This is a genomic window from Planosporangium spinosum (genome assembly GCF_049999945.1).
GTDB lineage: Bacteria > Actinomycetota > Actinomycetes > Mycobacteriales > Micromonosporaceae > Planosporangium > Planosporangium spinosum.
Genome location: NZ_JBLYUB010000041.1, coordinates 1 through 49,883, shown reverse-complemented (window position 1 = coordinate 49,883; position 49,883 = coordinate 1). Strand labels below are relative to the sequence as shown.

The 49,883-nt window shown below is 72.4% G+C and carries 36 protein-coding genes, 1 rRNA gene and 1 pseudogene; 14 read left to right on the top strand and 24 right to left on the bottom strand.

Translation table 11 applies throughout. The annotated features are described in order from the left end of the window. From ACNTMW_RS32230 to ACNTMW_RS32220, 3 genes are all read right to left on the bottom strand, one after another. Positions 1-60: ribosomal RNA gene (locus ACNTMW_RS32230) — 16S ribosomal RNA — on the bottom strand; the annotation flags it as partial. Positions 61-848: 788 nt separating this feature from the next. Then, positions 849-1,463, bottom strand: a complete 615-nt coding sequence (locus tag ACNTMW_RS32225; RefSeq protein WP_426637798.1) for an FMN reductase — start codon at positions 1,461-1,463, stop codon at positions 849-851. Next, positions 1,460-2,563 (bottom strand): LLM class flavin-dependent oxidoreductase, encoded by a 1,104-nt coding sequence (locus ACNTMW_RS32220; RefSeq protein ID WP_426637796.1) that lies wholly within the window; start codon positions 2,561-2,563, stop codon positions 1,460-1,462. The genes ACNTMW_RS32225 and ACNTMW_RS32220 overlap by 4 nt, the downstream gene beginning before the upstream one ends. 332 nt (positions 2,564-2,895) lie before the next feature. Here ACNTMW_RS32220 and ACNTMW_RS32215 point away from each other — a divergent pair, with 332 nt between their 5' ends. After that, positions 2,896-6,765 (top strand): SpoIIE family protein phosphatase, encoded by a 3,870-nt coding sequence (locus tag ACNTMW_RS32215; protein ID WP_426637795.1) that lies wholly within the window; start codon positions 2,896-2,898, stop codon positions 6,763-6,765. Between the two features lie 7 nt (positions 6,766-6,772). On the opposite strand, the gene ACNTMW_RS32210 is transcribed toward ACNTMW_RS32215, so the two are convergent. Then, positions 6,773-7,156, bottom strand: a complete 384-nt coding sequence (locus tag ACNTMW_RS32210) for a hypothetical protein (RefSeq protein WP_426637794.1) — start codon at positions 7,154-7,156, stop codon at positions 6,773-6,775. Between the two features lie 146 nt (positions 7,157-7,302). Here ACNTMW_RS32210 and ACNTMW_RS32205 point away from each other — a divergent pair, with 146 nt between their 5' ends. Continuing rightward, a complete protein-coding gene (locus tag ACNTMW_RS32205) occupies positions 7,303-7,827 on the top strand; it encodes a 2'-5' RNA ligase family protein (RefSeq protein WP_426637792.1) in 525 nt (174 codons plus the stop codon). Between the two features lie 51 nt (positions 7,828-7,878). Here the strand turns inward: ACNTMW_RS32205 and ACNTMW_RS32200 are convergent, their stop codons facing one another. The 3 genes from ACNTMW_RS32200 to ACNTMW_RS32190 all read right to left on the bottom strand — a co-directional run bounded on the left by ACNTMW_RS32200 (position 7,879) and on the right by ACNTMW_RS32190 (position 11,621). Further along, on the bottom strand, positions 7,879-8,721 hold the full coding sequence (locus tag ACNTMW_RS32200) for a polysaccharide deacetylase family protein (RefSeq protein ID WP_426637790.1): 843 nt from the start codon (positions 8,719-8,721) through the stop codon (positions 7,879-7,881). A 189-nt stretch (positions 8,722-8,910) separates the two neighbouring features. Then, positions 8,911-9,912 (bottom strand): LCP family protein, encoded by a 1,002-nt coding sequence (locus ACNTMW_RS32195; RefSeq protein WP_426637788.1) that lies wholly within the window; start codon positions 9,910-9,912, stop codon positions 8,911-8,913. Between the two features lie 236 nt (positions 9,913-10,148). Beyond that, positions 10,149-11,621, bottom strand: a complete 1,473-nt coding sequence (locus ACNTMW_RS32190) for an MFS transporter (RefSeq protein ID WP_426637786.1) — start codon at positions 11,619-11,621, stop codon at positions 10,149-10,151. Between the two features lie 93 nt (positions 11,622-11,714). Between ACNTMW_RS32190 and ACNTMW_RS32185 the strand changes: the two genes are divergently transcribed. The 3 genes from ACNTMW_RS32185 (at position 11,715) to qcrB (ending at position 16,588) form a co-directional block, all read left to right on the top strand. Then, complete coding sequence (locus ACNTMW_RS32185; protein WP_426637785.1) at positions 11,715-12,257, top strand: hypothetical protein; 543 nt, start codon at positions 11,715-11,717, stop codon at positions 12,255-12,257. 228 nt (positions 12,258-12,485) lie between these two features. Next, positions 12,486-14,861 (top strand): ATP-dependent Clp protease ATP-binding subunit, encoded by a 2,376-nt coding sequence (locus ACNTMW_RS32180; RefSeq protein WP_426637784.1) that lies wholly within the window; start codon positions 12,486-12,488, stop codon positions 14,859-14,861. A gap of 98 nt (positions 14,862-14,959) precedes the next feature. After that, positions 14,960-16,588 (top strand): cytochrome bc1 complex cytochrome b subunit, encoded by a 1,629-nt coding sequence (qcrB, locus tag ACNTMW_RS32175; RefSeq protein ID WP_483428544.1) that lies wholly within the window; start codon positions 14,960-14,962, stop codon positions 16,586-16,588. 49 nt (positions 16,589-16,637) lie between these two features. On the opposite strand, the gene ACNTMW_RS32170 is transcribed toward qcrB, so the two are convergent. The 6 genes from ACNTMW_RS32170 to ACNTMW_RS32145 form a co-directional block, all read right to left on the bottom strand. Next, positions 16,638-16,970 carry an STAS domain-containing protein gene (locus ACNTMW_RS32170; RefSeq protein WP_426637781.1) on the bottom strand — a complete coding sequence of 111 codons (333 nt, stop codon included), beginning with the start codon at positions 16,968-16,970 and terminating at the stop codon, positions 16,638-16,640. A gap of 11 nt (positions 16,971-16,981) precedes the next feature. After that, the gene (locus ACNTMW_RS32165) at positions 16,982-19,492 is read right to left on the bottom strand and encodes a SpoIIE family protein phosphatase (RefSeq protein WP_426637779.1); all 2,511 of its coding nucleotides are present in this window, start codon (positions 19,490-19,492) and stop codon (positions 16,982-16,984) included. Further along, on the bottom strand, positions 19,492-20,298 hold the full coding sequence (locus tag ACNTMW_RS32160; protein WP_426637777.1) for an alpha/beta fold hydrolase: 807 nt from the start codon (positions 20,296-20,298) through the stop codon (positions 19,492-19,494). Before ACNTMW_RS32160 ends, ACNTMW_RS32165 begins: the two co-directional genes overlap by 1 nt. 89 nt (positions 20,299-20,387) lie before the next feature. Continuing rightward, positions 20,388-21,704: an SGNH/GDSL hydrolase family protein gene (locus tag ACNTMW_RS32155; RefSeq protein WP_426637775.1), complete on the bottom strand. Its 1,317-nt coding sequence runs from the start codon at positions 21,702-21,704 to the stop codon at positions 20,388-20,390. Between the two features lie 49 nt (positions 21,705-21,753). After that, on the bottom strand, positions 21,754-22,548 hold the full coding sequence (locus ACNTMW_RS32150; RefSeq protein WP_426637774.1) for a polysaccharide deacetylase family protein: 795 nt from the start codon (positions 22,546-22,548) through the stop codon (positions 21,754-21,756). 301 nt (positions 22,549-22,849) lie between these two features. After that, the gene (locus ACNTMW_RS32145) at positions 22,850-23,914 is read right to left on the bottom strand and encodes a polysaccharide deacetylase family protein (protein ID WP_426637773.1); all 1,065 of its coding nucleotides are present in this window, start codon (positions 23,912-23,914) and stop codon (positions 22,850-22,852) included. A 638-nt stretch (positions 23,915-24,552) separates the two neighbouring features. On the opposite strand from ACNTMW_RS32145, the gene ACNTMW_RS32140 reads away from it, so the two are divergent. Then, positions 24,553-26,121 carry a diguanylate cyclase gene (locus ACNTMW_RS32140; RefSeq protein WP_426637772.1) on the top strand — a complete coding sequence of 523 codons (1,569 nt, stop codon included), beginning with the start codon at positions 24,553-24,555 and terminating at the stop codon, positions 26,119-26,121. A gap of 30 nt (positions 26,122-26,151) precedes the next feature. On the opposite strand, the gene ACNTMW_RS32135 is transcribed toward ACNTMW_RS32140, so the two are convergent. The 3 genes and pseudogenes from ACNTMW_RS32135 to ACNTMW_RS32125 form a co-directional block, all read right to left on the bottom strand. Then, a complete protein-coding gene (locus ACNTMW_RS32135; RefSeq protein ID WP_426637771.1) occupies positions 26,152-26,442 on the bottom strand; it encodes a hypothetical protein in 291 nt (96 codons plus the stop codon). Between the two features lie 596 nt (positions 26,443-27,038). Further along, positions 27,039-27,695 (bottom strand): annotated as a pseudogene (locus tag ACNTMW_RS32130) (DedA family protein); the annotation flags it as partial. A 153-nt stretch (positions 27,696-27,848) separates the two neighbouring features. Then, the gene (locus ACNTMW_RS32125) at positions 27,849-31,232 is read right to left on the bottom strand and encodes a heavy metal translocating P-type ATPase (RefSeq protein WP_426637769.1); all 3,384 of its coding nucleotides are present in this window, start codon (positions 31,230-31,232) and stop codon (positions 27,849-27,851) included. 223 nt (positions 31,233-31,455) lie between these two features. Between ACNTMW_RS32125 and ACNTMW_RS32120 the strand changes: the two genes are divergently transcribed. From ACNTMW_RS32120 to ACNTMW_RS32110, 3 genes are all read left to right on the top strand, one after another. Further along, the gene (locus tag ACNTMW_RS32120; RefSeq protein ID WP_426637768.1) at positions 31,456-31,653 is read left to right on the top strand and encodes a heavy-metal-associated domain-containing protein; all 198 of its coding nucleotides are present in this window, start codon (positions 31,456-31,458) and stop codon (positions 31,651-31,653) included. Between the two features lie 20 nt (positions 31,654-31,673). After that, positions 31,674-32,765, top strand: a complete 1,092-nt coding sequence (locus ACNTMW_RS32115) for a flavin-containing monooxygenase (protein ID WP_426637766.1) — start codon at positions 31,674-31,676, stop codon at positions 32,763-32,765. A gap of 86 nt (positions 32,766-32,851) precedes the next feature. After that, on the top strand, positions 32,852-35,920 hold the full coding sequence (locus ACNTMW_RS32110) for an AfsR/SARP family transcriptional regulator (RefSeq protein ID WP_426637765.1): 3,069 nt from the start codon (positions 32,852-32,854) through the stop codon (positions 35,918-35,920). A gap of 75 nt (positions 35,921-35,995) precedes the next feature. On the opposite strand, the gene ACNTMW_RS32105 is transcribed toward ACNTMW_RS32110, so the two are convergent. Beyond that, the gene (locus ACNTMW_RS32105; RefSeq protein ID WP_426637764.1) at positions 35,996-36,253 is read right to left on the bottom strand and encodes a cation transporter; all 258 of its coding nucleotides are present in this window, start codon (positions 36,251-36,253) and stop codon (positions 35,996-35,998) included. Between the two features lie 147 nt (positions 36,254-36,400). Here ACNTMW_RS32105 and ACNTMW_RS32100 point away from each other — a divergent pair, with 147 nt between their 5' ends. Next, a complete protein-coding gene (locus tag ACNTMW_RS32100) occupies positions 36,401-36,877 on the top strand; it encodes a GNAT family N-acetyltransferase (RefSeq protein WP_426637763.1) in 477 nt (158 codons plus the stop codon). A 40-nt stretch (positions 36,878-36,917) separates the two neighbouring features. Next, complete coding sequence (locus ACNTMW_RS32095; protein WP_426637762.1) at positions 36,918-37,631, top strand: aspartate/glutamate racemase family protein; 714 nt, start codon at positions 36,918-36,920, stop codon at positions 37,629-37,631. Positions 37,632-37,761: 130 nt separating this feature from the next. Here ACNTMW_RS32095 and ACNTMW_RS32090 read toward each other — a convergent pair whose 3' ends face one another. From ACNTMW_RS32090 to ACNTMW_RS32060, 7 genes are all read right to left on the bottom strand, one after another. Then, positions 37,762-40,791 carry an FAD-binding and (Fe-S)-binding domain-containing protein gene (locus tag ACNTMW_RS32090; RefSeq protein WP_426637761.1) on the bottom strand — a complete coding sequence of 1,010 codons (3,030 nt, stop codon included), beginning with the start codon at positions 40,789-40,791 and terminating at the stop codon, positions 37,762-37,764. Position 40,792: 1 nt separating this feature from the next. Next, entirely contained in the window at positions 40,793-42,562 is a 1,770-nt protein-coding gene (locus ACNTMW_RS32085) for a thiamine pyrophosphate-dependent enzyme (protein WP_426637759.1), read from the bottom strand. Positions 42,563-42,685: 123 nt separating this feature from the next. After that, positions 42,686-43,927 (bottom strand): vWA domain-containing protein, encoded by a 1,242-nt coding sequence (locus tag ACNTMW_RS32080; RefSeq protein ID WP_426637758.1) that lies wholly within the window; start codon positions 43,925-43,927, stop codon positions 42,686-42,688. Next, complete coding sequence (locus ACNTMW_RS32075) at positions 43,924-45,159, bottom strand: AAA family ATPase (RefSeq protein WP_426637757.1); 1,236 nt, start codon at positions 45,157-45,159, stop codon at positions 43,924-43,926. Before ACNTMW_RS32075 ends, ACNTMW_RS32080 begins: the two co-directional genes overlap by 4 nt. Positions 45,160-45,222: 63 nt before the next feature. Beyond that, positions 45,223-46,650, bottom strand: coding sequence for a hypothetical protein (locus ACNTMW_RS32070; RefSeq protein ID WP_426637756.1), 1,428 nt, complete (start codon positions 46,648-46,650; stop codon positions 45,223-45,225). A 518-nt stretch (positions 46,651-47,168) separates the two neighbouring features. Next, positions 47,169-47,993 (bottom strand): MEDS domain-containing protein, encoded by an 825-nt coding sequence (locus ACNTMW_RS32065; protein ID WP_426637755.1) that lies wholly within the window; start codon positions 47,991-47,993, stop codon positions 47,169-47,171. 116 nt (positions 47,994-48,109) lie between these two features. Next, the gene (locus tag ACNTMW_RS32060; RefSeq protein WP_426637754.1) at positions 48,110-48,340 is read right to left on the bottom strand and encodes a hypothetical protein; all 231 of its coding nucleotides are present in this window, start codon (positions 48,338-48,340) and stop codon (positions 48,110-48,112) included. Positions 48,341-48,499: 159 nt separating this feature from the next. On the opposite strand from ACNTMW_RS32060, the gene ACNTMW_RS32055 reads away from it, so the two are divergent. From ACNTMW_RS32055 to crcB, 3 genes are read left to right on the top strand one after another with little or no spacing between them, the layout of a single operon-like run. Then, positions 48,500-49,024 carry a fluoride efflux transporter FluC gene (locus tag ACNTMW_RS32055; RefSeq protein WP_426637753.1) on the top strand — a complete coding sequence of 175 codons (525 nt, stop codon included), beginning with the start codon at positions 48,500-48,502 and terminating at the stop codon, positions 49,022-49,024. A gap of 9 nt (positions 49,025-49,033) precedes the next feature. Beyond that, complete coding sequence (locus ACNTMW_RS32050) at positions 49,034-49,384, top strand: DUF190 domain-containing protein (protein WP_426637751.1); 351 nt, start codon at positions 49,034-49,036, stop codon at positions 49,382-49,384. Then, entirely contained in the window at positions 49,381-49,755 is a 375-nt protein-coding gene (crcB, locus tag ACNTMW_RS32045; protein WP_426637750.1) for a fluoride efflux transporter CrcB, read from the top strand. Before ACNTMW_RS32050 ends, crcB begins: the two co-directional genes overlap by 4 nt. Positions 49,756-49,883 lie beyond the last annotated feature (128 nt).

Below are 49,883 nucleotides of genomic sequence, written 5' to 3'. Positions count from 1 at the left end.
TTGCATGTGTTAAGCACGCCGCCAGCGTTCGTCCTGAGCCAGGATCAAACTCTCCAACAAAAAACTGTCAGAAAAATGTCCCGGCAACAAACATGTTGTCACCAAAGGAATCCCACCAACCACCCCCCAAAAAAGAGGGACAGCCGGCCGGGGTATCAAACAAACTTTGGCACTGGCTTTACAAGCACCCTGTTGAGTTCTCAAAGAACAACCACACAGAAGCACACACTGGCATCCACCAGTCCACGCTTCGGATTTGACAGGCCGTCCGCAGCGGCGCTTCCGCACCGCACCTCGCCCGGTTCCCTGTCCGACCGTCTACACTACCCGACTTCCGCTCTCGCTCCAAACCGGGTCACCGACCCGGTGAAACGATCGCGCTGTCGGGCTCCAGTCGAGGCCGGCGCTCCGCGCCACCCGCCTGGTTCACCCGCCGCGCCCCCGGAGTGATCTCCGGCGGCCCCTGCGGGCAGAGAGAAAACTACGTGCTGCGAACCATGATCGTCAAATCGGCGGGACATGTCACGCGTCACGTCCCAGCACCACTCGAGTTTCCTGGGGGTCGGTGCAAACAGGCGGCGAGAGAAGGCCCGGACACGTCGGGGGCTTTGCGACAACGCCACCGCCGTCCGCCGCATACCCCACTCCATGCAGGCAGATGGCGATACAACCAGATGACCCGACCGTTCTGGGCTCAACGCCGCTGCCCTCGGTCGCGTTCCCCGATCGTCACCGACCGGTTCGGCAGCCGCCGGACGGCACGGGATCCCACGCACCTGCCCGCGACGGCATTCCCGGGACGACAGACCCCGCATCGGCAGGACAGACGACCACCGCGCCGGCGGTGCCTACTCCCCGCCGAGCAGTTGCTCGAACGGCGCGGACAGCGCGAACGGATCGGCGACCGTCACGGGTTCGCGCAGGCTGATCTGGCCGGCGAGTTCGCGGGCCGCTCGCTGGATCCGACCGCGCAGCGCGCCGTCGGCCGGTGCACCGGCCCAGTCGCGGGAAGCGGCGAAGACGGCTGTGGGTACGACCACCGCCCGCAGGTACGCGAACATCGGTCGCAACGCGTGGTCGAGCGCCAGGGAGTGCCGCTCGGTCCCGCCGGTCGCGCCGATCAGTACCGGCTTGTCCACCAGCGTGGTGTCCCCGATGACGTCGAAGAACATTTTGAACAGCCCGCTGTACGACGCGTTGAAGATCGGCGTGACGGCGATCAGCCCGTCCGCCCCGGCCACCGCGTCGATCACCTGCTTCAGCGACTCCGACGGGAAACCGGTCAGGAGATGGTTGGTCAGGTCGTGGGCATGGTCGCGCAGCTCGTACACCTGGGTGTCGAGCGGGAGGCCCAGGGCGTCGGCCTCGGCCCGACTCGCGGCGGCGAGCTGGTCGGCCAGCAGGCGCGTGGACGACGGCTGGCTGAGGCCGGCCGAGATGACCACCAGGGTGCGGTCGCTCATCGGGTACCGCCCTCGGCGCCGGCGGCGGCGTCCCGGGCGGCCTTGAGTGAGGCGTGTGTCGGTGCCTCGGGCACGTGGACCGGGCGCAGCGACGCGAACTCCTTGCGCAGCACCGGCACGACCTCTTCGCCGAGGAGGTCGAGCTGCTCCAGGACGGTCCTGAGCGGCAGGCCGGCGTGGTCGATCAGGAAGAGCTGCCGCTGGTAGTCACCGACGTACTCGCGGAAGCCGAGGGTACGGTCGATCACCTGCTGCGGGCTGCCCACCGTCAACGGGGTCTGCGCGGTGAACTCCTCCAGGGACGGGCCGTGCCCGTACACCGGCGCGTTGTCGAAGTACGGCCGGAACTCCCGGACGGCGTCCTGGGAGTTCTTGCGCATGAACACCTGTCCCCCGAGGCCGACAATGGCCTGGTCGGCGGAGCCGTGGCCGTAGTGTGCGAAGCGCTGGCGGTACAGGCCCACCATGCGGCGGGTGTGCTCAGCGGGCCAGAAGATGTGGTTGGCGAAGAACCCGTCCCCGTAGTACGCGGCCTGCTCGGCGATTTCCGGGCTGCGGATCGAGCCGTGCCACACGAACGGTGGGATGCCGTCGAGCGGCCGGGGCGTCGAGGTGAATGACTGCAACGGGGTACGGAACCGTCCGTCCCAGTCCACCACGTCCTCGTGCCACAGCCGGCGCAGCAGCGCGTAGTTCTCGATGGCGAGGGCGATGCCGTTGCGGATGTCCTGCCCGAACCACGGGTACACCGGCCCGGTGTTACCGCGCCCCATCATGAGGTCGACCCGGCCGTCGGCCAGGTGCTGGAGCATCGCGTAGTCCTCGGCGATCTTCACCGGGTCGTTGGTGGTGATCAGCGTGGTGGACGTGGAGAGGATCAGCCGCTCGGTCTGGGCCGCGATGAAGGCGAGCGTGGTCGTCGGCGACGAGGAGAAGAACGGCGGGTTGTGATGCTCGCCGAGGGCGAACACGTCGAGCCCGACCTCCTCAGCCTTCTTCGCGATCGTGAGCACCGCCTGGATCCGCTCCGCCTCGGTCGGCGTGCGGCCGTTCGTCGGGTCGGTCGTGATGTCGCTGACGGTGAAGATTCCGAACTGCATCTCTCGCTCCTGACTCGGCGGCGAGGGTCGTCCCGGCCCTGCGGATCCGCCCAGGACAACTTATCTGACGCGTCATTAATTCCGGCCCGAGGTGTCTGGACCGCCACTATCGTCGGTTTCGTCCCGTTTCACCGCACGGTGATTCGTGACCGGTGATTCGTGTTCGCCGCACCGGTGATGGATGGCGCGATCACCGGAACGGCGAACGGCACGATCAGCGGGAGCGGTAGCACAGCGCCACGTCCTCCGCCGACCTCTGATCAGCCGCACCTTCTGTACTCTTGTCGCCGCGGCGCGTGTCCTACGGCCACTCTGCCGGGAAGATCGGCAGAGTGACGAAGGACGGCCGGATGGCGGATGGCGGCGAAACCAGAGACCGGGTGACCGGCACCGACAAGCCCGGTGACCGCTCGGCCGGGGGCGGTATGGACATCCGCGACGTCCTTCGGACCACCGGCGAACTCGGCCGCGACCTGCTGGCGGTGGACTGGAGCGCGACCCCGCTGGGGCCGCCGGAGACCTGGCCGCAGAGTCTGCAGACGGCGATACGGATCCTGCTGAGCTCCCGGTTCTCCATGTGGCTGGGCTGGGGGCCGGAGCTGACGTTCTTCTGCAACGACTCCTACCGACGCGACACCCTGGGCGCGAAGTACCCGTGGGCGCTGGGCAGACCGCTCGGTGAGGTGTGGGCGGAGATCTGGTCCGACATCGGTCCACGGATCGAGACCGTTCTGGGCACCGGGGTCGCCACCTGGGACGAGGCGCTGATGCTCTTCCTCGAGCGCAGTGGTTACGTCGAGGAGACCTACCACACCTTCTCCTACAGTCCGCTCACCGACGACACCGGCCGGATCGCCGGCGTACTGTGCGTGGTCAGCGAGGACACCCTCCAGGTCGTCAGCGAAGGCCGGATGGCCGTACTGCGCGACCTAGGCTCGGCTCTCGCGCCCGTCCGCACCGAGGAGGAGGTGTTCGCCGCCGCCCGGCGGTATCTCGGCGACGCCACGCAGACCCTTCCCTTCACCGCCCTGTACCTGTTCGACGAGGACGGCGAGACCGCGCGGCTGGCGTGCACGTCCGGCATGCCCGACGGCCACCCCGCCGCGCCGAAAGTCATCGACATCGCCGCCGCCGGCCAGCCCTGGCCCGCCGCGACGCTGGCCCAGGGGCGGCCGGTCACCGTCACCGACCTCGGCGCGCGCTTCGCGGACCTGCCCACCGGCGCCTGGCGCGAGCCGCCCGTCCAGGCCCGGGTCGTGCCGCTGAGCCAGCAGGGCAAGGGCGACCCGTACGGCTTCCTGGTCGCCGGGCTCAACCGGTACCGACCGTTCGACGACACCTACCGCGGCTTCATCGACCTGATCGCCGGCCAGCTCGCCGCCGGTATCGCCAGCGCCCGCGCGTACGAGGCCGAGCGCCGGCGCGCCGAGGCGCTCGCCGCGCTCGACCGCGCCAAGACCACCTTCTTCACCAACATCAGCCACGAGTTCCGTACCCCGCTCACGCTGCTACTTGGACCCGCTGAGGACGCGCTCGCCGACCGGAACGCTCCGCTGCCGCCGGTACAGCGGTCCCGGGTCGACATCATCCACCGCAACGCACAGCGGCTGCTCGGGCTGGTCAACACGCTGCTCGACTTCTCCCGGCTGGAGTCGGGTACCGCCAGCCCCCGCTTCGAGCTGCTCGACCTGGCCCGGCACACCGTCGACCTGGCCGAGACGTTCCGCCCCGCGGTGGAGCGGGCCGGGTTGAGCCTCACCGTCGACTGCCCGCCACTGGACGAGCCGGTCGCCGTCGACCGCGAGATGTGGGCGAAGATCGTCCTGAACCTGCTGTCGAACGCGCTGAAGTTCACCTTCGCCGGGGGCATCACCGTCTCGCTGCGACGTGTCGGCGACAGCGCCGAACTGGCCGTCACCGATACCGGCGTCGGGATCGATCCGGCCGACCAGGCGCGGATCTTCGACCGCTTCCACCGCGTCACCGGCGCTCGGTCACGTACCCACGAGGGGTCCGGCATCGGCCTCGCACTCGTCGCCGAACTGGCCCGGCTGCACGGCGGGACCGCCGCCGTGCGCAGCACCCCGGACCGCGGCAGCACCTTCACCGTACGGGTCCGGCGCCGCCCGCTGCCCGCCGCCACGCCGGCGGCCCCGGGCACCGGTACCGCCGACGCCCGTCGGCAGGCCGAGCCGTTCCTCACCGAGGTGGTCCGCTGGCTGGAGCCGCTGCCCGCCGGCCGCGGCGCCGGGCCGTCCGGAGTGACCGACCCGCACGACGACCGGCCGCGGGTACTCGTCATCGACGACAACGCCGACATGCGCAGCTACATCGCCGGGCTGCTCGCCGAGCTCTACCGGGTCGACACCGCGCCGGACGGCGAGGCCGGTCTGCGCAAGGCCCAGGCGGACCCGCCCGACCTCGTGCTGACCGACGTCATGATGCCCCGCCTGGACGGGTTCGAGCTGCTGCAGGCGCTGCGAGCGGATCCTGCCACGGCCCTCGTACCGGTGGTGATGCTTTCGGCGCGGGCCGGCGACGAGGCGACCGTCGAAGGGCTGGAGGCGGGGGCCGACGACTACCTGGTCAAACCGTTCTCCGCGCGGGAACTGCTGGCCCGGGTCCGGGCCAACCTCGAGCTCGACCGGTCCCGGCGGGCCCGCACCGAACTGGAGCGCAGCCGCAAGCTGCTCGACCAGGCGCAGCGGCTGGCCGGCGTGGGCAGCTGGGAACTGGACCTCGCCACCGGCGCGATCGTCGGCTCCGACGAGTACGTGCGCCAGATGCACCTCAGCCTCGACGACCTGCGCACCGGCGGATTCGACCACGCACTACTGCGGCGGGTGCATCCCGATGACGCCGACCGGCTGCGCGCCGCGGTCGACGCGGCGACGAACGGCGACCCCTTCGACCTCGAGGTGCGGCTGATCGGTCCCGACGGCACGGTACGGCTGCACCGCGCGATCGGGGAGCTCGACGTCACGCCCGACGGCCGGCCCGCCCGGCTGCGCGGCAGCATCCAGGACATCACCGAACAGCGCGCCGCCGAGCGGGCGCTGGCCGCGGCGGCCGCCGCGCAGGAGGCCGCCGCCCGCGAGCACCGCATCGCCGACGAACTGCAGCGCAGCCTGCTGCCGGCCCACCGTTTCGACCCCGACCAGCTCGACGTCGCCACCTATTACCAGGCCGGCGTGGAAGGCACCCAGGTCGGCGGCGACTGGTACGACGTCATCGAGCTCGGTGCCGACCGGACCGCGCTGGTGATGGGCGACGTGATGGGCCGAGGGGTACGCGCGGCGGCCGTGATGGGTCAGCTACGGGCGGCCGTGCGCGCGTACGCCCGGCTGGACCTACCCCCTGCGGACGTGCTCGAATTCCTCGACGGCGTCGTACGCGACCTCGGCGACGACCAGATCGTCACGTGCGTGTACGCCGTCTACGACCCCGGCGACGGCACCCTCACCTACGCCAACGCCGGTCACCTGCCACCGGTACTCGTCACCCCCGACGGGTCGGCACGCCGGCTGACCGACGCCGCCGGCCCGCCGTTGGGCACCGGGCCGCACACCCTGGGCGAGGAGCAGCTCACCCTGCCGACCGGCGCGATCCTGGCGCTCTACACCGACGGCCTGGTCGAACAGCGCGACAGCGACCTCGACGCCGGCATCGACGCGCTCGCCACCCAGCTGACGAAGGTCGACACACCGCTCAACGACGTCCCGGACACGCTCGTCGAGCGGCTGCTGCCCGGCGGGCCGGACGACGACATCGCCGTCCTCCTCGCCCAGGTGACCGGCCAGCCGCAGCAGACCACGTCGGTGATCCGCCGCATCAGGGCCGAGGAACGCGCCGTCCACGACGCGCGCCAGTTCGCCACCGACACCCTGGCCGACTGGGGTATTCCCCGCTCCCGTGCCCGGGAGATCGTGCTGCTGGTCAGCGAGCTCGTCACCAATGCCGTCGTCTACGGCCGGCCGCCGATCGAGCTGCGGATCCGCCGTACCGGCGGCCACGTCGTCCTCGAGGTCTACGACGCCGCGCCGTTCCTGCCTCGCAAGCTGCGACCCACCCCGGAGGACGAGCACGGGCGTGGTCTCCAGCTCGTCGCCCACCTCGCCGACCGGTGGGGCACCCGGCCGACCCCGCACGGCAAGGCGGTCTGGTGCGTGTTCTCCACCCCCGCTGCCGACGCGGTTCCCTAGGCGCGGCTCAGTTCGCCAGCTCGGAGTCCAGCCACGCCTCGGCCTCCGCGCGGTCGTCGAACTCCGCCTTGAACATCCCGGTGTTGTTCGACATCCGACGGGCCTGCAGCCGGGTGCCCGCACCCGGGAGGACCTCGGCGACCCTGGCCAGCCCCACCTTCATGACCTCCTGCTGCGCCGTGAGGTGGACCGGCATGACGTCCTCGTGGTGCGGCCGCATCTGGGTACAGTCACTGACCATGGTGAACGCCGGGCGGAGCCGTTGCGCCGCGGAGACCAGGTCGTCCACATAGTCCGGCACCTCCTGCGGCTTCGACCAGTAGCCCTTCACCACCAGGTAGAGGCGGTTCTTGGCAGTATCGACAGCGACCTCGTAGCGGTCGTTTCGCACCAGCTGTTCCATGATCCCCCTCGCAGGCAGGCACGGCATCCGGGGTTCCGATCGGCAGTGACCGGCCGCGCTTGAGTCGATCACGGCAACAATCCGCCGACCCGTCGGCGCCGTGACGGTCGGGCGCCGGCCGGTTAGGGTCGGTCGTGGCCCTCAGCGTCTGCCTGCTCTTCGACGGCCGCACCGAACGCATCCTGCGCCACCTGTGGGACGCGCTCGAGGACCGGGGTGTGGCGACCCTTCGCTCGCACACGCACGGTCGGCACCATCCACACCTGTCGTACGTGGTGCTGCTGCGGTGGGACACCACCTCGGTACGCGACGCGGTGGCGGCGCTGCCGGACCGTGGGCCGTTCGAGCTGACCTTCGACGCCCTCGGTGCCTTCCGGCGCGGGCGGGTCTGCCTCGTCCCGGCAGTACCGGTGGACCTGCCGGCCCGGCAGCGGGTGGTGGTGCAGGCCGTCCGGGCCACCGGTGCGCTGGTGCACGCCCGGTACGAGACGGGGATGTGGCTGCCGCACTGCTCGGTCGCCCCTCGGGCCCGGCTGGAGCAGCTGCCCACCACCGCGCTCGCGGTCTACGACATCCTCCCGCTCACCGGGCGGGTCGACCGCGCCGCACTGATCGACAGTACGACCGGCCGGCTGTGGCCGCTGCCGAACCTGCCCTGACGCGCATCGGCGCCGGCCGCCCACCGTGGACGGCCGTCGCCGGTGCTCCGGTCAGTTGGGCAGCGGTACCAGTCGCAGGTGCCGCTCCTGGGTCAGGTAGGGAAGGAGCTTCCCGTACGCGGCGACCGTGCTGGTCCGGTCGCCGCCACCGTCGTGGGACAGGACGATCGAGCCGGGCTTCACCCCGTCTGTGACGGTCTGGACGATCTGGTTGACCATCATGGGGCCGACGCCGTACGTGGCGGTGTCCCAGTCGGTGGGGTCGGTGTCCCAGTCGATGGAGGTCATCCCCAGGTCCTGCGCGACCTGGACCGCTGTGGGCGTGAAGTTGCCGCCGGGATGGCGGAAGTACTTGACCGGCGCACCGGGGACGGCCTTGCGGATCTCGTCGTTGGTGCGCTGCAGGTCGGCGCGGATCTCGTCCGGCGACCGCTGGCCGAGCGAGAGGTCGTGGTTCCAGGTGTGGTTGCACAGCGCATGCCCGTCGCGGACGATCGCCTGCACCAGCTCGGGGTGCTCCTGCACGTTCTCGCCGATCAGGCAGAACGTCGCCTTCACCCCCCAGGTGCGCAGCAGGTCGAGCATCGGCATGGTCTGGGGCCCGGGTCCGTCGTCGAAGGTGAGCGCCACCGCTTCGGTGCCGGTGGTCTTGGCGATCGCACCCGGGGTGAAGACCGCGGCGGGCAGCGCCACCGCGGGCGCGATCGACGGGCGTGCGGCCGATGACCTGACAGCGGCAATCGGGTGGCCGTTGGCGCGGGGTCGCGCCCGTTCTGCCGGTCGGTGTCCATCATGGTCACCGAACCAGACGCCGAGGGCGACAGCGAGCATGGTGACGCCGACGGCACCGGCGACGAGGCCGAGCACGCGCGCGTGAGTACGGTATGGCGGCATGCGTTTCTCCCGACCAGGAGGGGGACGGAGACGGTGGCCGCACCGCCGGGATGTTTCCGGTGTGGTGAGCCAGGAGCGCTATGGCCGCTGCCGGGTCACTCAAACATAGGTTTGGGCGGTTATTACGGTATTTGGATGCGATTGCGGGGTGCCCGGTGTGGACTTCCCACCCCGGACACCCCGCGCGTGTCACTGTCCGGCGCAGCCGGCGGATACGTTCTCTTCGAGCTCGGCGCCGTTGTGGGCGATCCATTCGGCGACCCGGTCCGAAGCCACCGCGTCGTAGAGCGTGCGGGCCGCCGCGTCGTCCGGCGCCAGCACGCTCTCGTCACCGACCATCCGGGGTCCCAGGTTGGGGCTGACCAGGAAGGTGAGGTCGGAGCTGCGGATCTTACGGAGCTGCACGGCGGTGCCGGCCAGCGAGAATCCCTTGTCGACGGTCAGCAGCCTGGCCACCGCCTTGCCGAACGCGTCCAGCTTTCGCGGGTCGCTCAACGTGCCCGTGCTGGTCGCCTTGTCCAGCATCGCCTTCAGGAACTGCTGCTGGTGGCACATGCGGGTGTAGTCCCCATCGGCGAACTGCTGGCGCTGGCGCACATAGTCCAGCGCCGACGCCCCGTCGAGGTGGATGGTGCCCTTTGGGAACGTGCGGTAGTACGGCTCGGCGATCGAGGTGAACTCCCGGCCGTTGTTCACGTCGACCCCGCCGAGGGCGTCGGCGACCTTCTTGAAGCCCTCGAAGTCGACCATGACCACGTGGTCGATGCGCACCCTCGTGTAACCCTCGATCGTCTGGACCGCGAGCGGCAGGCCACCCCAGGCGAACGCCGCGTTGATCTTTGCGGTGGTGCCGCCGTAGTCGGGGTGGGTGGCGCTGCGCGGGACGTCGACGTACAGGTCCCGGGGTATCGAGATCAGATAGGCCTTGTCGTGCGCGGCGTTGACGTGCATCAAGACGATCGTGTCGGTGTGCGCGTCGCCCGGTTCGGCCGTGTGGGCGGGGTCGTCGGCGTAGCGGGAGTCGCTGCCCAGCAGCAGGATGTTCTGCGCCCCACCGGTCGCGCGGGCCGCGCGCGGGTCGTGCGCTCCACCGAGTGCGTCGGTGCGCCGCAGGCCGGCGTCGAGGCTCCGGTAGTACAGGGCGGCGCCGCCGACACACACGACCCCCAACAGCACGAGCGCCAGGCCCACCCGGATCCCGACCCCGCCCCACCGGGGACGGCGACGGTGTAGCCCGCGACGGGTGGGCCACAGCGGTGGGCCCGGCCCGTGGCCATCGCGGGCCGGCACGCGCGACTTACCCACACCTTCACCGCTTCCAGCAGACGAAGTGGACATAAGACGCAGCGTACGACCACTGTGGCATCGCGGCATTCCACCGGACATAACTACCAAGCTCGATCGCGACCATGGCTGATGCGCCCGGTTCAGGACCGCCCGCCGTCTCCCGGGGCGGTACCCCCGGATCCGGCATCCGCCGCGGTCACCGGCGCCGCGATGCTCTCCAGCCCCTTGCGCTCGGCCCGTACGCCGAGGAACAGCTCGACCACACCGGCGGCGATCATCAGAAACGCGCCGATCGCGAACGCGACGACGGCGTCGGCCACCCGGCCGGTACCGACCAGCTTCGCGAACAGCAACGGCCCGCTGACACCGCCCGTGGCGGTGCCGATGGCGTAGAAGAACGCGATGGCCAGGGCCCGGGTCTCCATCGGGAAGACCTCACTCACCGTCAGGTACGCCGAACTGGCACCGGCCGAGGCGGCGAACAGCACCAGGCACCAGCAGGCGGTCATCGTGACCGCGGTCAGCCAGCCGCGCGCGAACAGGTACGCGGTGGTGAGCAGCAGCAGTCCCGAGGTCAGGTAGGTACCGCCGATCATGGGCTTGCGGCCGACCGTGTCGAACAGCGGCCCCAGCAGCAACGGCCCCAACAGGTTGCCGACCGCGATGGCGACGTAGTAGTAACCGGTGCGGCCCGGCGGCACCCCGAAGAAGGTCTGCAGGATCTGGGCGTAGCCGAAGGTCACCGCGTTGTACAGGAACGCCTGGCCGATGAAGAGCGCGAACCCGAGTACCGCGCGCCGGGGGTAGCGGCGCAGCAGGGTCCGGACGATCATGCGGAACCCGACGGTACGGCGCTGGTGGATGGTCAGGTACACGCCGGCCGGAGCGAGCCGGGTACCGGTCTCCGCCTCGACCGTCCGCTCGATCCCGGCGACGAGGTCCTCGGCCTGCCGACCCCGGCCGTGGATGAACAGCCAGCGCGGGCTCTCCGGCACGTTGCGGCGTACCAACAGGATGACCAGGCCCAGCACCACTCCCGACCCGAAGGCGGTCCGCCAGCCGAGGCCGACCGGCAGCAGGCTCAGGACCGGGATCGTGAGCAGGGCCCCGAGCGCGGCACCAAGCCAGAAGGTGCCGTTGATGACGATGTCGATGCGCCCCCGGTGGCGCGCCGGGATCAACTCGTCGATGGCGGAGTTGATCGCCGCGTACTCGCCGCCGATGCCGAACCCGGTCAGGAACCGGAACAGCATGAACCACCACACGGTGAACGACAGCGCGGTCAGCCCGGTCGCCAGCAGGTACACGCCGAGCGTGATCATGAAGAGCTTCCGGCGGCCGAACCGGTCGGTCAGCCAGCCGAAGACCAGCGCCCCGCTGCACGCACCCACCACGTACAGGGCGGCGGCGACGCCCGTCACCTGGCTCTGCGTGATGTGCAGCCCGCTACCGGGACGGGCGAGCTGGCCCGACAGGTTGCCGACGATGGTGACCTCGAGCCCGTCGAGCACCCAGACCGTACCCAGCCCGATGACGATCATCCAGTGCCAGGCCGACCAGGGCAGCCGGTCCAGCCGGGCGGGAACATTGGTGCGGACGGTACCGGTCTCCACGCCGTCCACGCACCCGTCACGCCTCTCCCCGCCGCGGGCGTCCGCCCCGCCGGACGGCGCCTGGTACCCCGGGTCGGGGCGGACAAACCAACGGTGGAACCGGTCGGGGTCGCCGCGCGTCGCACCCCCATGCCGTCCGTACCGCTGCGCGCCGCGGCCCTCGCGCTGCTGCTGCTCGTCGCGCCCACCGCCTGCACCCGCTCCGGACCCGACCCCGTCGCGCCGACGGGCGCCCCGCCGAACCAGGACGTCGTCATGGTCCGTACCGGCGGGTTCGCCGGCGTGCACGACACCGTCACCGTCTCGGCCGACGGGCGCTGGACCAGCAGCGACGCCCAGGGCAGGACCGTCTCCGGCCGGTTGACCGAGGCCCAGCGCGACCGCCTGCGTACCCTCGCCGCCGACCCCCGCCTCCGCGACGAGGCGTCCCGGGCGACAGCCACCACCGCGTGCCGGGACAGCTTCACCTACACGGTGACCGTCCGCGAGACCCGCCTCGGGTACGAGGAGTGCCCCGGCGGCCCCGCGCGGCCGGAGACGACCGGGGAGATCGTGGACCTGCTCACCGAGGCGACGCGCGCACCGACGACCTGGGCACCGTCGTCCCCGGATACCGGCACGCCAACCGGTCGGTAGCCGTGCGCCGGCGCACCGCCGGCGCACGCACCGAAGGTGCGGGAATCTGCCCGCGCGTTAGCATGGTGGAGTAAAGCGCGCTGCCGTCCCTGTGCAGCCGCGCGCGGTGTCGGGGCGCGCGATATGGCACAGAACCCGGGCTCGACACGGGTGAACGTCGCTGTTTCGGTGAGTAGGTACGTCTCCGCGGTGGTGAGGGATGGCCGCCGCCGGAGGATGTGATGACCCATGTTCGAGCGGTTCACCGACCGGGCACGACGAGTGGTCATCCTGGCCCAGGAAGAGGCCAGGATGCTGCATCACCCCTACATCGGCACCGAGCACCTGCTGCTCGGCCTCATCCGTGAGGGCCGAGGCGGCGACCACGACGACGCCGGGGTCGCCGTCCACGCGCTGGAACGCCTCGGCATCTCACTGGAGGACGTCCGCCAGCAGGTCACCGAGATCATCGGCCAGGGCCATCAGACGCTCTCGGAACCGGCCCCGTTCACGCCGCGCGCCCGCAAGTCCCTCGAGCTGGCGCTCCGCGAGGCGTTGCAGCTCGGTCACCACTACATCGGCACCGAGCACATCCTGCTCGGTCTGATCCGGGAGAGCGACGGCCTCGCCGCGCAGGTACTCACCAGGCTCGGCGCCGATCTCAACCGGGTGCGCCACCAGGTGATGCGGCTGCTGATGGCCGACCAGGGCGGTGAGCCGACGGTCGGGGCCGGGAGCGGCGCCCACCTTCCGGCCTCGTCGCTGGTGCTCGACCAGTTCGGGCGCAACCTCACGCAGGCTGCCCGCGAGGGCAAGCTCGACCCGGTCATCGGGCGCCGCAACGAGATCGAGCGGGTGATGCAGGTGCTCTCCCGCCGTACCAAGAACAACCCGGTCCTCATCGGCGAGCCCGGCGTCGGCAAGACCGCCGTGGTGGAGGGCCTGTCGCAGGCGATCGTCTCCGGCCTGGTGCCCGAGACGCTGGCCGGCAAGCAGCTGTACACGCTCGACCTGGGTGCGCTGGTGGCCGGGTCGCGCTACCGCGGTGACTTCGAGGAGCGCCTGAAGAAGGTACTCAAGGAGATCCGTACCCGCGGCGACATCATCCTGTTCATCGACGAGATCCACACCCTGGTGGGTGCGGGCGCCGCCGAGGGCGCAATCGACGCCGCGAGCATCCTCAAGCCGATGCTGGCCCGCGGTGAGCTGCAGACCATCGGCGCCACCACCCTCGACGAGTACCGCAAGCACCTGGAGAAGGACGCCGCGCTGGAGCGCCGTTTCCAGCCGATCCAGGTCGGCGAGCCGTCATTGAGCCACACGATCGAGATCCTCAAGGGGCTGCGGGACCGGTACGAGGCGCACCACCGGGTGTCCATCACCGACGCGGCGCTGGTCGCCGCGGCGACCCTGGCCGACCGGTACATCTCCGACCGGTACCTGCCGGACAAGGCCATCGACCTGATCGACGAGGCCGGCGCCCGGATGCGCATCCGCCGCATGACCTCCGCGCGCCAGCGGGCCGACCGCCCGGAGCTCCCGGCCGGTGATCTCGACGCCCTCAGCGAGGTCGACGACGACCAGATCGCCGAGGTGCTGGCGAACTGGACCGGCATCCCGGTCCACCGACTCACCGAGGAGGAGACCGCCCGGCTGCTGCGCATGGAGGACGAGCTGCACAAGCGGATCGTCGGCCAGGAGGACGCGGTGGCCGCGGTGTCCAAGGCGATCCGGCGCACCCGGGCCGGCCTGAAGGACCCCAAGCGCCCGTCCGGCTCGTTCATCTTCGCCGGCCCGTCCGGGGTGGGTAAGACCGAGCTGTCCAAGGCGCTCGCGGAGTTCCTGTTCGGCAGCGAGGACGCGCTCATCCAGCTGGACATGAGCGAGTTCCACGACCGGTACACGGTGTCGCGGCTGGTCGGTGCCCCTCCCGGCTACGTCGGCTACGACGAGGGCGGCCAGCTCACCGAGAAGGTGCGCCGCCGGCCGTTCTCGGTGGTCCTGTTCGACGAGATCGAAAAGGCCCACCCGGACGTGTTCCACACGCTGCTGCAGATCCTGGAGGACGGTCGGCTCACCGACGGTCAGGGCCGCGTCGTGGACTTCAAGAACACGGTGATCATCGCGACCACCAACCTCGGTACCCGGGACGTCGCCAAGGCGGTCTCGATGGGTTTCCAGGCCGGCGAGGACGTCGAGAGCAACTACGAGCGGATGAAGGTCAAGGTCAACGACGAGCTGAAGCAGCACTTCCGCCCGGAGTTCCTCAACCGCATCGACGACACGATCGTGTTCCGTCCGTTGAGCCCGGAGCAGATCCGGTCGGTCGTCGACGTCATGCTCCGGCGGGTCGAGGCGCGGCTGCGCGAACGGGAGATGACGCTCGAGGTGACCGACGGCGCCCGGCGGTTCCTGGCCGCCAAGGGCTACGACCCGGTGCTCGGCGCCCGGCCGCTGCGCCGGACCGTCCAGCGCGAACTGGAAGACGCCCTGTCCGAGCGGATCCTGTGGGGCGAGCTGCAGCCCGGCCAGTTCGTCCGGGTCGACTGCGCGGGCGACCCGGACGACGTCGATCACGCGGAGCTGACCTTCCACGGCGCGTCGGTCGGGCCCGTCACGGCGTGACGACCGGACTCCTCCCCAGGTCGCGGCGGGTGCGGATCCGGCGGTGTGTTTGGCCTGGCCGGAGCGGGTAGGAAGCCAGGCTTGCCGGAGGGGTACCGATGTTGAGAAGAAGCCGACGCGGCGGCGCCGACCGGGGCGCCACGGTGACACGATCCACGCGATGGATGGACGACCGGCTCGGCCTCGCGCGGACCGTGCGCGCCGCCATGAACAAGGTCTTTCCCGACCACTGGTCGTTCCTACTCGGCGAGATCGCCCTGTACTCGCTGGTGATCCTGCTGCTGACGGGTACGTTCCTGGCGCTGTTCTTCGACCCCAGCCAGACCGAGGTGGTCTACCACGGCCGGTACGTGCCGCTGCGGGGAATCCCGATGTCGCGCGCGTACGAGTCCGCCCTGGACATCTCGTTCGACGTGCGGGGCGGCCTGATCATGCGCCAGATACACCACTGGGCGGCGTTGCTGTTCATGGCCGGCATCGTCGCGCACATGCTGCGGATCTTCTTCACCGGCGCGTTCCGGCGCCCACGCGAGATCAACTGGGTGATCGGCACCCTGCTGTTCTGGCTCGGCTTCATCGAGGGCTTCGCCGGCTACTCGCTGCCCGACGACGCGCTGTCCGGCACCGGGCTGCGCATCGCGCACGCGGTCATCCTGTCCGTCCCGGTCGTCGGCACCTGGGTGGCCACCAGCCTGTTCGGCGGCGAGTTCCCGGGCACCGAGATCCTGACCCGGTTCTACATCGCCCACGTCCTGATCCTCCCGGCGCTGCTGCTCGGGCTGGTCGCCGCCCACCTCGGGATCCTGGTCAAGCAGAAGCACACCCAGTGGCCCGGACCGGGGCGCACCGAGCACAACGTCGTGGGCGAGCGGATGGTGCCGGGCTTCGCCATCCGCAGCTCCGGTTTCTTCATGCTGACCTTCGGCCTGCTCGCGCTCCTCGGCGGAGTCTTCCAGATCAACCCGATCTGGATCTACGGCCCGTACCAGGCGGCGGTGGTGTCGGCGGCCAGCCAGCCGGACTGGTACGTGTGGTTCCTCGACGGGGCGCTGCGCCTGATGCCGGCGTGGGAGATCCGGGCACTCCACCACACCGTTCCGCCCATCTTCTGGGCCGGCGTCGTGCTGACCGGGGTGCTCATCGCGATCTCGATAACGTACCCCTGGGTGGAGCGCCGCAGGCTGGGCGACGACCGCCCGCACCATCTGCTCCAGCGGCCCCGCGACGTGCCCACCCGCACCGCCCTGGGCGCGATGGCGGTGGCCTTCTTCATGGTCCTGACCCTCTCGGCGGCCAACGACGTGATCGCCTACAAGTTCCGCATCAGCCTCAACGCGATGACGTGGGCCGGCCGGATCGGCTGCCTGCTGCTCCCACCGATCGTGTACTGGCTGACCTACCGGGCGTGCCTGGCGTTGCAGCAGCACGACCGGGAGGTGCTCGCCCACGGCGTGGAGACCGGGATCCTCCAGCGCATGCCCGACGGCAGGTTCGTCGAGGTGCACCAGCCGCTGGGCCCCACCGACGCGCACGGGCACGGCGAGCTGGGCTACGGCGGCTGGGTGGTGCCCAAGCGGATGAACCGCCTCGGCGGAATCGCCCCCGCGATCCGCGGCTTCTTCGTGCCCATCGAGGAGCCCGTCCAGCACGACGGCCACCGCGAGCGGGTGCCCGCCAGCCGTGAGCGGGTGCCCGCCGACCGCGAACGGGCGCCGACCGACCGTTGAACGGGATCCCGCCGTGAGCGGGACCCCGCCGACGCGGTGTGGGGCGACGCTACCGCCGGCCCACCGTCTGCAACGCGGCCGGCAGGGTGTCCACCAGCAGGTCCGGCCGGAATCCGCAGACCCGCAGGCTGAAGCGCGGCGACCCGCCCTCCGGCGCGACGATGGCCACGCCCGAACCGGCCGCCTCGTGCCGGTACACCAGCCGGTCGACCAGCCGTACCCCGGCGCTGTCCAGGAAGGACACCGCGGTGAGGTCCACGACCAGGGCCGCCGACGGCTCCGTGCGCCGAAGGATCTCCGCCTCGATCGCGTCGGCCACCGCGAGGTCGATGTCGCCGTCGAGGTGGGCCACGTGGCCATCCGCGACTACGTCGAGCGCCACCTGCTCCACCGTCACGCCGCCGCCTCCGATACGATCCGCCGCCGCATGGTCACCACGGTGCCGGCGCCGTGCTCGACCAGGACCCGGTCCATCAACGAGCGCATCAGCGACAGTCCCCGGCCCCGGTCGGTCCGCGGGTCCGGAACACGCCAGGACCCGCGGTCGCGCACGGTCAGCTCGAGCACCCCACCGGTCAGCTCGGCCCGTACCGACACCACCCCGTGCCGGTCACCGCGGTAACCGTGCTCGATCGCGTTCGCGACCGCCTCGGAACAGACCAGGAGCAGGGCCTCACGTTCGTCGTCGCCCACCGGGACGGTGTCCAGCCACGCCCGGAAGTCGTCGCGCAGGCCCTTCAGCCGCGCCACGTCCGCCTCCACCTCACGGTCGAACCGGGGTTCGGTACCGAACGCCACGCACAGCAGGCACACGTCGTCCCGGTGGCGCGGATCGGCCAGGGCCGCGGCCAGGTCCGGCAGGATGCCGCCGAGCGGCGCCCGGTGCCGGCACCCGGCCTCCTCGGCCAGCAGCTCCAGCCCCACCTCCAGCCCACGGTCGCGGCGCTCGATCAACCCGTCGGTGTACAGCAGCAGCCGCGAGCCCGGCCGCAGCTCCACCTCGTCCTCGCCGCGCGCCTTGATCCCGGCCGAGGCGGCGAGCGGCCCGGACCGGCCGCCCCACAGAAACCGGTGGCTGCCGTCGGCCTCGACCAGCAGCGGCGGCAGGTGCCCGGCGCAGGCGTACCGCAGGCGGCCGGTGGACAGGTCGAGCTCGCCGTACGCGACGGTGGAGACGCGGCCGGCCTCGAACCGGTCGACGAACCGGTCGAGCCGCTCCAGCAGGACCGCCGGGGTCGGACCGGTCGCGGCGAGCGCCCGGATGGCGCTGCGCACCTGTCCCATCACGCTGGCGGCGCGGATGCCCCGGCCGACGACGTCGCCGACCACCAGCGCCATCCTGTCCGGACCGACCGGGAACGCGTCGTACCAGTCGCCGCCGACCTCGAGGTCTTCGCCGGCCGGGCGGTAGAGGGTGGTGACGGCGACCCGCGGGTCCCGGGGCGGCTCCCCGGCCAGCAGCGCCCGCTGGAGCGTGTGCGCGTTCTCCCGCTCCTGGTCGTACAGGCGACCGTTCTCCAGCGCCAGCCCCGCCGACTCCGCGAGCTCGGTGAGGAAGTCGGTCAACCCATGGGCGTGGGCGGCCCCGGACAGCCCCAGGACGAGTACCCCGACGACCCGGCCGGCCGCCCGCAACGGGAGCGCGGCCTCGTCGACGCCGTCGACGCCGGCGACCTGAGGGGTGCCCTGCGCCAGCGCCGCCGCGACGTGCGCGGCGGACGCGCCGGGGATCACCGGTGGCTGAGCCACCCGCGACCGGTCCCCTCCGGCGGCGGCGAGCGGGGCCAGCACCCGGTTGTCCAGCAGTTCGACCCTGGCCCACCGGGCGATCTCCGGGACCAGGGCCGCGACCAGCCGGTCGGCCCGCTGCCGCAGGCCGGGTGCGCGGTCGAGGTCGCGGCTGAGGGCGGCGAGGAACTCCGCCTGCCGCCGCCGCTCGACCGTCTCGGCGTGCAACCGGGCCCGTTCCAGCGCCTGCCCGGCCTGTCTGCCGAGCGTGCGCAGCAGTTCGAGATCGTCATCGCTGATCTCGCGGGACCGGTCGAACGAGAACCCCACCGCCCCCAGCACCCGCTCCCCCACCGCGAGCGGCACGAACAGCGCCGCCGCCCGGCCGACGTCCGCCATGACGACGGCGAACAGGGGGTACGCCCGGCGCGCCGCCTCGACCGAGTCGAGCAGGACGATCTCGTTGCACCGGACCGCCTCGACGTGCGGCATCGCCTCCGCCAGCGGTGTGCGCAGCAGCAGCGGCTCGTCGACCGGGCTCGCCGCGCTCACCCGGACCAGCGCGGCCCCGTCCGCGGTGAGCATCCACAGCATGCCGCCGACCGCGCGGGTCTCCTGCCTGGCCGTACTGACCAGGACCTCGCCGACGTCCGCCGGGGTCAGCGCCACGGCGAACTCCGACACCAGCCGGTGCAGCACCGCCAGTCGCCGCTCGGAGCGCTCCGCCGCACGCCGCGCGGTGAGCAGCTCCCGCTCGTAGCCCCGCCGCGACGTGGCGTCGAAGACGGTGGTGCGGACCACGGCCGGCGCGCCGGACCCGTCGGCCCGCACGACGGAGTTGACCAGGGCGGGTAGCCGGGACCCGTCCCGCCGCAGCAGTTCGACGGCGATCTCGCGGACCGAGCCCTGCATGCTCAGCAGCGGGCGGACGTGGGTCTCGTGGTAGATGCGGCCGCCAACGGTCAGCAGGCTCTGGAAGGTACGCCGGCCGAGTTCGGCGCGGTCGTAGCCGAGCCACTCCAGCAGGGTGTGGTTGATCCGGACGATGGTGCCGTCCGGGCGGGTCGACAGGTACCCGCACGGCGCGTTCTCGTACAGTTCCTCGGCGCTCTCCTCGATCGGACCGGCGGTGCCACCCACCGCCTGGCCGGCGGGCTCGTCGGAGGCGACAGCCATCAAGGGACCCGCAGGAAAGCCTTGATGGCCGCGACCGTCGCGGCCGGCGCGCTGAGGTTCGGGCAGTGCCCGGTCGCCGTGAGGACGACCAGTTCACTGCCCGGGATACGTCGGTGCACGTACTCGCCCACGGCCATCGGGGCGATCACGTCGTCGGAGCACTGCAGGATCAGGGTCGGGACGGTCACCTTCGCCAGGTCCTCACGGTTGTCGGAGGTGAAGGTGAGCTGGGCGAACTGCCGGGCCACGACCGGGTCGGTCCGGCAGAAGCTGTTGGTGAGCTCCTCGGCCAGCTCCGGCCGGTCGGAGTTTCCCATGATCACCGGTGCCATGGTCCGCGACCAGCCCAGGTAGTTGCTGTCCACCGCCTCCAGCAGCTCGTCGATCTCGGCGCGGGTGAAGCCGCCGACGTAGCCGTCCGCCGGCTCGTCGATGTAGCGCGGCGAGGGCCCGACCAGGATGAGGTGGGCGAAGCGGTCCGGCTCGCGCAGCGCGGCGAGGACCCCGATCATGGCGCTGACCGAGTGCCCGACGAACGTGACGTCCCGCAGGTCGAGATCGTGCACGATGTCGAGCACGTCCTCGGCGTAGGCGGAAAGCGACGAGTAGTGCTCGACGGAGTACGCACGCGGGTCCGACCGCCCGTACCCGGCGTGGTCGAACAGCACCGTCCGGTGGACGTCGGCGAAGGCCGGCGCGACGAACCGCCACATGTTCTGGTCACAACCATAGCCATGGGCGAACAGCATCGGCCGGCCATCGGCCGGGCCGGCCACCGTCACACCGTTTCTTTCCACCGAGCTCACGGGCCACACCATATCTGTTCGGTCGACCACCCCCGTCGGCTGTTCGACCGATCGCCCCGGTGGGTGGCCGACACACGCCGCGCGGCGCCTCACCGGAACAGGCGCAGCGGCACCGCCTCGGCCATCGCCGCCATACCGGCGTCGTTGGGGTGCAGATGATCGCCACCGTCGTACCGGGCGAGCAGCCGCAGCGGGTCGGCCGGGTCGCGGAGCGCGGCGTCGAAGTCGACCACGCCGTCGAACTCACCACCCGTACGCATCCAGGTGTTGATCGCCTGCCGCTTGCGCTCGTTCTCAGCGCTGTAGAAGCCCAGCGTGTCGTCCTTGAAGGGCAGGATGGTGCCGCCGTAGATCGCGAGCCCCGCGGCGTGGGAACGGGCGATGAGCTGCCGGTGGGCACCGATGATGTCCTCGGCGGAGACCACCTCCGACGGGGGTGCCGCGGTCCCCGGGTGACCGAGGTCGTTGACGCCGAGCAGGACGACGACGTACCGCGCCCCCGGCTGGGCGAGCACGTCGCGGTCGAAACGCCGCAGCGCGCTCTGGCCGAAGTACGCCGCGTACGCCTCGGCCGGGCTACCGGCCTGCGGGTTCGGGTCGTGCAGCAGCCGGTTGCCGGCGATGCCCAGGTTCAGCACGCCCCGGTCGTCGAGACCGGGGGCCGCCCGCAGCCGTCCGGCCAGCAGGTCGGGCCAGCGGTGGTTGGCGTTGGCCGCGGTGTTGGCCCCGTCGGTGATCGAGTCGCCGAACGCGACGATGGACGCCGCGCCGTTGGAGCGGGTTCGCACACTGATCCCGGACAGGAAGTACCACTGCGTGACGGTGGCGGTCGCGCGTACCGAGCGCGCCCCGGTGACGTTGCCGTCGGCGATCACGTTGTCCTGGAACGAGAAGCCGTGCACGGTCGTGACCGGGGTACGCCGTGGCAGGTGGAGGCTCACGACGAGGTCACCGCCGGCGGGCAGCCGCAGCGGGACGGAGTCGCTGAGCACCGGTGCGCCGGCGGGCATCGTCACCGACGGCCGGCCGCCGAACGTGAGCCGGTGATCCGTACCCGGCAGGATGTCCGTCGCACCGCCGCCCGGAGCCCGCAGCGCCACGTGCGCCTCGCCGACGACGACCGGCTGCACGCCGAACTCGTTGCTCAGCCGTACCCGCACCGCGTCGCCCGCGATGCTGGCGTGGACCACCTGCCGGACCGTCTGGTTGTCCAGGGTGGTCACCGCCGTCGCCGGTACCGCCGTGGGCACCGACGCCCAGGTGCCCACCCAGGTGGCGCCGGGACTGTCCGGGTGAGACACCGGCGCGGCACCGGCGGCGGTCGGTGTCACCACGGCGACCCCGGCGCCGGCGAGGCCGGCGAGGACGCGACGCCGGCTGTGGCCGGCGTGGTTCGGTTCGGGCACGGTGTTCCTCCTTGTCAGCTGAGCGTGGGTGGTCGGGTGTGCCGGACGGTCAGCTGTGCCGGGCGGGCAGGGCGAAGCGCCAGCCCCGGGCCCGGAAGGCGGGGATCGTCCGGTCGACGGCCTCGACCGTCTGGCTGCGGTCACCGCCTCCGTCGTGCATCAACACGACCGCGCCGGGCGTCACGCCTTCCGTCAGGCGCCCGACCAGCTCTTCGGTGCCCGGTGGCTCCCAGTCGCCGATCGCCAGGCGCCAGCCCAACGGCTGCATGCCGAGCTGCGCCGCTACCGTGGGCGTCTCGCCCCAACTGCCGTACGGCGCGCGGAAGTACGGGATCCGGGCGCCGGGTACCGCGCGCCTGATCACGGCGCTCGTCTCCACCAGGTCGGCGCGGATCCGATCGGCCGGCCACGCGCCCATGTCGTCGTGGTGCATCGTGTGGTTGCACAGCGTGTGCCCGTCCGCCACGATCCTGCGCACCACCTCCGGGTGCTCCTTCACGTGGTCGCCCCACAGGCAGAACACGGCCTTCACGTGGTGGCGGCGCAGCACGGCCAGCAGCCGTAGGGTGTCGGCCGGGTTGGGGCCGTCGTCGAAGGTGTAACTGACGACGTTCCCGTTTCCCCGGGCGGTGTCGACGATCCCGGCGTCCACGGCCCCGGCACTCGTGGTGCCGGCGTCCACGGCCCCGGCACTCGTGGTGCCGGCGTCCACGGCCCCGGCATCGACGGTTCCAGCCTCCGCGGCCCCGGCCGGCGCCGGTACGGCCGTGCCGCCCAGCACGACGGCCACGAGCAGCGCTCCGGCCAGTCCGCGCGTGCGGCGTAAGCGTTGTGCGGTAACCACGACGGATGTCTCCTCTCCCTGGTCGAATCCGCGGGTGCCACCGGCCGCCGCGGAGTCCGCGCCCGACTGCGGCGCAGCCTGTCGGTGGCGCACCGGGCGCGGACACCCGGTGCGCCACCGCGGCGAGGTGGGCCGGCGGCCGTGCCCACGATCGACACCGGCGCCCCCGCGCACAGTTAATCGAAATATTTCAATCTTGTTCCGGAAATGTTTCTGACCCTAGGAATCCCGTTCGGCACCGTCAAGATGCTGGCGCACAGCAATGGCGACGACCACCGACCGGGCGGCCCGGCACGTCGGGTCAGGGGGTGCGGCAGGTGACAGCGGGGGCGGCGAAGTTGCCGTTCGAGACCATCACGGTGAAGCCGAAGGTGGTGGAGGCGCCGGCGGCGAGGTTGCCGTTGCCGTTGGGCTTCATGGTCATGACATTGCCGCTGCCGTCCCAGCTGGGGGTGCCGTTCCAGGTGGTGGAGATCTTCTGGCCGGACCCGACGGTCACGGTGGAGGTCCAACTGCTGATCGCGGCGCTGCCGGCCCGGATGGTGACCTGACCGTTGAACCGGTCACCCCACCGCTGGGTCTCGGCGTAGGTGGCGGTGCAGCTGCCGGTACCGCCGCCGGGCGGCGGGGTGGTGCCACCGCCACCGGGCGGCGGGGTGGTCCCGCCGTCGGGCGCCACCGCCCGGCCGGTCGCCGGGGAGATCATTCCCGCACAGAGGCCGCGGCTGTTGAGGTTGGCGACGATCTGCGGGATAGCGTTGATCGTGGTCTGGTAGCCGTCGTGCATCAGGATCACGCCACCCGCTTGCAGGGTGCTCGCGGCCTGCACGATCTGGCTGGTACTGGCGCCGTTCCAGTCCTGCGAGTCCACGCTCCAGATCACCTCGGTCAGCCCGAGCTGGGCCTCGGCGGACTTGACGGTCGCGTTGGTCTCGCCGTACGGGGGCCGGAACAGTTTCGGCGCGGTCCCGGTGATCTGCTGGATGGCCTGCTGCGTCTGGCTGAGCTCGGAGCTGACCTGGGCGGCACTGAGCTGGGTCAGATGCGGATGGGTCCAGCTGTGGTTGCCGATCCACATGCCGGCCGACTGCTCGGCGCGTACCAGCGCGGGGTTCTGCTGCGCCCGGGAGCCGATATTGAAGAAGGTCGCCCGCACACCGGCCGACTTCAGGGCGTTGAGCAGGGAGTTGGTGGTGCTCGAGTTCGGCCCGTCGTCATAGGTCAGGGCGACGTAGCCGTTGGCGCAGCTCGCCGCGGCGGCCGGCGGCGCGGCGGTGGCGACGAGCGCCACCGTGGCCGTTGCGGCGGTGGCGACACCCACCGCGAGAACGGCGATGCGTTTCGCGAGGCGAGGGACGGGATGCATGGATGGCCTCCTGGAGGGCGGCGGCGGCCGGCGGTGCCGGATGGCGAACGGCACCACGCGGCGGCACGGTGGGGGCGGAAACGTTGGGATGGGAAGCCGAAACATTCCGGAGTATGGACCGACTCGTTTCGGCGCACAAGTATCGGCGTTCGTCACTTGGTAGTCGAACGGAAACCCGCCCGCCACGCCGGGGACGACGCACCGCGATCCCCACCTGACACCGTTCACGGCGGCCGTGGCACCGGGAACGAGCCATCCAGCTGCGACGGCACAGCACGGGGGACTACTCGGCCGGCGACGCGGTCGGGCACGATCGAGCGGCGCCCGCACCGCCCCGAGGCCGCAGTGGTACCCGATCGATTTCCGGAATATTTCCGGTAGTCGTTGACTCCCCACCGGTGACGGTTCCAGAATCGGGCCTAGTCACTGACATCGCCAGCCGTTGGTGCTCCACGCTCCCGCGCACCGGAAAGGACACGGTGACCCCGCAGCCGCGCCATACCGCACGGGCCCGCGCCGCGGCACCGCCCGCGCAGCCGCCGGCCTGGGTCCGCGGAGCCGGGCGGAACACGTACCGATCGGCGCACCCCGGCCATACCACGGCTCAGGTTGCCCCACGAACCGCCGATAGCACGGGGGTGAGCAGCCAACACCTATCCGGGAACACCCCGACGGTCACGGCCGGCGCACTCGCCGGTCATCTGCTGACGATGGAGACCGACCGGCGGACCGCCCGCGTCGCCCCCGCCGAGCAGGCCGAGCGGGAAGCCATGGCGCTCGACCGCCCGGACCTGCAGGCCCGGGCCCGGCTGGTCGCCGCCGACGCGCTCGCCCGCAACGGCGACCTCGCCGCGGCGGCGCCGATCCTCGACCAGGTCAACGCCTGGGCCATCGAGCACGGCGACCCCTACGTGCTCGCGCGTAGCCACTTCCTGCTGTCCATCCTGCACACCTGCATCGGCGACCTCGCCGAGGCCCGCCGCCACGCGTCGCTGTCGGTCGACCACCTGCCCGACGACACGCCGCCACGCATCCGCGGAGCCCACCTGGTGGTCCTCGCGATGTCCCTGGACGGCGTCCCCGGCGCCGAGGCCGCCCGGTACCACGCCGAGGCGCTCGACATCGCCGCCGCCGCCGGCGACCACGAGGTGAGCCGGGCCGTGCTCAACAACATGGCCTATGCCGCCTACCAGGAGGGCGACACGACGGCCGCCGTCGCGCTGGTCGAGCGGCTGCGCGGGCTGGTCGGCCGGGCCCGGATCGCGCTGCGCCCGGCGGACCTGGACACCGTCGCCCGGGTCGAGATGCTGCGGGGCGGCTACGCCGAGGCCGAGCGGATCCTGCTGCCGCTCGTCCAGGACGAGCCGGCCGAGTGGAACGCCGAGAGCGACATGCTGCCGGAGATACTGCTGACCCTCGCCGAGGCGCAGCGGCAGCTCGGCGCCGGCGACCGAGCCCAGGTGTCGCTGGACCGGTGCCGGACCCTGTGCGCCGAGCGGGGCCTGGTCGGCGTCGCGGTCCGGGCCCGGCGGGAGCAGGCCCGGCTGTACGCGGCCGCCGGCCGGTACCGCGAGGCGTACGAGGAGCACTGCCGGTACGACAGCGAGGCCCAGGAGCTGCGCGCGGACGAGCGCGAGGCTCAGGCCCGACTGACCCAGCTGGTCTTCGAAAGCCGCGAGGGGCGCCGGGACACCGCGCGATTCCGCGACATGGCGCTGCGCGACCCGCTCACCGGGCTGTACAACCGGCGCTTCGTCGACGGGCAACTGCCGGCCCTCGTCGACCGCGCCGCCCACGACGGTCACCCGCTGTCGGTCGCCCTCGTCGACGTCGACTTCTTCAAACGGATCAACGACACGCTGTCCCACGAGATGGGTGACCGGGTACTGCAGAAGGTCGCGGCCCTGCTCACCGAGGCCATCGACGAGCCGGCGACGGTAGCCCGGCTGGGCGGCGAGGAGTTCGTCCTCGTCATCCCTGGCGACGACGCCGGTGAGGCGCTGGGGCGCTGCGAGCGGATCCGCCACACGGTGCACCGCTACCCCTGGCGGGCACTGACCGGCCAACTTCCTGTCACGGTCAGCATCGGCGTCACGACCGTCACCGGCGCCGGTACCACTCCGGCGTCCCTGCTCAGCCAGGCCGACCGCAACCTGTACGCGGCCAAGCGCAGCGGCCGGAACCGGGTACTCGGCGATCCGGCCTGACGTGGCCGCCTCCCACCCACCCCCGTGGCCTCAGCCCGGCCCGTAGATCCGCAGCACCTCGTAGATCCGGTGCCCGGCCGCGCCCGTCGCCGTGGCCGACGCGCCGCGCCGCGGCGCCGCGAGGATCGGGGCGGCACGCTCCGGCAGCCCGAGCTTCGCGGCCAGTGTCGCGGCGTCCGAGGGGTCCAGTGGGTGCTGCCCGAGCAGCGCACCCGCCACCCAGCCGACCGGCTTGCTGACCGTGTCGGCCAGGTCCTGCCAGGACAATCCCCGCTCCAGCTTGGCCGCCATCACCGCTTGCGTGATCTCGTCTCGTGTCATGGCCACCTTCCCAGGCATCACGGCCCGCTCTGCCGACCGTAGGAGAGCCCGATACCCCCGGCAACCGTAAAAGTGCACCCGCGCCGGATCCGGTGACAATCACCTGTCCGGAGGGCGACACCGCGGTCGGTTGGCCACCCGATGCGGGTGACGACGGGGTTCTACCTGGCCCGTCACGGTTGCGGTACGGGTGAGGCGAGGGGGCAGGCGGAATGACGATCGGCGGCCCCGGGGAGGGTCGGGCCGCCCGGGCCGACCCGCTACGGCTACCGGGACGAGGCCAACCGCCGGTCGGTGGCCCTCGCCGAGGCCGCGTTCGTCTCCGGCCTTCGGCAGCCGGAGGCGTTCGCCGGGTACCTGCGCGGCGAGACCGGCTTCCCGGTCGAGTACCCGACCGCCGGCGACCCGCAGCCCTGGGCAGACTGCGCCCCCCTCGTGATCGAACGGTCCCGGCTCGGGGTGGAGCCGCGGGCCGGCCGGCCCAGCGTCGATCGGGACCTGCCGGTCTCCTTCGGCCAGCCGCGCATCCGCGACATCAGGGCGGTCGGTGCCCGGTGGGACGTCGACGCGATCGGCCGCCGGGGTGACGTCCGGCTGGCCCGGCGGCGCCCGCCCGCGACGGTCGGCGCCGGGGACCGGTGCACGGCGGCCGGGGCCGTGAACCGGCGACGCACGGTGAGCAGGGTGACCCAGCCGACCGTCAACCCGACCACCACACTCACCGCCAACATCAACGACCGCCCCGGCAGCAACCCCCCGAGCTGCCGCGACACCAGACCCAACAGCACATACAGGCCCGCCCACAGCGCCGAACCCACCGCCGAGTACCGCAGAAACCGCCCATACGGCATCCGCAGCCCACCCGCCGCCAACGGCACCAACGTGTTCAACACCGGCAGGAACGGCGCCACCACCAACACCCGGCCACCACCGTCCAACGCCCGCTCCGCGGCCACCCAGCGCGCCTCACCGATCCACGCACCCAACCGCCCCCGCCGGATCCGATCAGCGAACAACCGGCCGGCCACGTACGTCAACGACCACCCCACCAGGCAACCGGCGACCACCCACACCAGACCGAACACCCCGGCCAGCGGGGAACCCAACCCCACCACGGTCAACACCGCAACGTCACCCGGCACCGCGACCCCCACCAACGGAATCGCGTCCAGCACCATCACCAGACCGAGCGCCACGTCGAGCAGCCCCGTCGGCAACCCCTGCAGCTGGCCTAACCAGTCGTCCACGATCATGACGTTAGGTCCGGGGAGTGGCGGGCCGGCGCCGGTTGCCACGATCGTGCTCAGGCTCACCTTTGATCGTCACCGCCGGGCGGCCGGGCGTCCCCGTCGGACTACCAGCCCCCTGAGGACGATCGCTGTCCGCACACATGCGCTCGCGGGTCGTCACCGGTCGCCCTCCTCGCCCGCGTCCCGCGCCTCGACCGTGAACGTCGTGGTCAGGACCTTGCCGTCGGCGGCGCGGAACTGCCCCCACAGCCGGTACAGGCCGGGGCGGGGAAAGTCGGCGTGCAGCCCGAGTTCGGGGCCGAAGACCTGGCCCGGCAGGGCGAACACCGGCCGGCCCCGATCGTCGGAGACCTCCGCGTGCTCGTGGGCGAACCCGCTCGCGTCGACCGGCATCACGACCACGTGGCCGGCGGCGGCGAGGTACGGCCGCAGGGTGTCGATCGGCCGGCCGGTCGCGGCGTCGGTGAAGCGGTACGTGAGGCGGCTGCCCGAGCCGACCTCGGCGTCGCCGTCGAGGGTGACCCGGATGCCGTCGGCGATCTGCTCGCGCGGAGACAACGACGGCTTGTCGTGGATGACCTGTGCGGGGTCGCCCACCGCGACATCGTGGCGTTCGACGAGGTCGACCATCTCGCCGCGCCGCTTGAACTCGGTGTGGATGATGTACCGGCCGTCGGTCGGGAAGGTCAGCCGGACGGTGAACTCACCGGGCCGGCCGGCGGGCTCCGGGTGGACGTGCGCGAAGGTGGCCAGGTCGTCGCGGACCGCGATGAAGTGCATCCAGGCCTCGTGACTGCGGCCGATGTCGTCGATCGCGCGGCCGGTCCCGGCGTCCGTCACCCGGATGCGGACGGTGGCCGGCTTCCCGGGTACGACGTCGTCGGGGACCTGGACGGCGACCTTCACACCGGCGTCCGCGGCGTGCCGGGGCTCGCTGTCGGTGGTCATCATGACGCTCATCGCCGGACGCATCGGCATGCCGGTGCCCTGTACCCAGGCCAGCACCCCGTTCATGCCGCGCTGGGCGGTGTCGGTGCGGCTCAGCGCGGTCAGGCCGGCGCCGACCGCCACCGCGAGAACGGCGATGCCGGTGAGGTACGCGTAGTCGGCGATCCTGGCCCACAGCCGGGGGCGCACCGGCCCGGCCGTGCCGGGTTGCCGGAAGCCGCGCAGTCGCAGGGCGTTCGTGACGACGCTGACCGAGCTCATCGCCATGGCCGCGGCGGCCAGCGACGGGTCCAGCAGCACCCCGCCCCACGGGTAGAGCACGCCGGCCGCGACCGGGATCAGCAGCACGTTGTAGCCGAACGCCCAGACCAGGCCCTGCTTGATCGTGGTCACGGTACGCCGGGACAGGGCGATCGCCGACACGATCCCGCGCAGGTCGCCACCGACGAGGGTGATGTCCGAGGCGGCGATTGCCACATCGGTACCGGTACCGATCGCGATGCCGAGGTCGGCGGTGGCCAGCGCCGGCGCGTCGTTGATCCCGTCGCCGACCATGGCGACCACGGCGCCGCCGCGCTGCAGCTCGGCGATCCGGGCGGCCTTGTCCTCGGGACGCACGTCGGCGATGACCCGCCCCGCGGCGCCCGCGCCGCCGGACGCGGACTCCGTGATGCCGACCTGACGGGCGACCACCTCGGCGGTGACCCGGTTGTCGCCGGTGAGCATCCACACCTCCAGGCCCAGTGCCTGAAGCTGCTCGACGGCTTCGCGGGCGCCGGGCTTGACGGTGTCGGCCACGGCGATCACGCCGGCCAGCCGCCCGTCGAGCGCGACGTACATCGGGGTCGCCCCCTCGGCCGCCACCGCGTCGGCGGTCGCCGCCAGGTCGGCGGTGTCCCCGCCGCCGACCGTGTCGATTCCGTCGGCCCTGTCGACCCCAGCGACGCCGTCGACCCTGTCGACCCCAGCGACGCCGTGGCGGCGCATCAGCGCGGCGTTGCCGATGACGACGGCCCGTCCGGCGACGCGCGCCTCCACGCCGTGACCCGGAACGGCCTCGAAGGACTCGGTCGCCGGCAGGGCGAGCCCGCGGTCGCGGGCCCACGCGACGATCGCCTCCCCGAGCGGGTGCTCCGATCCGATCTCGGCCGCCGCCGCGTACCGGACCAGCTCGTCCGGGTCGGTGCCGGCGTTCGCCTCGACCCGGGTCACGCCGGGGCGGCCGAGGGTGAGGGTGCCGGTCTTGTCCAGGACGACCGTGGTCAACCGGCGGGCCTGTTCGAGCGCCTCACCGCCGGAGATCAGGATCCCCAGCTCGGCCGCCTTGCCGGTACCCACCATGATGGCCGTCGGCGTGGCCAGGCCGAGAGCGCAGGGGCAGGCGATGATCAGTACGGCCATGGCGGTGCCGATGCCGAAGGCGAGCCGCCCCTGGTCCGGGCCGAACACGGCCCACACCCCGAACGTGACGGCCGCGAGGGCGATGACGACCGGGACGAACCAGGCCGAGACCTGGTCGACCAGTCGCTGCATGGGCGCCTTCGACCCCTGGGCGTCCTCGACCAACCGCACGATCTGGGCCAGGGTGGTGTCGCGCCCGACCGCGGTGGCCCGCATGACGACCGAACCGGTGCGGTTGAGCGTCGAGCCGATCAGCGGGTCGCCGGCGCCCTTGGCCACCGGCAGGCTCTCCCCCGTGATCATGCTCTCGTCCACCGTGGAGGACCCGTCGGTGACGACCCCGTCGACCGGGACCTTCTCGCCGGGGCGTACCCGTACGAGGTCACCCACGGCGACCTGCTCGACCGGCAGCTCGACCTCGGCGTCCCCACGCAGCACCCGGGCGGTGCGCGACTGCAGCCCCAGCAGGGCCTTGATCGCGGTCGCCGTCCGCCCCTTGGCGCGGGCCTCCATCCAGCGGCCCATCAGTACCAGCGCGACGACCACGACCGAGATCTCGAAGTACACGTGCAGCGGCAGCCCGTACCGCTCGGCGACCGCCGGCCACAGGGTGACGAACGCGCTGTACCCGTACGCCACGGTGGTACCGAGGGCGACCAGCGTGTTCATGGTGACCGCACCGTGCCGCCCGGCCGCCCAGGCCGCCCGGTAGAAGACCCGGCCGGCCCAGAACTGCACCACCGTGGCCACGACCAGCAGCAGCGGCATCAGCCAGTCCATCGCGTCGACCGGCAGCGGCAGGTACATCAGCACCATCATCGCCAGCCCGACCGGGAGGGTGACCTGCCACTTCCGCCTCAGGTCGGTGATCTCGCGGTCGCGCTCCCGCTCCCGGTCCCGGCCGGCGGGGTCGGCCCCGGCCGGGACCGCGCCGTCGGAGGCGCCGTCGGGGACGTACCGGGAGGGGCGGGGCGTCGCCGTGTACCCGGCCTTGCCCACCGCCTCGGTGAGCGCCTCTACCGGGACGCGGGCGGGGTCGTACGTGACGGTGGCGACCTCGGTGGCGAGGTTCACCTCGGCCAGCTCGACGCCCTCGACGCGCTTCAGTGCCCGCTCCACCCGTCCGACACAGGACGCACAGGTCATGCCGCCGATCTCCAGCGTGCGGGAGACCGTCGTCGCTGTCGCCATCGCCGTCACTCCTCATTGGTCCGCTGGCCCGCCGGTGCGGGCCGTCGATTGCCGAGGCTCCCCGCCGGCACTGTCCCGCCGCTGCCCGTCCGCTGTCCGTACCGGCCGAGGGCCGTCCCGCGGCGACGTCCCGGGAACAGCAGGCGGACAGCGCGGGCGCGCAACCTGCTGTCATCCCGGCGGGCCGACCCGGCCCGCCGCTGTCGGAGCAGAGGAGCATCCCGTGAACCAACTCGTCCTGTCCGTGCCCGGCATCAGCTGCGGCCACTGCGCCAACGCCATCCGCACCGAGGTCGGCGAGGTGGCCGGCGTCCAGACCGTGGACGTGGACATCGCCGCGAAGACCGTCACGGTGACCGGCCCGGCAGATCCCGTCGCGGTACGGGCGGCCGTCGCCGAGGCCGGCTACGAAGCCGCCTGAGCGTGCGGAGGATCCACATCATGGACACCACACTCGATGTCCTGGTCGTCGGTGGCGGCCAGGCCGGGCTCGCGCTCGGCTACCACCTGCGACGCGCCGGGCGCCGCTTCGCCATCGTGGACGCCCACCCCCGGGTGGGCGACGCGTGGCGGCGGCGTTGGGACTCCCTGACGCTGTTCACCCCCCGCCGGTACGACGCGCTGCCGGGCCGGCCGTTCCCCGGCGACCCGGACGGGCACCCGGGCAAGGACGAGGTCGCCGACTACCTCGAGGGGTACGCACGCCACTTCGACCTGCCGGTGCACCTGAACTGCCGGGTGACCGCGGTACGCCCCCGGACCCCCGCCGGTTTCACCGTCGAGACCTCGACGGGAACGTTCACCGCGACCGCCGTCGTGGTCGCGGCCGGCCCGTTCCGCACGCCCCGGGTCCCGGACTTCGGTGGCCGGCTCGCCCCCGAGGTCGTGCAGTTGCACAGCAGCGACTACCGGCGGCCCGGGCAGCTGCCCGGCGGCGAGGTGCTCGTGGTCGGCGCCGGCAACACCGGCGTACAGATCGCCGGCGAACTCGCCGACCACGGGCGACGGGTGTCGCTGTCGGCCGGGACGCTCGGCCGGGCGTTCCCGCAGCGGTGGCTGGGCCGGGACATCTTCTGGTGGTTCGACCGGCTCGGCACGATGAGGCTGAGCGGCGACAGCCGGATCGGGCGCCGGCTGAAGGAGCAGAACACCATCATCGGTACCGACCTGGGCCGGCTGCTGGAGCGCGTGCGCCGGGTGGAGCGGGCGGTGGGCGCCGACGGGCGCGATGTCGTCCTGGCCGACGGTTCCCGCCACCGCCCGGACGCCGTCGTGTGGGCGACCGGGTTCCGCCCGCACTACCCCTGGCTGGACGTACCCGTGCTGGACGACCGCGGCGCGCCCGTGCACCGCGAGGGGCTCACCGACTGGCCCGGGCTGTACTTCCTGGGCCTGCCGTGGCAGCGGTCCCGCGGCTCGGCCGTGCTGGGCTGGGTCGGGCGGGACGCGGCGGTCCTGGCCGACCGGCTGGCCGCGCACGCGGCGGCCCCGGCCGACCGGATGATCGGCGACTCACCGGTCGTCCGGCTCTGAGCAGGGCCGACGCTCAGTACCATAGGGCCGACTCCTCGGTCACCAGGACAGCCCGAGGTGCTAGCCGGGCAGTGACGAGGAGCAGCATGACGATGCACGGCCGTCCGGACGACGGGCAGCCCGGGACGACCGTGACGTTCGGCGTCCTGGGCCCCGTCGAGGTGCAGGCGCCCGGCACCGCGCCCACCGCGCTGCCACCGTCGGTGCGGGCGCTGCTGGCCCGCCTGGTGCTCGCCGCCGGCCGCGTGGTCTCCGTCGACACCCTGACCGACGCGTTGTGGGGCGAAGACCTGCCGGCCGACGCCACGAACGCGTTGCAGATCCGGGTGTCCAAACTCCGCCGGGCCCTCGCGGGCGTCGGGGTCGGCGGCGACGTCGTGGTCACCCGCGCCCCCGGCTACCAGCTCGCCGTACCCGCCGCGGCGGTGGACGCGCACCGGTTCGAGGAGCTCGTGGGCCGGGCCCGCGCGGCAGCGGCGGCCGGCGAGGTCGCACCGGCGCTGGCGCACCTCGACGAGGCGCTGGGCCTGTGGCGGGGCCCGGCGCTGGCCGACGTCGGCGACACCGAGTGGGCCCTCGCGGAGAGCGCCCGGTGGGCGGAACTGCGGCTGGGCGCGGTCGAGGACCGGCTGGAGCTGCTGTTGGAGGCCGGCCGACACACCGAGGCGATCCCCGACCTGGAACGGCTGGTCACCGACCACCCGCTGCGCGAGCGGCTGCACCGCCTGCTGATGCTGGCGCTGTACCGGGGCGGCCGGCAGGCCGACGCGCTGGCCGCCTACCAGGCGCTGCGCCGGCACTTGGCCGACGAGCTCGGGATCGACCCGGCACCGGAGATCCAGGCCCTTTCCGAAGCGATCCTGCGCCAACAGGTACCCACCCGACCTCATCAAGATCAACCCAACGTGACGAGCACGGCGAGCACGGCGCCCGCGGCGCCCCGGGCGAGCACGGCGCCGGTGGCGCCTGCCGCACCCGTCGCGCCGGCAACTGGTGACGGCGCGCCGGTCCGCGACCGGCTGCCCCAGCGACTGTCCTCGGTGGTCGGCCGGCACGACGACGTGACCACGGCGGTGCGGCGGCTGCACGAGGCGCGGGTGGTCACCCTGACCGGCCCCGGTGGCGTCGGCAAGACCACCCTGGCGCTGGAGGTCGCGCACCGGGCCGGCGAGCTGCCCGCCGAGGAGGTGCGCCTGATCCGGCTGGCCGCCCTGGAGCCCGGTTCCGACGTCGCGGAGGCCGTCGCCGCCCAGCTCGGGCTGGTGACGACCGGGCCGGGTACGGCCGCGGCCGACGCCGTCGTCGAGCACCTGGCGCCGCGCCGCGCCGCGCTCGTCATGGACAACTGCGAGCACGTCGTCGACGCCGTGGCGACCCTGGTGGAACGGATGGTCGAGTCCTGCCCCGCGGTGACGGTCCTGGCGACCAGCCGGGAGGCGCTGGCCGTCCCGGGCGAGGTCCAGATGGCGGTCGGCCCGCTCTCCGTACCCGACGACACGGACGACCCGGCGGCGATCGCGCAGGCGCCGGCGGTACGGCTGTTCCTCGACCGGGCCCGCGCGGTGCGCCCCTCCTTCACCCTCGACGCCGAGACCGCGCCGGTCGTGGCGTCCATCTGCCGCCAGCTCGACGGCATGCCACTGGCCATCGAACTGGCCGCGGCACGGATCAAGGCACTGTCGGCCGCGGACATCGAGGCCCGGCTGCGGGACCGGTTCTCGCTGCTGACCTCGGGGCCACGTACCAGCGAGGCGCGGCACCGCACGCTGCGGGCCACCCTGGACTGGAGCCACCAGCTGCTGTCGGACGCCGAGCGCGGGCTGCTGCGGCGGCTGGCGGTGTTCCGGGGCGGGTGGACCCTGGCCGCCGCGGAGGAGGTGTGCGGCTTCGCCGGCATCGACACCGCGGACGTGCTCGACCTGCTGTTCCGGTTGGTCGACCGGTCCCTTGTGGTCCCCGAGCCGGCGACCGGGCGGTTCCGGCTGCTGGTCACGGTCCGCGAGTACGCCTGGGGTCGGTTGACCGAAGCCGGCGAGGTTGACGCCTGCCGGAAGCGCCACCTGGACCACTACACACGGCTGGCCGAGGAGTACAGCCTGCAGGTCGGGTTCGAACCCGCCCGGGCGCGCCTGACCGAGGAGTACGACAACCTGCGCGCGGCGGTGGACCGCGCCCTCGAAGGCACCGCTGACGACGTCGACACCGGACTGCGGCTGGCGTGCGCGCTGGTCTGGTACTGGAACTACGGGCTGCGCTTCGAGGGCACGCGCGCGCTGACCGCCCTGCTGGATACCGGTGGCGGGTCCACCGGCCTGCGCGCCCGCGCGCTCCAGGGGTTGGGGCTGCTCCACGTCTACTACCCGACGCCGCGCTCGCGGGCCGCCGCCCGGGAGAGCCTCGCGCTGTTCGAGGAGCTCGGCGACGTCCGGAACGCCGCGATGTCGCGGCTGGTGGTGGCCTGGGAGGGCCAGTACGTCGGGGACACCGACGAGTACCGCGCCATGATCAAGCAGAGCCGGGACGAACTGGGCGACTCGGACGGCGGGTGGTGGCTGTTCATGACCCACTATCTCGAAGCCCTGCTGGACCTGCGCCTGGGCGAGTTCGACGCGTCGGAACGGGCGTGGCGGCGCAGCCTCGACCTCGCCCGGGTGGCGGGTGACCGGATCATGATTAGCGCGATCCTGGCGCATCTGGGTGTCGCCCTGCGCGAATCCGGGCGGCACGCGGAGGCCCTGACGGACCTGCGCAAGGCCGTCGACGAGGTGCGGGACCGGGCGTCGCTGCACGGGCTCGCCTTCTCGCTCGTCCACCTGGCACACACCCTGCTCGACGTGGGGGACGACGACGGCGTGCCGGCGCTGCTCGCGGAGGCCGACGAGGTCGCCCGCCGGGCACAGAACCCGCGCTGCCAGGCGTGGGCGGCGTGGGGCCGGGCCCGCATCGCCCACGCGCGCGGCCACGCCGCGGTGGCCGCCGACGAGTGCCGCACCGCGGTCACGCTGCTGGAGGAGCGCGAGTTCCCCTGGGCGAGGGCCCGGCTGTGGTCGCTGCTGGCCGACTGCGCCGACGCCGCCGGGCGGCCGGACGAGGCCGTACGCGCGCGGCAGGCCGCAGCGAACGTGGACACCAGCGCTGAGCCGGTCGTTCCGTAGCCGGTCGTCCCGTAGCGGGACGGCCGGCTACGGAACGGCCGGCCGCGGACGACCCCGGTCACGGGGGCCGTCGGTTCAGCCGTCGTCGTCGGCCGCCCGGCAGCCACCGAAGCCGCCGGCCTCCAACGCCGCCACGACCACCCGCGCGTCGGCGTCACCGCACACCCGCAGCAGCCCACGCACCGCGTCGACCTCCAGCGACACGACGCCCGGCACGTCCCGGACCCGGCGGCTGACGGTACGGACACACCGCCGGCACAGCCCGGTCGGTAGGGGGACGACCACCGCGCCGGCGGGGTCCGGATGGGCCGCTCGGCGGCTGCGTTCCTGCATGGCTCCAGGGTGTCCGGCGGTACTGGCGGTCGGCTGTCCACCGGCTGTTCGCCGCGGCCGGCGCGGCGGTGCCGGTCCGGTCCCCGGCCAGCGCACGGACAGGTCGAACCGCGATCCTGCACCTACCACGAATTCGAGGAGATCACCATGAGTACGTCCGCGACCTCCGTCCGCCGCGCGGGCCCGGCCGACGCCGATACCGTCCTGACCCTGGTCCGCGAACTCGCCGCGCACCAGGACCAACTGGAGCACGTCACCGTCACCGCCGACCGCTGGCGCGACCTGCTGGCCCGGCCGGACGTCATCGTCCTCGTCGCCGAACGCGACGGCGAACCCCTCGGGTACGTGTCGGTGCTGCGCCAGGTCAACTTCTGGGCCGGCCGCGACATCCTGGCCCTCGACGACCTGTACGTGCGCGCGGCGGCGCGCAACGACGGTGTCGGCCGGCTGCTGATGGCCGAGGTGGCGCGCCTCGCCGCGCCGGAGGAGCTGATCGTGCGGTGGGAGGTCAACCCCGACAACCACGCCGCCCAGCGGTTCTACACCCGGCTCGGCGCGGCGCTGCGTACCAAGGTCATCGCCGGCTGGGGTCCCCACCGGTACCGCGAGATCGCCGCGCCGTAGAGCCCCGTGACGGCAAGCCCCTGACGAAAGGACACGCATCATGTTGACGATCGGCTTGCTCGGCGGGATGAGCTGGGAGAGCAGCGCCGAGTACTACCGCCTGGCCAACGAGCTGGTCCGCGACCGGCTCGGCGGCCTGCACTCGGCGCGCTGCCTGCTGTACTCGGTGGACTTCGCCGAGATCGCGGCGATGCAGGCGGCGGGGCGCTGGGACGACGCCGCCGAGGCACTCGCCACCGCGGCCAGGTCCCTGGAGACCGCGGGCGCGGACCTGGTGCTGGTGTGCACCAACACCATGCACAAGGTCGCCACGCGGATCGCGCAGGCGGTGGACGTCCCGCTGCTGCACATCGTGGACGTCACGGCGGACGCCGTCCGGGCCGCCGGCGTCACGACCGTGGGGCTGCTGGGCACCAGGTTCACCATGGAGCAGGACTTCTACACCGACCGGCTGGCCGCCCACGGGCTGACCGTCGTGGTCCCGGAGGAGGCCGACCGGGAGCTGGTCCACCGGGTCATCTTCGAGGAACTCTGCCGCGGGGTGGTCGACGACGCCTCGCGCGCCGCGTACCGCGACGTCATCTCCCGGCTGGTCGACCGGGGCGCGCAGGGGGTGATCCTCGGCTGCACCGAGATCGAGCTGCTCATCGGCGCGGACGACAGCCCGGTGCCGGTGTTCCCGACCACCCGCATCCACGTCGAGGCCGCCGTCGACCGGGCGCTCGCCGGGCCGCTCGCCGGGCGCGCCGGCTGACGGTGGGCGCCGGGCACGTCCCGGCCTCACGACCCGCGCAATGTCGCGAACATTGCTGCTATCCCGCATGAGGTAGCAGCAATGTTTGCGACATTGCAGGGATCCTGGGCGCACGCCCGGTGTCGACCGCTCAACGCCGGGCGTGGGCGATCCCCGGCCGCAGCGCCACGTCGCGCTCCGGGTACACGCCGGGCGCGACCCCGCGGACGGCCGCGTTGACCACCTCGGCGAGGTGGACCGGGCGGCGCCCGGTGTGGGCGTCCTCGATCTGGGTGCGGCAGGAGAACCCGTCGGCCAGGATCAGGGTGTCCGGGTCGGCGTCGCGCACGGCCGGCAGCAGCACCCGCTCGGCGCAGGCGAGGGACACGTCGCGATGGTTCGGCGTCATACCGAAGTTGCCGGCCAGGCCGCAGCAGCCGGACTCGAGCACCTCCGCGTCCAGGCCGATGCGCGCCATCAGGTCGGCGTCGGCGTCGAAACCCATGATGGCGTGCTGGTGGCAGTGGGTCTGCACGATCGCCTTCGGCCGACCACCGCCGTGGTGGCCGGGCCCGTCGGCACCGGGCAGGGTCGGGGTGAACTCCGGCGCCCGCTCGGTGAGCAGTTCGGCAAGCGTCTTCGTCTGCGCGGCCAACCGCTCGATGTCGGCGCTGTGGCCGAGCAGGTCGCGGACGTCGGCGCGGAGCACCGCCGTACAGGACGGCTCCAGCCCCACCACCGGCACCCCGGCGTGCAGGTACGGTGCGAGCACGTCCACGGTGCGGCGCAGGACCCGCCGGGCGGTGCCGAGCTGCCCGGTGGAGATCCAGGTCAGGCCGCAGCAGACCGGCGTACCGGGCAGGACCACCTGGAACCCGGCGGCCTCCAGCACGCCGACGGCGGCGGCCGCGATGCCGGGTGCGAAGCGGATGGTGAAGGTGTCCGGCCACAGCAGGACCGGGCCGCGGTCGCCACTGCCCCGGGGCACGCGCCGGGTCAGCCACGACGCGAACCGGGCCCGGGCGAACCGGGGCAGCTCGCGCTGCGGGTCGATGCCGGCCAGGCGCTTGGCGACGCCGGACAGTACCGGCGCGTGGGCGATGGCGTCGGCGACGCCGGGCGCGTACGAGGCGACGGCCGCCGCCACCGGCAGCCAGCCGAGCGAGTAGTGGTCGCGGGGGCGGATCCGGCGCTCGTAGTGGTGGGACAGGAACTCGACCTTGTAGGTGGCCATGTCCACGTCGACCGGGCAGTCCCGCTTGCAGCCCTTGCAGGCCAGGCACAGGTCGAGGGCGTCGTGGACGGCCTCGTCGCGCCAGCCGTCGGTGAGCGTACGGCCGGTCACCATCTCGAACAGCAGCCGGGCCCGGCCGCGGGTGGAGTGCTGTTCGTCGCGGGTGACCATGTAGCTCGGACACATGACGCCCTCGCCGCCGGAGCGGCGGCACTTGCCCACGCCGACGCAGCGGCTGGCGGCCCGCGCGAAGCTGTTGTCGTCGGCGACGTACCGGAAGTACGTCTCCGGCTCGGCCGGTGCGTAGTCGGGGCCCAACCGGAGCTGGCCATCGAGCGGGTTGGCGTGCACGACCTTGCCGGGGTTCATCCGGTTGTCCGGGTCGAAGATCTCCTTGAACTCCTCGAACACCCGCACCATGTCGGCGCCGTACATCTTCGCCAGCAGCTCGCCGCGGGCCTGACCGTCGCCGTGCTCGCCGGACAGCGAACCGCCGTAGGACACGCACAGGTCGGCCGCGCGCTCGATGAACCGCCGGAAGTCGTCCACCCCGTCGGCGGTGACCAGGTCGAACGGGATGCGGGTGTGCACGCAGCCGTGCCCGAAGTGCCCGTACAGGCTCGCGCTGCCGTACCCGAACGCCGCCTGCAGCTCGCCCAGGTCGCGTAGGTAGTCGGCGAGGTGCTCGGGCGGGACGGCCGAATCCTCCCAACCCGGCCAGGTGTCGGGCTGGTCCGGCACCCGGGCCGTGGCGCCCAGCCCGCTCTCCCGTACCGTCATGATCTGCTGTTCGTGCTTCGGGTCGTCGAACATCTTGACCGTCGGCGGGTGGTCGCTCCGGCGCATCGCCGCGATCAGATCGTGCGCCGCGCCGGCCACCTCGTCGGCGCTGTCCCCGCCGAGCACCACCATCAGCCAGCCACCGCCGTCCGGCAGCAGGTGCAGCGCTTCCGGGTGCATGCGCTTGCGCTTCTCGAAGCCGATCAGCTTGTCGTCGATGCCCTCCAGGATGAAGGGCCGGTGTTCGTTGACCTCGGGCACGGCGCGGGCGGCGGCCACGATGTCGGGGAAGCCGAGCAGGACCATCGCCTTGTGCCGGGGTTCGGGCAGCAGCGCGATCTCCGCCCGCAGCACGGTCACGCAGGTGGACTCGGTACCGACGAGCGCCTGGGCGACCTGGAGGTCGTACTCCGGCAGCAGCGCCGGCAGGTTGTAGCCGGAGATGCGCCGGGGCAGCTTCGGGAAGTTCCGGATGCCGTCGGCGTGCCGGTCGCGCAGCGCGCGCAGCCGGCGGTGGATGTCGGCCGGCCGGCCGCCCTCGGCCAGGATCTTTTCGTACCGCTCGTCGGAGGTGGGGCCGACCCACATCCGGGTGCCGTTGTAGGTGAGCACCTCCAGGCGGCGGACGTTGGCCGCGGTGGTGCCGCTCCACTGCGCGGTCGAGCCGCACGAGTTGTTGCCGATCATCCCGCCGAGCGTGCAGTGACTGTGGGTGGCCGGCTTCGGCCCGAAGACCAGGTTGTCGTACCGGCGGGCCTGGGCGTTGAAGTCGTCGAGGACGACGCCGGGCTGCACCACCGCGGTGCGGCTGTCCGGGTCGATCGACTCGACCGCGGTCAGGTGCTTGGAGAAGTCCACGACCACGGCGACGTTGCAGCACTCCCCCGCCAGGCTCGTGCCGCCGCCGCGCGACAGTACCGGGACGCCGTACTCCCGGCAGGTTTCCACGCAGGTGACCACGTCGTCGAGGGTGCGCGGCACCACCACGCCGATCGGCACCTGCCGGTAGTTGGAGGCGTCGGTGGCGTACAGTGCCCGGGTACCGTCGTCGAAGCGCACCCCACCGTCGATGCGCGCCCGCAGGTCGCGGGCCAGCCGGTCGGCGTCGGCGCGCGCCTGCGACTCCACCTCGCGGACGGCCGGGGTCCGCAGTGCGACACCCGCCATCTCAGACCCCCTTCAACTGCTCGATCTTGTCCTTGAACAGGGTGGTCGCGATCGACGCCTTGTGTGGCTGCCCGCGCAGGAACGCCGCGGCGAAGTGCTTGGCCTGGTCGTAGGTCACCTTGCCGGGCATCGGCGGCTCGTTCGGGTCGACCGCGACGTCGACCAGCGCCGGCCCCGGATAGGCGAACGCCTCCCGCAGCGCCGTCTGCAGGTCGCCGGCCTTGTCGACATGCACGGCATGCCCACCGCAGCCACGCGCCCAGGCCGAGAAGTCCGGCCTCGGCGCACCGAACCGGACCCCGAACTCCGGGTACCCCAGCACCATCTGCTCCCACAGGATCTGCCCCAGGGAGTTGTTGTTGTTGACCACGACCTTGATCGGCAACCCGTACCGGGCGGCGGTGTGGAACTCCGCCATGAGCATCGCGAACCCACCGTCGCCCTGGTAGGCGATCACCTGCCGGCCCGGGTGGGCGATCTGGATCGCGATCGCGTACGGCAGACCCGGCGCCATCGTCGCCAGGTTGCCCGACAGGTAGAACTCCCGCCGGCCCCGGATGTCCCAGTGCCGCGCCGCCCACGTCGCGATCGTGCCCGAGTCACAGGTCAGCACCGCGTCGTCGGTGGCCACCCGGTCGATCATCGCCGCCAGGTACTGCGGGGCGATCGGATCCCGCTCCGGGTTCTCCAACGCCGCCATCTTGGCCCGCCAGTCGCGCATCTTGCCCTGGTAACGCTCCAGAAGCCCCCGGCTGGTCCGCGGTTCCAGCAGCGGCAACAACGCCTCCAGCGTCGCACCCACATCCCCGACCAGCGGTACCTCGGTCGGCAGCCGCAGCCCGGCCCGGACCGGGTCGATCTCGACCTGGACCACCTTGACCTTGCCCGGGGTGGGCAGGTGCTTGGTGTACGGGAAGTTCGTGCCCAGCATGACCAGGGTGTCGATCTCGTCGACCAGTTCCTCGCTCGGCCCGGTACCCAGCAGGCCGAGCCCGCCGGTGGTGTACGGCGAATCGTCGGGCAGCACCATCTTCCCCGGCAACGTCTTGATCACCGGAGCGTCCAGGGCCTGCGCCAGCCGCTGGACGAGCGCACCGGCGCCCCGGGCCCCGACCCCGGCCAGGATCGCGATCCGGCCGCCCACGTTGAGCAGGTCCGCGGCGCGCTGGAGGTCGTCGGCGCGTGGGCGTACCGGCGGGGGCAGGTACACCGGTGCGGTCGCCGGCGGCGTGGCCGGCGCGACCAGTTCGTACGGCTGCTCACCGGCCTCGGCCACCTGGATGTCGTTGGGCACGGTCAGGTGCGCCACTCCCCGCCGCGCGTACGCGGTGCGGATCGCCACGTCCACCAGCCCGGGTATCTGCGCCGGGTTGACCACCATCTGGTCGTACACCGACACGTCCTCGTAGAACCGGTCCAGGTGCACCTCCTGCTGGTAGCCGGTACCCAGCACGGCCGTCTCCTGCATACCGGTGATCGCCAGCACCGGGGCATGGTCGAGCTTCGCGTCGTACAGACCGTTGGCCAGGTGGATCCCGCCCGGGCCGGAGGTGGCCAGGCACACCCCGATCCGGCCGGTGGCCTTGGCGTACGCGGTGGCCATGAACGCCGCCGCCTCCTCGTGGTGCACGAGGACGAAGCTCACCCGGTCGGTGTTTCGACGCAGGCCCTCCATGATCCCGTTGATGCCGTCGCCCGGCAGCCCGAACACCGTGTCCACGCCCCAGTCGGCCAGCCGGGAGACCAGCGCCTCGGATGTGATAGCAGCCATGCGGCGGGCTTACCCCGACCCGGTGCTTCAAACGGGTCCCTGGTCCGGCATCCGGCGGGTCTTTCGCCGTAACTCAGCAGGTGGCTGAGGAGTTGTCCACGCGTCCGCGCCCTCCCGTGCGGCTCACCGGGGCCCGATCTCGACCACCCGCGCCCACGTCGGCGGCGGGTCCGGCCGGTACTCGGGGTCGTCCTCGTCCCACGCCGGCTTCTGTCGGGGGAACAGTCCCACCACCGTCCGGCACGGTGGCCGCGAGTCCGGCCAGGGTGTCTGCCCGTCGGTCAGGACCACGACGACGTCCGGCCGGGGCGCGGTCCGCAGTGCCCGGGCGAAGCCGGTACGCAGGTCCGTGCCTCCGCCGCCCACCAGCGGGATGTCCGCGGACCGGCACAGCGGGTGCACGACCTGGGCCGCCGCGTCGCATGACAGCACGGTGACCAGGTCGCGCCGGCCGCCCACGGCACGGGAGATCGCGGCGACCTCGAGGAGCGCGCTGCCCAGTTCGGTGTCGCTGACCGACCCGGACGTGTCGACGACCACGCAGACCCGGGGCGGCCTGCGGCGCAGGCTCGGCAGGACGACCCCGGGTACCCCGGCGGAGCGCCGCGACGGCCGGCCGTACGTGTAGTCCTCACCCACGCCCGGGGCGGAGGCCGCCGACCGGACCGCCGCGCCCAGCAGCTCCCGCCACGGCTGCGGCGGGTGGAACGCCTCCTCCGCCCACCGCCGCCATCCCTTCGGGACGTTCCCGGGATGGCCGGTGATGCCCTCCGCCACCCGGAACCGCACCGCGTCCCGTTCCTGCGCGCTGAGGCCGTGCGCACCGTCCGGGCCCAGCTCCCACTCCCGCTCCAGCCCGTCGGCGCCGCTGCCGCAGTCCAGCCAGACCAGGTTCTGCGGGTACGGCCCGAGCCGGAACCTGCGGAGGTACTCCTCCATCAGCTCCCCCTCGGGCAGGCCAAGGGATCCCGGCTCGACGGCGCCCTCGGGCCGGGCCAACCCGTCGCCGAACACGTCGTCGTTGATCTCGCAGTCGGCGGCGATGTTCATCCGTAGCCGCTCCCCCGGCCCGGTCAATCCGCGGTCCCGCGCGACCCGGTCGCTGCGCCCGTGATGGTCGCGCAGCAGGTGCGACACCTCGTGTACCCACACCCCGGCGAGTTCCTCCACCGGGGTCCGGTCCACGAACGCCGGCGAGACGTAGCACCGCCAGTACCGGTCCACAGCCATCGTCGGTACCCACCGCGACTCCACCACGTGCAGGGCGAACAGCGCCGTCGCCAGGTAGGGCCGGACCCGGGCGGCGTGCAGCCGGGCGGTGAAGAGCTTGTCGAGGTCCAGGGTCCCCGGCGCGTCGGCGGTCATCGGCGGGTACCCGCGGCCGCCGCGATCCGGGCCGCGGCCCGGTCCGCCCGCTGGGACAGGGACACCACCCCGGCGAGCCGCTCGAGCGAGGCCGGAAGCTCCCAGTCCTCGTGACGCAGCGCGGCGAGGGTGGTCGCGGGGACGACCACCAGGTCCGGGGCTCCGGTCTCCAGTGCCCGGACCAGCAGGGCCCACGCCGCGTCCCAGCGGGACTTCTCCGGGCGCCGACGAACCGCCTCCACCACACCGTCGAGCACCGCCTGGCGGAGGTCTCCCCGTTCGGGCAGGGCGGCTCCCGCCGGGTCGGCCAACAGCGCCTCGGGGTCCGGGAGGTCCATCCGGTCCAGGCTGGCCAGCAACTCCAGTCCCGGGCCGTCCCCCACGGTGCCTCTGACCAGCATCGACAGCACCTCCCGAGAGGTGCCCGCCGCGGTCGCGAAGGCGATCAGGCGCAGGGTCATCTCCCAGCTCCGGGGTGACGGCCAGGGGCCGCCCCGGTTGGCCTCGTTGCTGGGCAACCGGTGTACCAGTCCCGGGCGGGCGGACAGCAGCCCGCACACCGCACGGCGGGCGACGGTGACCGCCTCCGACAATCGCTCCGGATCCAGCCGGGGAAGTGCCGCCCGGGGCCAGGTGCCGCCCAGGCCGCGTACCACGACCTCATGGTCGTGGGTCCACTGGAGATGGACGAAGCGGTTGGCCAGCGGCGGGCTCAGCTCCCAGCCGTCGGCCGCCGAGGATCGCGGGTTGGCGGCGGCCACGATCCGGATCCCGGGCGGCAGTCGCAGGGCGCCGATCCGCCGTTCGAGTACGAGGCGGAGCAGCGCGGCCTGCACGGCCGGCGGCGCGGTGGACAGCTCGTCGAGGAACAACAGCCCTCGGCCGACCCGTACCAGGCGCACGGCCCAGTCCGGCGGGGCCATCGGGACGCCCTGTACCGCGGGGTCGGCACCGACGACGGGCAGCCCCGAGAAGTCGGACGGCTCGTGCACACTGGCGATCACCGTGGTGAGCGGCAGGTCGAGGGTGGCGGCGAGTTGGGTCAGGGCCGCGGTCTTGCCGATCCCCGGTTCACCCCACAGGAGTACGGGCAGGTCGGCGGCGACCGCCAGGGTCAGGGCCGCCAACTGGGTGTCGGAGCGGGGTTCGGTGGTGGTGTCGCTCAGCAGGGCGAGCAGCTGCGCGGCGACGTCGAGCTGGGCGACGTGGGTAACCGTCGTGGACGTGGGCATGGTCGATCACCTGTGGATTCGTGAAGGGGCGGAGGAAGGCGGTACGGGGGCGCGGCCCGCTGGTCAGCGGTACGTGGCGTGGCGCGGGTGCGTACGGTGGTCACGGGTACCGCGGCAGTGCGGGTCACGGGTACGGCGACGGTCCGGGGCGACCGGGCCGGGCCCGGACCCGACCAGTCCCGCCCGGAACAGCCCGTACGGGATCCGCCGCAGCGCGGCCGTTTCCAGTTCGTCGCGCAGCGCGCCGACGCGCAGTAGCGCGTCGGGTCCGAGCAGGCCCTCGACCACGGACAACGCACCGGCCGTGTCACCGTGGTCCAGGCGCGCGCGGACGTCGTCGAGGCATTCCGGGTGGCGGTGTGCCTCGTCGATCGCCTGCAGGCACGGAATTGGAGTACCGGTCAGCGCGGCCAGCAGCTCCTCCCGGCGAACCTCGGCCGGGTCGTGGTCCAGCGGGGCTAGTACCCCATCGACCAGGCCGATCCGGTGCCGGGCTCCCCGGCACTCCACGAGGCGCGGCCGCCCCACCCGATCCGGCTCCCGTGGCGGGCCGGCCGGTGGATGATCCGGTACCAGTGCCGCCGCGACCAGCGGATGGAGCCGATCGGCGTCGATCAGTCCGCTGTGGAGCAGTTCCAGGTCGGGCGGCACCCACGTCGCCGCGTCGGGCAGCACCGGCAGCCTGGCTGCGCCGTCCCTGGTGGACGCTGCCGTGATCCGCGCGGTGGGCGGCCCGAGGCCGTCCCCGCCCGCGACCACGTCCAGGATGAGCCGGTGCCGGGCTCCGAGCCGCACGGCGACGGTGCCGTTGGCCCGCCCCTCGGCACGGAGCAGGATCGCCGCCTCGGCCGGCCACCTGTGCACGGCGCAGCGGCCGCCGCGCGGCACCACGCCCGACGGATCGGGGGGCGTCGCCGGGAAGTCGTCGCCCGCCAGCCGATCCGCCCCCGACCGGACCCGCAGCTCGTCGGCCCGGCGCGCGTCCCACAGATGGCGGTGCAGGTCGAGGCGGAACCGCCGGTCGGGACGGGGATGCGGATGAGAGCAGGATTCCTCCCCGGCACGGGATCCGTCCCACAGCGCGAGGCTCATCCGCTGACCGGCGTCGGCCCAGGCCGGCGGAGTTCGGACCACGAGGTGTACCGAGCCGGCACCGTCGCGCCCCGCCGGCTCGTACCGGGCCAGCGAGATGGTCAGTCCGGGGCGCAGCAACCCGTCAGGAGCGACCCTCGGCATCTGCCACCGCAGCAGGTCGGGAGCCAGGTGGCGGAGATCGGCCCGGACCCGGGCGGCGAGTTCCCGACCGTAGGCGCGGGCCGCCGAGCGCACACTGAGATCGACGTCGATGCGCGCGGCGGCGCACGCCCCGGCCCAGTCACCGACACGGCGACGGTCGGTCGCAGACTCGATCATTGACGGCGGCACGGCGAACTCGCGCACGCGCAGCCAGAGGGAAAGGCGAGAATCCGCAGTCGCGGCCCGGGAGCGCATCAGCACTCACCTTGCGCGAACGGGACCCCCAATCTGCCATGAGAAGGAGTCATCATCGCGAGGGAGCATACAGTTCCCCGAACCAGGTCCGCCAGATGTCCGCCGACCGGATCCGCGTCGGTTCCCGGAGCAGCGCCGTCCATAGTGGATGCCCTCCCCCGGGCGGTTTCCGGCCGCGCACCGCGACCGCCGTACCGCTCGGAGGCCGCCGACGCCGCCGGTCCGGGTCGCAGCGGTCTGACCAGCGGCGCCGGCTCCTACCAGGGATCCGCGCGTTGTCGCATGCCGTCGGCCGCGTCGACAGCCCAGGCCGAGGTGGTCAGCCGCGCCAGAAAACCGGACGGGGTCTGCGCCATCTCCATCCGGTCGCATCGCCGCCGGGCCAGCCCCAGCTCCGCCGCGGCACGGCGGGGCTGTGGACGAGTCCGTTGACGGCGACCTCGTGGACCGCAGCCACGACGTCCGTCAGGGTGTGCCCGCCCACCGCCGATGTGGTGGACGTGGCCACTCGGGGGCGTTCATCGCCGCCCTCCGATCAGATCGACACCGGGGAACTCGTCGACGCCGAACAGTCGCAGGGTCCAGTCCACCGACGGTTGAGCGTCCACCAGGACCACACGCCCACCGGATTCCCGGAACCGTTGGCTGACATACAGCAGCTGGCGGCAGGCCGCCACGTCGATGAACTCCACCGCAGCGAGGTCCAGCCGTACCGCGTGGCCCCCGCTCGCGGTGGCGACCTCGGTGACAGCAGCGATCACGTTGGCGTTCCCCCGGTCGATCTGACCGCGGAGAACCAGACCGTCGGGGCCGGCCGCCATGCTGAAGGCGCAGTCCCGCAGCCGGTACCGGTGCACCGTCACCAGGTCGGGCAGCATCGTCGGTTCGGTGGTCGAATGCCGGAACTGGCACAGTACCGACACCGGCCGGGTACAGCACAGCCGGTCGATCGTGCGCTCAAGGTGGAGATGGGCCGACAGCGGCAGGGCATCGCGCGTGACGCCGACCTCGCTAGCCATCCGCACCTGCGGAAATCCTTCGGCCAACGCCCGACCCACGACCGCGTCCCGGCCACCGTCCGAAGAGAACCGATCCATCGGCAGCGTCGCCAACCGCCCGTCCGCCACCGCGGCGTCGACGTCCGCTCCTTCCGCCCGCAGTCGGTCGAGCACCGCTGCCTGGGCCGGCGTGGACGCTCCGGCGAGAACGACCTTGTCGCCGCGGCTCAGCCCGCGACGCGCCCACGTCGCCAGAGCGGACAGAAGCTCGGCGTCGGAGTGGTGCAGGAGCAGCAGATGCCCGTCCCATTCCGAACCCGGGGGCCGACCACTGATGACCTCCACCCTTCAGACGCTACTCTGCGTTACGAGATCGACACCAGCGTCGCCCGCCCGGTACGGACCGGCGTGGTTACGCCCGTCATCGGTGAGCCGGCCTCGTCACCGGCCGGGGCGTCTCGTCACCGGCCTGGCCGGCCCTGTGCGGCCACCGTCGCGTCCATCGCGACCACCGCCTCGCAGATGTCATCGGCCAACCGGCCGGAGCCCGGCACCTCGTCGTTCCTGCCGATCCACGGCCGCGGGTCACCCGCCGGAGACGTCTGCTGCACGATCTCCTCGGGGTGCGGCACGGTATCATCGATGCCCCGCGGCGTCCCGGTGTCGCCGCGCCGGTCCTCACGGTTGTCCATCGCGGCGCTCCTCGTGGCTGGGTCGGAACGGCTCGTGCGTGGTAACTCAGACCTGGTACGAAGCGGCTCGTGCCTGGTCGGTAGCGGCGCACCGCCAATCGTAGGCCGGGCGGTTAACATGGTCGGCGACCAGGCCGGAGACCGCGGCCGGTCGCGGCGGTGGGGGTGATCGTGCGGCAGGAGACCCGAGCGCCCACGAACCCGGACGCCGGCGTGCGGATCACGGTACGACGCCGGAACCCGACCCGCGTCCCGTGGACCATCCTCGGCGCCGTCTCGGCCGGCGGAGCACTCGGCGCGCTGGCCCGGTACGGGCTGGCCACCGCCTGGCCGCACCCGCCCGGCGGGTTCCCGTGGGCCACGCTGATCACCAACGTCACCGGCTGCGCGCTCATCGGCGTACTGATGGTGCTGATCACCGAGGTGTGGGCGGCGCACCGGCTGCTGCGGCCGTTCCTCGGCGTGGGCGTGCTCGGCGGGTACACCACGTTCTCCACGTACACCGTCGACATCCAGCAGCTCGTGGCGGCCGGCGCGGCCCGGACCGCGCTGGCCTACCTGGCCGGCACCCTCGCCGCCGCACTCGCCGCGGTGTACGCCGGGATCGCGCTCACCCGGCTGGCCACCCGCGACCGCCCGGCCGCGGTATCCGCCCCCGGCGTCAGGGACGCGCATGACGCGTGAGGAGCGGTCATGAAGCTCGAAGGCCCCGCCGTCCGGCTGACCATCTTCGTCGGCGAAGACGACTGCTGGCACCACAAGCCGCTCTACCACGAGATCGTCCACCGGGCCCACCGCTCCGGCCTGGCCGGCGCCACCGTGCTGCGCGGCATCGAGGGGTATGGCGCGTCCTCGCACATCCACACCACCCGGCTGCTGTCGCTGTCGGAGGACCTGCCGGTCACGATCGTCATCGTTGACGCCGAGGACCGGATACGGGCGTTCCTGCCGCAGCTGGACGAACTGGTCGCCGAGGGGCTGGTGATCGTCGAGCCGGTCGACGTGATCCGGTACGTCGGCCGCTCGGCCGAGGACGCCCGGTGACCGCCCTACTCGTCGCGCTGGGTGCCGCCGTCGGCGCGCCGCTGCGTTACCTGGTCGACCGTGCCGTTCAGTCCCGGCACGACTCGGTGTTCCCGTGGGGCACGTTCACGGTCAACGTCTCCGGCTCCTTCATCCTCGGCCTGCTCATCGGCGGCACCAGCGTGCACGCCGTACCCGGCGGCGTCGCCGCGCTGCTCGGCACCGGCCTGTGCGGCGCGCTGACCACCTACTCCACCTTCGGCTACGAAACCGTCCGGTTGGTGGCGGACGGCGCCCGGCGGTACGCGGTACTCAACGTCGCCGCCAGCGTGGCGGCCGGGCTCGCCGCGGCGTACGGCGGGATCCTGACGGCCCAGGCGGTGTGGTCCTGACTGAGCTTCCCCCCGAGGTGTGGACACCCTGACACTGGATCTTGAGTCCAGAGGAAGGGGTGTCCCCGTTGGGACGTCCGTCGAAGTACACCGACGAGTTCAAGCGCGACGCGGTGGAGCTGGTGCGC

Excerpts from the sequence above, each read along its gene's own strand:
- ACNTMW_RS32225 (WP_426637798.1), bottom strand. The coding sequence starts at position 1,463 with ATGAGCGACCGCACCCTGGTGGTCATCTCGGCCGGCCTCAGCCAGCCG.
- ACNTMW_RS32105 (WP_426637764.1), bottom strand. The coding sequence starts at position 36,253 with ATGCAGGAACGCAGCCGCCGAGCGGCCCATCCGGACCCCGCCGGCGCG.
- ACNTMW_RS32165 (WP_426637779.1), bottom strand. The coding sequence starts at position 19,492 with ATGGCTGTCGCCTCCGACGAGCCCGCCGGCCAGGCGGTGGGTGGCACC.
- ACNTMW_RS32075 (WP_426637757.1), bottom strand. The coding sequence starts at position 45,159 with ATGCCCACGTCCACGACGGTTACCCACGTCGCCCAGCTCGACGTCGCC.
- ACNTMW_RS32180 (WP_426637784.1), top strand. The coding sequence starts at position 12,486 with ATGTTCGAGCGGTTCACCGACCGGGCACGACGAGTGGTCATCCTGGCC.
- ACNTMW_RS32100 (WP_426637763.1), top strand. The coding sequence starts at position 36,401 with ATGAGTACGTCCGCGACCTCCGTCCGCCGCGCGGGCCCGGCCGACGCC.
- ACNTMW_RS32115 (WP_426637766.1), top strand. The coding sequence starts at position 31,674 with ATGGACACCACACTCGATGTCCTGGTCGTCGGTGGCGGCCAGGCCGGG.
- ACNTMW_RS32050 (WP_426637751.1), top strand. The coding sequence starts at position 49,034 with ATGAAGCTCGAAGGCCCCGCCGTCCGGCTGACCATCTTCGTCGGCGAA.
- ACNTMW_RS32060 (WP_426637754.1), bottom strand. The coding sequence starts at position 48,340 with ATGGACAACCGTGAGGACCGGCGCGGCGACACCGGGACGCCGCGGGGC.
- ACNTMW_RS32085 (WP_426637759.1), bottom strand. The coding sequence starts at position 42,562 with ATGGCTGCTATCACATCCGAGGCGCTGGTCTCCCGGCTGGCCGACTGG.
- ACNTMW_RS32145 (WP_426637773.1), bottom strand. The coding sequence starts at position 23,914 with ATGCATCCCGTCCCTCGCCTCGCGAAACGCATCGCCGTTCTCGCGGTG.
- ACNTMW_RS32200 (WP_426637790.1), bottom strand. The coding sequence starts at position 8,721 with ATGCCGCCATACCGTACTCACGCGCGCGTGCTCGGCCTCGTCGCCGGT.
- ACNTMW_RS32110 (WP_426637765.1), top strand. The coding sequence starts at position 32,852 with ATGACGATGCACGGCCGTCCGGACGACGGGCAGCCCGGGACGACCGTG.
- ACNTMW_RS32220 (WP_426637796.1), bottom strand. The coding sequence starts at position 2,563 with ATGCAGTTCGGAATCTTCACCGTCAGCGACATCACGACCGACCCGACG.
- ACNTMW_RS32095 (WP_426637762.1), top strand. The coding sequence starts at position 36,918 with ATGTTGACGATCGGCTTGCTCGGCGGGATGAGCTGGGAGAGCAGCGCC.
- ACNTMW_RS32080 (WP_426637758.1), bottom strand. The coding sequence starts at position 43,927 with ATGACCGCCGACGCGCCGGGGACCCTGGACCTCGACAAGCTCTTCACC.
- ACNTMW_RS32070 (WP_426637756.1), bottom strand. The coding sequence starts at position 46,650 with ATGCGCTCCCGGGCCGCGACTGCGGATTCTCGCCTTTCCCTCTGGCTG.
- ACNTMW_RS32090 (WP_426637761.1), bottom strand. The coding sequence starts at position 40,791 with ATGGCGGGTGTCGCACTGCGGACCCCGGCCGTCCGCGAGGTGGAGTCG.
- ACNTMW_RS32125 (WP_426637769.1), bottom strand. The coding sequence starts at position 31,232 with ATGGCGACAGCGACGACGGTCTCCCGCACGCTGGAGATCGGCGGCATG.
- qcrB (WP_483428544.1), top strand. The coding sequence starts at position 14,960 with ATGTTGAGAAGAAGCCGACGCGGCGGCGCCGACCGGGGCGCCACGGTG.
- ACNTMW_RS32135 (WP_426637771.1), bottom strand. The coding sequence starts at position 26,442 with ATGACACGAGACGAGATCACGCAAGCGGTGATGGCGGCCAAGCTGGAG.